The following is a 55,839-nucleotide window of genomic DNA, read 5'->3' as shown; positions in this document are numbered from 1 at the left end:
CGGAGACCAGACCGGCGTCCCCGGACGCCGCGCCCGAGGTGGCGAGGGAGGCGAGCGGGGTGGACGCGAACCCCGCACCGGCCATCATCAGGATGCCGGGCCCGCAGATCGACGTGAGGTACGAGCCGTCCGCGCTCATCGTGGACTGCCAGCCGAAGCCCGTGGCGGTGATCGCCAGACCGATCAGGACGAGGTTCTTCGCGCCGACCCGTGCCATGATCCGCGGCGCGAACGTCGAGCCGAGCACGACCGCCATAGAGGTGGGCATCAGGGCCAATCCGGCCTGCATCGGCGTGTAGTCCAGCACCGACTGCGCGTACACGGTCATGAAGTACCACATCGAGAACGTCGCGGAACCCATCACGATCATCGCCACGTTCGCCGCCGCCACCGCCCGGGTGCCCAGCACCCGGAGCGGCATCAGCGGCACCGCCGTCCGCGCCTCCACCAGGACGAAGAGGGCCAGCAGCGCCACCCCGCCGAGCAGCGGCACCAGGGTGGCCGCAGCCGTCCAGCCCTCCTGCTCGGTCTGCACGATGCCGTACGAGACCGTGGCCAGCCCGACCGTGACGAGCACCGCGCCCAGCAGGTCGATACGGTGCCGCCCGCCCGCCCGGCTCTCGGCGAGCCAGACCGTGGCGCCGATCAGGACGAGCACGCCGAACGGCACATTGATCAGCAGGACCCAGCGCCAGGAGAGGAGGTCGGTGAGCACCCCGCCGACCAGTCCGCCGGCCGCGCCGCCTCCGGCGCCGACGGCCATCCACGTGCCGATCGCCCTGGTCCTGGCCGGGCCCTCGGGAACCGCGGCGGTGAGCAGCGTGAGGGTCGCGGGAGACAGCACGGCGGCACCGAGCCCCTGCGCGGCGCGGGCGGCGAGCAGCTGCCAGCCCTCCTGGGCGAACCCGCCGGCGAGCGAGGCGGCGGTGAACAGGCCGAGCCCGACCAGGAACATCCGCTTGCGGCCGTATATGTCGGCGGCGCGCCCGCCGAGGAGCATGAACCCGGCGAACGCGATCGCGTACGCGTTGAGGACCCACTGCAACTGACCGGCACTGAGCCCCAGGTCGGACCGCATGGACGGCAGCGCCACATTGACGACGGACACGTCGAGGATGACGAGGAACTGGCCGGTGCAGGCGGCGAGTACCACCGCCCAGGTGCGGGATTTCTGCCGGATCTGCAGGGGCGTGGGCGCCGTGACGTCAACCATGAGGGTCATACTCGCAGGCGCCCTGCGCCCCGTACATCGGTATATGGCCGGACAGCCGACTCCTCCTATCGGCGCAGCAGCGTGACGACCGCCGCGCCGCCGAGCCCGATGTTGTGGGCGAGTCCGACCCGGGCACCGGGCACCTGCCGGTCGCCCGCCTCGCCCTCGAACTTCGTCATCCCGACACCGACGATGTACGCCTTCATGGCGAGGTCACGTCCCTTCAGAGGAGCTCAGTCACGCGGGAGGCCGAGAATGCGCTCGGCGACGACATTGAGCTGAACCTGGGTGGTGCCGCCCGCGATGGTCAGACAGCGGGACATCAGAAATCCGTGCAGGGCCCGCTCCCCGGGACCTTCCGCGGTCGAGCCCGCCGGTCCGAGCAGTTCCAGGGCGAGTTCGGCGACCTTCTGCTGGTGGGTGGTCTGGACGAGCTTGCGTACCGAGGCTCCGGCGCCCGGCTCCAGTCCGGACACCTGCTGCAGGGTGGTCCGCAGTCCGATGCAGGCGAGCGCGTGCGCCTCGGCGGCGAGGGCGCCGATCCGCGCCCGGTACGTGCCGTCGAGCTCGCTGGAGCGGGCGATGAGCGCTTCCAGTCCGGTGTCGAAGGTCATCTGGTCGGCCATGTGGACGCGTTCGTTGCCGAGGGTGTTGCGGGCGACCCGCCAGCCGTCGCCCACGTCGCCGACGACGGCGTCGGCCGGCAGCAGGGCGTCGTCGAAGTACACCTCGTTGAAGAGGGAGTCGCCGGTGATCTCCTTCAGCGGGCGGATGTCGATGCCTTCGGTGTTCTTCATGTCGACGAGGAAGTAGCTGAGCCCCCGGTGCTTGGGGGCGTCCGGGTCGGTCCTGGCGAGCAGGATGCCGTGATCGGCCCACTGGGCGGAGCTCGTCCATACCTTCTGGCCGTTGATCCGCCAGCCCTCGGCGGTTCGCTCGGCCTTCGTGCGGAGCGAGGCGAGGTCCGAGCCGGCGCCGGGCTCGGAGAACAACTGACACCAGAGGAGTTCGCCGCGCAGGGTGGGCATGAGGTAGCGGTCCCGCTGGTCCGGTGTCCCGTACGCGAGGAGCGACGGCACCACCCAGGTGGCGATCCCCAGGTCGCTCACCCTCACTCCCTGATCCTTCAACTCCTGCTGCACGGCGAGCTGGTGGAGTGGCCCGGCGTCCAGACCGTAGGGGGCGGGCAGATGCGGGGCGGCGTAGCCGGTCGGGGCGAGGACGCGGCGGGCGGCCTTCGGGTCGAGCCCCTGGGCGGCGGCGACGGCCTCGCGCGCCTCGGCGCGATGACGGTCGGCCTCGGCGGGGAGTTCGAGGGCGAGTTCGCGGCGCGCTCCGCCCTCGGCCAGCCGGAGGGCCCGCAACCGGTGGGCGTCCCCCGCCCCCAGCAACTGCCGTGCCACGAGCGTTCGGCGCAGATGAAGGTGGGCGTCGTGCTCCCAGGTGAAGCCGATGCCGCCGAGGACCTGGATGCAGTCCTTGGCGCAGCTGTACGCGGCGTCGAGCGCGGTGCCCGCGGCGAGGGCGGCGACCAGTCCCCGTACCTCCGGGGCTTCGTCCGCCGCGCGGGCGGCGTCCCACACCAGGGCGCGGGCCTGTTCGACGCGGACGAGCATGTCGGCGCAGAGATGCTTGATGCCCTGGAACTGCCCGATGGGACGGCCGAACTGTTCGCGGACCCTGGCGTACGCGACGGCGGTGTCCAGCGCCCGGGAGGCGGTGCCGCACGCCTCGGCGGCGAAGAGGACTGCGGCGAGATCGCGGACGGCCGCGGAGTCGATCCGTACGGCACGGTCCGCGGGTACGAGTACGCCGTCGGCGCGGACCTCGGCGGTGGGGCGGGTCGGGTCGGCGCCGCGGTGCGGGCGCACGGTGAGCCCCTCGGCTGCGGCGTCGACGGCGAACCAGCGGGTGCCGGCGGCCGATTCGGCGGGGAGCAGGAGCAGGTCGGCGTCGGCACCGGAGAGCACGGGTGGAGCCGTGCCGTCGAGAAGGTGACCGTCCTCGCCCTCCACGACGGTGAGACCGCCGGGGCCGAGGGCGACGGCGCCGATGCGGGTACCGGCGGCGAGGGCGCCCAGCAGGTCGCTCCCGCCCGCCTCGCCCAGCACCGCCGAGGCGAGCGCGTTCGCCAGGTACGGGCCGGGGAGCGCGGCCCGTCCCGCCTCCTCAAGAACCACGGCGAGGTCGAGGGGTGTGCCGCCTGCTCCGCCGTGCTCCTCGGGCAGATGGATGCCGAGCAGCCCCTGCTCGCCGAGTCCGTCCCAGTAGCCGGGGCGCACGCCGGGTGCGGAAGGGGCGCTCGCGTCGAGGAGCTCGCGGATCTCGTCCGGGGGTACGGCGCGCGCCAGCCATCCCCGTACGGCCTGCGCCAACTCCCGCTGTTCCTGGGTGATTCCGATGCCCATGTACGGATCCTCGCCGGTCGCGGCCACTGGAACGGCGCAAGAGTAGAACACGTTCCAATCTGATGGAAGGTCAGATGACCGCACGGTTCCGGCCACGTACCGCACCGCGTCCTGTTCGTACCGTGTTCACCGCTACGGTCGAGGCCGGTCGGTACGTCCCGACCGCCCCCGGCCCACGGCGGACGCCAAGGTCTTCTCCCACGGCCACGACGCCGACGTTCACCCGCTGACGCGCCGGAACACCCGTGGAGCGGAGGGCCGACGGGCCCACCGCACCAGGTGTCGGCCCTGTCGGCACAAGCCACCCCCGCCGACACCGCCGACCGGCCCGTACGGCACGATGAGGCGCCGTTTCATTCCCGTACGACCTGGAGGAACCCCGTGGCCGCCGAGCCCGAGCCGGAGATTCTCGCTGCCTTCCAGGCGGCCAAGGGCTTCATGCCGGTGGTCGAGGGACTCGCCCTCCACGCGGCCGCCACCGATGCCGCCGCGCTCGGTCTGCCGCTGCTGGAGGTCGGGACCTACTGCGGGCGGTCCACGATCCTGCTCGCCGATGTCGCCCGGGCGGCCGGTGTGACCGCACTCACCGTCGACCATCACCGCGGCAGCGAGGAGCAGCAGCCGGGCTGGGAGTACCACGACCCGACCGTCGTGGACCCGGAGGTCGGCCGGATGGACACGCTGCCGACCTTCCGCCGCACGCTGCACGCGGCGGGCCTCGAAGACCACGTCGTGGCGCTCGTCGGGCGGTCCCCGCAGGTCGCGGCCGTCTGGGGCGGACAGCTCGGCCTCGTCTTCATCGACGGCGGGCACACCGACGAGCATGCGAACGGTGACTACGAGGGCTGGGCGCCGCATGTCGCCGAGGGCGGGCTGCTCGTGATCCACGACGTGTTCCCCGATCCCGCGCACGGTGGTCAGGCGCCGTACCGGGTGTATCTGCGGGCGCTGGAGTCCGGGGCGTTCACCGAGGTGTCGGTCACGGACTCGCTGCGCGTCCTGCGCCGTACCGGAACGGGGATCTGAGCCGCCGGATAGCATCGCGACGTGCCGTACGACACCAGCGTTCCTCCCGCCCCTCACCCTGCGCGGCGCCGCCGGGCCCTGCTCGCCGCTGCCGCGCTGGGCTGCGTGTGCCTGATCGCGGGCTGCGGGGGTGGCAGTGGTGGTGGAGCGGCAGCGCAGCCGCGCGAGGGCGGTGGTGGCACGTCGTCCCCGCCGTCCCTGTCGCCTTCGCCCGCGAAGAGCGGTCCGGCGGCGAGGACGACCTCGGTGCCGCCCTCCCCGTCGAAGTCCGCGAGCCGCACGGTGTCCGGGCCGCTGTCGGGGAAGACGGTCGTGATCGACCCCGGGCACAATCCGCGCAACCACGAGCACACCCGCGAGATCGGCCGCCAGGTGGACATCGGCACCACGCACAAGGAGTGCGACACCACCGGTACGTCCACCGACTCGGGTTACGCCGAGGCCGAGTTCACCCTGGACGTCTCGCACCGGCTGCGGGCGCTCCTGCGGGCGCAGGGTGCCGAGGTGGTCCTCACGTACGACAACGACCGCCCCTACGGGCCGTGTATCGACGAACGGGCCCGGATCGGCAACGACGCCCGGGCCGACGCGGTCGTGTCGGTGCACGCGGACGGTTCCGCGGTCGGGAACCGCGGCTTCCATGTGATCCTTCCCGCACTCGTGCGCGGCGGGGCGGCGGACACCTCGAAAATCGTCCAACCGTCGCGCGATCTCGGCACCCGGATCGCCGGTCTCTTCGTCCGCGCTACCGGAAGTGCGCCTTCCAATTACGTGGGCGGCAATACGGGGCTGGACACCCGCAAGGATCTGGGCGGACTCAATTTGTCCACGGTGCCCAAGGTGTTCATCGAGTGCGGCAATATGCGTGATCCGAAGGACGCCGCCCTGCTCACCAGCGCGGGCTGGCGCCGGAAGGCCGCACAGGGCATTGCGGATGGCATCAGTTCCTACCTGCGCGGGTAAGCACGTGTAGTTATGCGGTGGTTGTGCGGTGGTTATGCAGGGTTATTCGGGGGGATGACCGTCCAAGGTCCGGGCCAGGACACAACCCGCCCGGTCAGACGATAGATTCATCCGTATGATGCGGAGCCGCCCCCGAGCTTCGCGCCGTGCCCGCCGCACCGGCGGCAGCGACGACCGCCCCGACGAGACGACCGACTAAGGACCTTCACGTGGATATCCGCTCGCTCACTAGAGGCGATGGCGTGGTGATCGGAGCAGCGGTGGTGCTGTTCATCGCCTCTTTCCTCGATCTCTTCTCCTACAGCGGCCTCACTGTCGCCGCGCCGAACGCCTGGGACTCGCTGGGCAACGCGATCGGCGTCTACATGGTCGGGGTGATCGGCGCGGCACTGATCGTGCTCTCCCATTCGCAGCCCCAGCCCCGCAAGGTCGTCGGCCTGGAACTCGGCCAGTTCGGTGTCGCGGCCACGGTATTCACCGCGTGGTACCTCCTCTGGACGATCATCGACCTCGGCCAGGTCGACGCCGGTGCCGGTCTCGTCCTCGGTCTGATCGCCTCGCTCGCGCTGGCCGGCGGCGCGGTCGCCACCCCACTGGTTCCCGCGCTGAAGGCGCCCCTGATGGGCGCCCCGCGCCCGCAGGCCGTGCAAACGCCGCACGGCGGCCAGCCGCAGCCCGGCCCGGGGTACGGCTACCCGGGCGCCCAGCAGCAGCCGTACGGTGCGCAGCCGGGGCAGCCCCAGCCGTACGGCGCCCAGCCGCAGCCCGGTCAGCCCGACCCCGCCCAGGCGCAGGCGCAGCAGGCCCCGCAGGGCGGCGCCGCGCCGGCCGGTGACTTCACGCCGTTCTGGTTCGCCGTGCCGGTGGCCCGTCCGCTGTACGGGGAGGACGGTTCGCCGAGCCCGATCGCCGAACTGGCGCCGGGCACCTGGTACCTCGCGGTCGAGCAGCGCGGTCCGGGCCTCATCGCCCAGACCCAGGACGGCCGTCGTGGCGTTCTGCAGGACACCACGGGCATCCAGCACGGCTGACAGCACTCCCGCTCCGCGGCCCCTCGCCCCTTCCGGGCGGGGGGCCGCTGCCGTACTCTCCGTCCGTACAAAGTGACCTGACGTCTCGTCAGTTCAATATGGCTGGAGGGACCGGTATGCGGCTCGGACTCGCTCTCGGCTACTGGGGCCGCGGCCCGAACCCCACCCACCTTGAGCTCGCCCGCGAGGCGGAACGGCTGGGCTACGACTCGGTGTGGACGGCGGAGGCCTGGGGCTCCGACGCTTTCACCCCGCTGACCTGGATCGCGGCGCACACCTCCCGCATCCGGCTGGGCACCGGCATCGCGCAGATGGCGGCGCGCACCCCGACCGCGACGGCCATGCACGCACTGACCCTCGACCATCTCTCCGGCGGCCGCATGATGCTCGGGCTCGGGCTGTCAGGGCCCCAGGTTGTGGAGGGCTGGTACGGGCGCCCGTTCCCGAAGAGCCCGCTGACCGCCACCCGCGAGTACGTCGAGGTCATCCGGCAAGTACTGAGGCGCGAGGCCCCTGTTGAGCTGGACGGACGGTTCCACTCCCATCCGTACACCGGTCCGGACGCGACCGGGCTCGGCAAACCGCTGAAGCCGATCACCCATCCGCTGCGGGCCAGGATGCCCGTACTGCTGGGCGCCGAAGGCCCGAAGAACATCGCGCAGACGACCCGGATCGCGGACGGCTGGCTGCCGCTGTACTGGTCGCCGCTGCGGACCGATGTGTACGGGGCGTCGCTGACCGGGCTCCCCGACGGCTTCATGATCGCGCCGATGGCCCGCGCGCACGTCTGTGACGACGTCGCGGAAGGCCTGCTGCCGGTGAAGGCGATGCTCGGCTTCTACATCGGCGGGATGGGACACGCCGCCCGTAACTTCCACGCCGACCTGATGGCACGGATGGGCTTCGCGGAGGAGGCGCGGCGGATCCAGCAGCTGTTCCTCCAAGGCCGCAAGGAGGAGGCGGTGCTGGCCGTGCCGGACGCGTTCGCCGATGAGATCTCGCTCGTCGGCCCGCGTGAACGGATCGCGCAGCGGCTGGAGTTGTGGCGCAAGGGCCCGGTGACCGACCTGCTGGTCACGGCGCCGGACCCACACACCCTGCGCGTACTGGCAGACCTCAACAGCGCCTGAGCGCCTGACCCTATTGCGGCCGTCGCTCTGCCCACAGACGGTTATCCGCCGAGCTGGGAGGCGGACGGCACCTTGTCCTTCACCTCGGCGCCCGCGCTCTTGCCTGCGTCCTTGATGCCGCTGATGACGTTCTCGAAGGCACTGACGTCCCCCGCGCCCGCCTCGCCCGTGCGGAGCTTGTTCCCGAGGCCCTTGAGCGACTCGATGCCCGCCGTCAGCGGTGCGACCGCCTTCGAGAGCAGCGGGTCGCCCTTGGCGTTCTCCGCTGCCGCCTTGAGCCGGTTGTATGCGAACCCGCCCGCGAGCCCTGCCTTGACCAGTGCGAACTTCCGCCCGTCGGCGCCCTTCTTGAACGTGCCCGCACGGTACGGCTTCACGATCCACTGATACGTGGCACCCGCCGCGAGCCCCGCGTTGGCGACGAACCGCGTCTTCGCGAGCTTCTGCTTCTCCGCCGACGCCGTGCCGCTCGGGGTCGGGGAGGAGCTCGAACTGCCGCTGGAGCCCTTGCCGCACGCGGTGGCGCCCACCAGCACGGTGCAGGACAGCAGCAATGCCACGAACAGACGGCGGAGCGGTACGGAACTGGGCACAGCGGGCCTCCCTGGACGGGCACACGGCGAGTTCTGCGGTGAGTGACGGGTTTGGCACTCCCGGTCAGACTCGTCCCGGCCCGGGTGCCGCGCCACTCAGGAGGCGCCGTCCGGGTTTCGGAGCGTCGGTGACTGACGACAACGCCGAAGGGGCCCCCTCCCTGCTCGAGCGAAGCCGAGAGCTTGGGGGAGGAGTCGCAGGGCGTCGGGAGCCCCCTCCCTGCCGTGGGGGGAGGCCGTCAGTGGTCCACGCGGACCATCAGGTGCGCGAAGCCTCATCGCAGCAGTCCGGCTCCAGCCCCTTCGGCAGCCGCTCGCCGCTGAAGACCGCGGTCGTCGCCTCGTCGCCTCCCAGAGCGGCCACCGCGAGCAGCAGCGAGCCGGCGGTCCAGGTGGTGCGCTCCTCCGGCCAGAACGCCCGGTTGCCCTCGAAGACGTAACCGGTCCAGTACATGCCGCCCTCGGCGCGCAGGTGCTGGATGGACTGGAGAATCTCCAGTGCCCGGTCGGACTCACCCATCACCCAGAGCGTCAGGGCGAGTTCGCAGCTCTCGCCGCCCGTCACCCAGGGGTTGGGCAGCACACAGCGCACCCCGAGACCGGGGACGACGAAGCGGTCCCAGGCTTCCTCGATCCGTTCCTTGGCGGCCGTTCCGGTGAGCGCTCCGCCGAGGACCGGGTAGTACCAGTCCATCGAGTAGTGACTCTTGTCGAGGAAGCGCTCGGGATGGTCGCGGATCGCGTGCGCGAGCGCACCGGTCGCCAGCTCCCAGTCGGGCTGCGGCTCTTCGCGCTGTTCGGCGATGGCGAGTGCACAGCGCAGCGCCTGGTGGATGGAGGAGCAGCCGGTCAGCAGGGCGTCGTCGACCGGGGTGCCGTCGGGTTCGCGCTTCCAGCCGATCTGCCCGCCGGGCTGCTGGAGCCGCAGGACGAATTCGACGGCCGCGTGGACGGTCGGCCACATCCGGTCGATGAACGCGTCGTCGCCGGTGGCGAGGTAGTGGTGCCAGACGCCGACCGCCACGTACGCGCAGAAGTTGGACTCCAGGCCCCGGTCGGTCGGCCGGTCCGGGTCGCCGTCGTGGTAGGCGGCGTACCAGGAGCCGTCCTCGTTCTGGTGCCGGGCCAGCCAGTTGTAGGCGCGTTCCGCCGCGGCGTGCTCACCCGCGGCGTCGAGGGCCATGGCGGCCTCGGTGTGGTCCCACGGGTCGAGGTGGTGACCGCGGAACCAGGGCAGCGCGCCGTCCTCGCACTGCACGGCGAGCAGCGCGGCGACGGTCTCGGTGGCCTGCTCGGCGGTAAGCACTCCGGGCAGCACGAGGTGTTCGGTCCGCTCGGGAGTGGTCACGCCTCGGCCTTCGAAAGGTCGTCCGCGGCGGCCCTGGGCAGGTGCGGCTTGGTGGCGTAGGCGACGAAGCTCTTGCCGACGACCGGGTTGAGCAGTTGCTCGGCGACCCGGGTGACGGCCGGCTTCTTCATGATGTCCCAGACCAGCAGCTTGTGGTACGCGCGGACCGGCAGCGCCTTGTCGTTGTCCACCCCGAACGCGCACTTCAGCCACCAGTACGGCGAGTGCAGGGCGTGGGCGTGGTGGGTGCCGTACGGCTTGAGACCGGCGCCGCGGATCCTGCCCAGGAGTTCATCGGCCCGGTAGATGCGGATGTGGCCGCCCTCGACCTCGTGGTACGCGTCGGAGAGCGTCCAGCAGATCTTCTCGGGGCCGTACCGCGGCACGGTGATGGCGATCCGGCCGCCGGGCTTGAGGACCCGGACCATCTCGGCGAGCACGCCCTTGTCGTCGGGGATGTGCTCCATCACCTCGGAGATGATGACGACGTCGAAGGACTCGTCGGGGAACGGCAGGTTGAGCGCGTCGCCCTCCATCGCGGTGGCGGTGGCGCCCTCGGGAGCCTCGCCGGCCTCCTTCATCGCCGCGAACCACTTCGCGACCTCGCGGATCTCCTCGCCGTTCTGGTCGAGAGCCACCACCTGGGCGCCGCGCCGGTAGCACTCGAAGGCGTGGCGTCCGGCGCCGCAGCCCAGATCGAGCACTCGGTCGCCTGCGGCGAGCGGGAAGCGGGTGAAGTCCACGGTCAGCACGAATGCCTGCTTTCGCGGTCGGGGTCGAGGGGGGTCAGGGAGCCGGGACGGCGAGGACGGGCGTCGCGGTCACCGACGGCTGCCGGAGTGCGTGGTGGCGGCGCGGGCGGCGATCGCCTGCCGGTAGAGCTCCGCAGTGCCGATGGCCGCCTGCTTCCAGGTGAACCGGGACAGCACCCGCTCGCGGCCCGCGGCGCCGAGCCGGGCCCGCAGTTCCGGGTCGCCCAGCAGCCGGGCGAGTGCGGCGGCCAGCGCCCCGGCGTCGGCGGGCGGCACGGCCAGGCAGGTCTCGCCGTCCGGGCCGGCCACCTCGGGGATCGCACCGCCGGTGGTGGCGACGAGCGGGGTGCCGGTGGCCATGGCCTCGGCGGCGGGCAGCGAGAACCCCTCGTACAGCGAGGGGACACAGGCGATCTCGGCGCTCCGCACCAGGTCGACGAGTTCGGCGTCGCTGATGCCCTTGACGAACTCGACGACGTCCTGGAGTCCGTACCGCTCGATGGCCTGCGCGACCGGTCCGTCCTCGGCCCGCTTGCCGACAACCACGAGGTGCGCCTGCGGGTTATCGGTACGGAGCTCGGCGAGCGCCTCGACGAGGTGGACGAGGCCCTTCAGCGGGACGTCGGCACTGGAGGTGGTGACGATCCGGCCCGGCACCTCGGCGATCTTCGGGTCGGGCGACCACAGGTCGGTGTCCGCACCGATGTGCACGACGTGGATCCGGTCCTGCCGCACCCCGAGGTGGTCGACGATCTCCTGCTTGGAGGAACCGGAGACGGTGAGGACCGACGGCAGCCGGCGCGCGACCCGCTTCTGCATGCGGGTGAAGGCGTACCAGCGGCGCACGGAGGCACGGCGGCGACGGCTGCCGGCGGCGTCCAGCTCCAGCTGCCGGTCGACGGTGATGGGGTGGTGGATGGTGGTGACGAGCGGGGCGCCGAGATCCGCCAACAGCCCGTACCCGAGGGTCTGGTTGTCGTGAATGACGTCGAACTCGCCGCGACGGGCGGCGAGATGGCGGCGGGCGCGGAGGCTGAAGGTGAGCGGTTCCGGGAAGCCGCCGGTCCACATGGTGGCGACCTCGGCGGCGTCGATCCAGTCCCGGTACTCGCCGCGAGCGGGGGTGCGGAACGGGTCGGGCTGGCGGTAGAGGTCCAGGCTCGGCAACTCGGTGAGCGGGACGCCCTCGTCGAGTACGGGATAGGGCTGGGCGCCGATCACCTCGACGCTGTGGCCGAGGCGGGCGAGCTCGCGGCCGAGGTGGCGTACGTACACACCCTGACCGCCGCAGAAGGGGTTGCCCTTGTAGGTGAGAAGTGCGATGCGCAGGGGTCGCCCGTCGGTGCTGCCCGACGCGTGGCCGCCCGCGCGGGGGCCCGCTTCTATGGCCTCAGCGGTCACACTCGGCCCCCTTCTCACTGCGTGTTCGCCGGAGCGTAACCGCTCACGCTAATCTAGAACAAGTTTCAGACTGGATCGTTCAATGAGCTACGAATCTACCGGCAGGTAGCGTCGACGCAACGGCCGGATCAGGTGATTCGCGCCACCACCGGACACCCTGGCATGCTGTGCGCCGCCGGGGCCCAGACGCCTCCCCCGGTCGTGGACAGAAGCCATGGATGGGGACACATGACAGCGGAAGCCAATTCGGCATCGCCGCCCCTGACGGAACGGCAGGAGGCCCGCCGCCGTCGCATTCTGCACGCCAGCGCCCAGCTCGCCGGCAGGGGCGGTTTCGAGGCGGTGCAGATGCGCGAGGTGGCGGAGGCCGCCGGGGTCGCCCTGGGCACGCTGTACCGGTACTTCCCCTCCAAGATCCACCTCCTGGTCGCCACCATGCAGGACCAGCTCCAGCACATGCACGGGACGCTGCGCAAGCGCCCCCCGGCCGGGGACGACGCGGCGGCGCGCGTCGCCGACACCCTGATGCGGGCATTCCGCGCGATGCAGCGCGAACCGCATCTGGCGGATGCGATGGTGCGTGCGCTGACCTTCGCGGACCGCAGCGTCAGTCCCGAAGTGGACACCGTCTCGCGGATCACGACGGCCATCATCCTGGACTCGATGGGGCTCCAGCACCCGACGCCGGAGCAACTGTCCGCGGTCCGGGTCATCGAGCACACCTGGCACTCGGCGCTGATCACCTGGCTGTCGGGGCGGGCGTCGATCGCGCAGGTGAAGATAGACATCGAGACGGTGTGCCGGCTGATCGACGTGACGACGCCGCCGGACGCCCTCTGACGCCCTGACGGGGCGCGGTCCCCCGGGCCGCGCCGCCCTTCCCCCGGCTCCGGCCCATGTGCGGCTCCCACATGTGCAGCGCCTCAGGTGGGGGCCCCTGCACCATGTCGACGGCGGCGCGGGGTTCATACGGTTCGGCGACATCACAGGAATCCCGCCGAGGAGCCGGTCACCATGCGTCGCAGAGCCACAGGCACCGTCCACCACCGCAGATCCCTCTCCGCACTCGCCACGCTGGCCGCCGCCGGCCTCCTGCTGACCGGCTGCACCGCCGCCGGCAAGGCGGGCGAGTCGGACACCGCGTCCGGCAAGGGCGCGAAGGACCGGACCGTCGACGTGGGGCTGGTCTACTCCCGGACCGGGCTGCTCGCGGCCTACGGGAAGCAGTACCGCGACGGCTTCATGGCGGGTCTGGACTACGCGACGAAGGGCACCGGCAAGGTGGCCGGGCACCGCATCGAGGTCACCGAGCAGGACGACGCGGGCGACCCCGGCAAGGCGGTCGCCGCGGCGAAGAACCTGATCGGCAAGGGCTACAAGGTACTGGCCGGGACCACGGACTCCGGGGTCGCCCTGCAGATGGCACCACTCGCCGCGCAGAACAAAGTGCTGTACGTCAGCGGGCCCGCCGCCACCGACGCCGTGACCGGGATCAACGACTACACGTTCCGCTCCGGCCGGCAGTCCTACCAGGACATCCTCACCGCCGGAGCGATGCTCGGCGGGGCCAAGGGCAAGAAGGTCACCGTGCTGGCCCAGGACTCCACGTTCGGCCAGGCCAACGTCGCCGCGGTGAAGGCCGTGCTCGGCGGCCAGGGCGCCAAGGTGGGTTCCGTGCTGGCCCCGCCGAGCGCCACGGACCTGACCCCGTTCGCCCGGCAGGTGAAGGCCGCCGGTCCCGATCTGGTCTTCGTCGCCTGGGCCGGTTCCACCGCCCCCGCGCTGTGGACCGCCCTGGACCAGCAGGGGGTGCCGAGCGCATCCAAGGTGGTCACCGGGCTGGCCGGGACCGCCTCGTACCCGGTCTTCGGTGCGGCGGGTTCCAAGGTCTCGTTCCTGGCGCACTACTTCCCCGGCGCGGGCGGTGGCAACGCCGTGGAGAAGGCCATGCTGGACGCGGTGGCCAAGGCGGGCGGCACCCCTGATCTGTTCACCCCCGACGGCTTCACCGCGGCGCAGATGATCGTGCACGCCGTGGAGAAGGGCAGCGCCACCGATCCCGCCGCCATGGCGAAGGCCCTGGAGGGCTGGAGCTTCGACGGAGTGAAGGGCAAGGAGCAGATCCGGGCCGAGGACCACGCACTGCTGCAGCCGATGTTCGTGGCGAAGCTGACCGGGAAGGGCGCCGCCGCGAAGCCGGAGCTGGTGACCACCGAGCCGATGGACAAGGTGGCGCCGCCCGCGAAGCCCTCGGCGGGCTGACCGGTGGCGGCACCCGACATCACGGCGGATCACAGGAGTGCGGCGCACTCCGCCGCCCCCGTGCTTCAACTGACCGGACTGGGCTGGGGCGTCGGTGGGGCGACCATCGTCGAGGACATCACCCTGGAGGTCCGCGAGGGCGAGTTCCTGGCCTTCATCGGACCCAACGGGGCCGGCAAGACCTCGCTGTTCAATCTGATCAGCGGGCTGACGACGGCCACCTCGGGCACCCTCGCTCTGGACGGTGCGGACCTGACCGGCCGTCCCGCGCACGTCCGGGCCCGGCGCGGGATCGGCCGGACGTTCCAGACGTCCAGCCTCTGGCCGGGGATGAGCGTGGCCGACCACGTCCGGCTGGCCGCCCAGGCCGCCGGGGGCGGCTCCTACCGCGTATGGCGGCGCGCTTCCCCGTACACCGACGAGGTACGCGGCGTACTGGAGCGCACCGGACTCGGCCACCGCGCACGGGCGCTGGCGTCCGAGCTGTCGCACGGCGAGAAGCGGAAGCTGGAGCTGGCGGTGCTGCTCGTGGGCGAGCCGCGGCTGATGCTGCTCGACGAACCGATGGCCGGGGTGAGCGCGGAGGAGGTCCCCGCGCTCACCGAACTGATCCGCACCCTGCACCGGGACGAGGGCCGCACCGTCCTCATGGTCGAGCACCACATGGACGTACTGCTGGGGCTGGCCGACCGGCTGGCCGTGATGCACCACGGCCGGCTGCTGGCGCTGGACACCCCCGAGGCCGTCACCGCCGACCCGACCGTGCAGCAGGCCTACCTCGGGGAGGGGCTGTGACGACGGAAACCCTGCTCGCCGTACGGGACCTGCGGGTTCTCATCGGCGGACGGCACATCCTGCACGGCGTGGACCTCGATGTCGCCCGCCACGGGGTGACCGCGCTCCTCGGCCGGAACGGCGCCGGGAAGACCACGACCGTGCGCGGCATCCTCGGCCTCGTCCCGCGCACCGGAAGCGTCCGGCTCGACGGTGAGGAGACCGTGGCGCTGCCCACCCACACGCTGGTGCGACGGGGCATCGGTTACGCGCCCGAGGACCGCGGCATCTTCGCCGGACTGACCGTGGCGGAGAACCTGCGGCTGGCCGAGCGGCGCGGGGCGGGCGCACCCGCGTACCCCCTCGTCCATGAGCTCTTCCCCGAACTGAAACGCCGGGAGCGCCAGTTGGCCGGAACGCTGTCCGGCGGGCAGCAGCAGATGGTCGCCATCGGGCGCACCCTCCTGGGCCGGAACCGGCTGATCATCGCGGACGAACCCACCAAGGGTCTGGCGCCCAAGGTGGTCACCGAGGTCGCCGAGGTGCTGGAGCGGGCCGCCGAGGCGGTGCCGGTGCTGCTCGTGGAGCAGAACCTCGCCGTCGTACGGCGCCTCGCCGCGCACTGCACGGTGCTCGCCGACGGCCGGACCGCCCATCAGGGACCGGCCGGTGAGCTGCTGGGCGACGCGGAGGCGGCGCGCCGGCTGCTGGGCGTGGGGCACGGCCCGGCCGCCCCTGTCCCTTCCCGGAACGCGGAGGAGGATTCCTGATGTCCACCCTTGTGCTGCTCACCATGACCGGACTCGGTCTGGGGGCGCTCTACTTCCTGATCGCGTCGGGGCTTTCGCTGATCTTCGGTCTGATGGACGTGCTCAACTTCGCGCACGGGGCGCTGCTCTCCATCGGCGCGTACGGCACCTGGTGGGCGGCGTCCGGCAATCTGCCGGGCGCGGGCCCCGGCGGTGCGGGCTTCGTCCTCGCGGTCCTGTTCGGTACGGCGGTGGGCACTGCCGCCGCGGTGCTGCTGGAACTCACCGTCGTCCGCCCGCTCTACACCCGGCCGCGCGAGCAGGTGCTCGCCACGGTCGGGGTGGGGCTCGCCGTCCCGGCGCTGCTGTCGGGCATCTGGGGCTCGGACGCCCGGACCTTCCCCGGGCCCGAGGCGCTGTCCGGCACGTTCTCCCTGCTGGGCGCGGAAGTCCCGGTCAACCGGCTGGTACTGATCGCGGCGGCGGTCGTGGTGCTGATCGCGCTGCGGCTCTTCCTCGGACGGACCCGGCACGGGCTGGTCGTACGGGCGGGGGTCGAGGACCGGGCGATGGTGACCGCGCTCGGCATCGACGTCCGCAAGGCGTTCACCCTCGTCTTCGCGATCGGCGGCTGTGCCGCCGCGCTCGGCGGGGCGCTCGGCGGGCTGTACTTCGGCTCGGTCGACCCCCGGCAGGGCACCTCGCTGCTGATCTTCGCGTTCGTCGTGGTCGTCACCGGGGGCATGGGCTCGGTGACCGGCGCCGCCGTGGCGTCCGTCGTGATCGGCCTGGTCCAGCAGTTCGCCAACTACTACACCGCAGCGGGCCTCGGCGACCTGGCCGTCGTCGTCCTGCTCGCCGCGCTGCTGCTCGTACGGCCGCGCGGACTGACCGGGAGGCTCGCGTGAGCACCGTGACCGGGACACCCGACCGCACGAGCGGAACGCCGGCGGCACCGTCCGACGCACCGGTGCGTGCGGACACGGCGCGGCTGCTGCGCTGGTGGCCGGCTGTTGTGCTGGTGCTGCTGATCGTCGCGCCGTACAGCGCCCTGCCGTTGCCGGGGCTGCTCGACGGCCCGCTGGGCAGTCCGGGCAGCCTTCAACTCCTCGCCACCTGCCTGTTGTTCGGCGCCCTGGCCACCGGCTACGACCTGCTGCTCGGCCGGACCGGGCTGCTCTCCTTCGGGCATGCCCTGTACTTCGCCGCGGGCAGCTACGCCACCAACACCATCATGCTGGAGGCCGGACTGCCGTTCGCCGTCTCCGCGCCGGTCGGCGTCTGCTTCGGGATCGTGCTCGCACTGGTGCTGGGATCGGTGAGCCTGCGCGTCACCGGCATCGGCTTTTCCATGGTGACGCTGGCCTTCGCCCAGGCGGGCTCGATCCTCGTCTCCCGCAACCCCGGCGACTTCACCGGCGGCGAGGAGGGCCGGGCCGCGCCCGCCGAGCTGCTGCCGTCCGGGCTCGTGGGCATCGAGCACACGGCGAACCTGTACTGGGTCGCGCTCGGCTATCTCGTCCTCACCCTGGCCGTCGTCCACTGGGCGGTCCGCTCCCCGACGGGGCGGGTCTGGGAGGGCATCAAGGAGAACGAGCGCCGGGTGGAGGTGCTGGGGCTGAGGCCGTACGGGTTCAAGCTGACGGCGTTCGTCCTGGCCGGTGCGCTGGCCGCGCTCGGCGGGCTCGTCCATCTGCTGCTCACCGGCGGCTCCACCCCCCAGGCGACGACGTCGGACTTCACGCTGTCGCTGCTGGTGATGGTGGTGCTGGGTGGCTCGGGCACCCGCTGGGGGCCGATGGTCGGCGGCATCCTCTATACGTGGGCCGACCACAGGCTCGGCGATCTCGCCGGATCGGGTGCGGTCGCCGACCTTCCCGCGGTGCTGCGGATACCGCTCTCCCAGCCGCTGTTCCTGCTCGGCGCGGTGTTCGTGGCCGTGGTCCATCTCCTGCCGGGCGGGCTGGCACGGCTGCCGTCCCGGATGCGTTCCGTACTCCGTGCGACCAGTGAGGGCACACACGCCCGGAAGGAGGACCGGCACTCATGACCGCGTACGAGGAGATACGTGTCCCGGTGACCGGGGGCGAGCTGGCCGCGCTGCGCTGGCCGGCCCGGGAGCCCGGTGCACCGGTGGTCGTCGCCCTGCACGGCATCACGGCCAACGCGCTCTCCTGGGGCACGGTGGCGCGGCTGCTGGCCGGGCAGGTCACGCTGGTCGCCCCGGACCTGCGCGGTCGGGCCCGAAGCTCCGGGCTGCCCGGACCGTACGGCATCGCGGCGCACGCCGATGACATCGCGGCCCTGACCGGGGCGCTCGGCCTGGACCGGGTGGTGCTGGCCGGTCACTCGATGGGCGCGTTCGTGGCGGCGCTGGCCGCCGTACGGCATCCGGACCGGTTCGGTCCGCTGCTGCTCGTCGACGGTGGGATCGGCTTCCCCGCCCCCACCCATCTCTCCCCGGACGAACTGATGACGGCGGTGATCGGCCCGGCCATGGACCGGCTGTCGATGACGTTCCCCGACCGGGCCGCCTACCGGGAGTTCTGGCAGGCGCATCCCGCGTTCGCCGGGGACGCCTGGTCGCCCGAGGTGGACGCGTACATCCAGCGCGATCTGACGGGCGACGAACCGGCGATGCACTCGACGTGCCGGATCGAGGCGGTGCGCACCGACGGGATCGGTCTCTTCGACGACGACGTGCTTTCGGCGGTACGGAAGTTGCCGGTGCCGGCGACGCTGCTGTGGGCGGCGCGCGGTCTGATGGACGAGCCGCAGGGACTGTACGACGAGCAGCGGCTGGCGGCCGCCGACCTCTCCGGCACCCTGCTGGAGCCGGTGGCGGTGCCGGACGTCAACCACTACACCGTGCTCACCGGGGACGCCGGCGGACGGGAGATCGCCACACGACTGGTGGCCCTCTCGAAATCACCTGGCCGGTACGGCGGTTGAAGAGGAAGCGGCAGCCGGCCGGCCGGCTACCGCTCCTGGCCGCCCGACAACAGGTGCAGCCGCAGCGCCAGCTGAAGTTCCAGCGCCCGGTCGGGCTCGTTCCAGTCGCGGCCGAGCAGCACCTGGATACGGTCCAGCCGCTGCACCACCGTGTTGACGTGGACGTGGAGTTCGTCCTTGGCACGGATGAGGCTGCCGCCGGCGCCGAAGTAGGCGCTCAGCGTGCGTACGAGGTGGGTGCCGCGCTGGGCGTCGTACCGCAGCAGGGGTCCGAGCGTCGCGGTGACGAAGCCGTCGACATCCTGCGCGTTGCCCAGCACCACGCCGAGGAAGCCGAGTTCGTCGACACAGGCTCCTTCTCCGGTACGGCCGAGGACACGCATGGCCCGCAGGCAGCGGGCCGCTTCGGCGTACGCGGCGGCGAGCTGCCGCGGACCCCGGGCCGGACCGGTCGCGGCCACGGTGACGGGGGCCTGGACCAGCTGGCCTAGCTGGGCGGCCGCCGCCCGCGCCGCTTCCCCTGCATCGGGTCCGGGGTCCGCGTCTCCCCCACAGCCGATCAACAGCACCACGGTTCCGGCGTGTTCGGCGCTCACGCCGCGGATGTCCCCGCCGAACAGATAGCGCGGGGCAGCCGCGCAGAGCTTCTCCCGGGCGCCCGCCTCGGCCACGAGCAGCAGATGCGGGCGGTCCAGGTCGATGCCGAGGCGTCGGCCGCGTTCGGCCAGTCCGGCGGGGTCGCGGTCCGCGTCGGTCAGCAGATCGCTGATCAGCTCGCCGCGTATCCGGTTCTCGGTCTCGGCGACCGTGCGCCGCAGCAGCAGCAGGAGGCCGGTGACCACGGCGGCGCGCTCGAAGAGCCGCCGGTCCGAGTCGTCGAGCCGGCCGCGCCGGTGCAGGACCAGACCGGCCAGGAGTTCCTGGCCGGCGAGTACGGCGCAGATCCACCGGCCGTCGCGGTGCACGGCGCGCGCTCCGGTGCGGGACTCCTCGGCGGTCTCGACCAGCCACCCGGCGTCCATGGCGTCGGCGGCGAGCCCCGCGCCGTCGGGCCGGACGGCCGCCAGCGGGCGTCCGCCCGGGTCGTGGATGGTCAGCGGGGAGTCCAGCAGCCCGGCGACGGCCGCCGCGACGTCCTTGACGTCACCTCCGCGCAGCACCAGGTCGGTCAGCCGGTCGTGCGCCTCCCCGGCCCGCTGCATGGCGGCCGAGTGCTCGCGGACCGCCGCATTCGCCTCCGCCAGCTCGGCGTTCGCCCCGGCGAGTTCGGCGAGGGCGGACCGGGTGTCGGCGAGGGCGCGGGCGGTGTCGATCGCGATCGCGGCGTGCGCGGCGAGCGAGCAGAGCAGGGCGACCTCGTCGGGGCTGAAGACGCGGGGTGCGCGGTCGGCGGCGAAGAGGACGCCGATGACCTTCCCCGTACCGCCGCGGCTGGAGCCGAGGAGCAGCGGCACGCCCAGGATGGCGACGAGCCCCTCGTCGAGGACCCCGGCGTTGATGTTGCGGGTGTGGCGGAAGCGGTCGTCGGTGCGGTAGTCGGGGGTGGCGTACGGGCTCGCGGTCTGCGCGACCAGGCCGCCGAGCCCTTCGCCGAGTTCCAGCCGCAGCCGCTGGAAGAGGAGCGACACCGACCCGTCGGTCACCCGCATGTAGGTGTCCCCCGCCTCCTCGTCGGGGAGCGTGAGATACGCCGTGTCCGTGCCGAGCAGCATCCTGGCCCGCCGGACGATCGCCTTCAGTACGTCGTCCAGATCCCGGGAGGCGGCCAGATCGCCCGCGGTGTCGAAGAGCGCGGTGAGCTGGAGCTCGCGGCGCCGGTGCTGGCGCAGGGCACCCCTGATCCGCAGGGCGGTGGCGGTGGCCGCCTCCACCTCGGCGAGTTCGTCCGCGGGGACACCGGCCGCCCGCGCCTGGGAAGAGACGGCTCCCAGCGCCTCGGCGGGGGCGTCCTCGGCCAGCAGGTCGAGGAGGCGGCGCAGGTGGGGCGCGGCGGAGGGGGTGCGTGCGGACATGGGCGGCCATCGTTCGTCGGGAGGGGCGGGAGCCGGGAGGGTCAGTTGGCGGTCCAGCCACCGTCCATGGAAAGGGAGGTGCCGGTGATGTGGGAGGTACCCGGTCCGCACAGCCAGAGCACCGCCCCGGCGACGTCCTCGGGTTCGATGAGGCGTTTGATAGCACTGCGTTCCAGCATCACCTTGCCCACCACCTCTGCCTCCGTGATGCCGTGGGTGCGGGCCTGTGCCGCGATCTGGTTCTCGACCAGGGGCGTGCGTACGTAGCCGGGGTTGACGCAGTTGCTGGTCACTCCGTGCGGTGCTGCTTCCAGGGCGACCACCTTGCTGAGTCCCTCCAGTGCGTGCTTGGCCGATACGTACGCCGACTTGTACGGGCTGGCGCGCAGCCCGTGGACGGACGAGATGTTGACGACGCGCCCCCAGCCGCGTTCGTACATGCCGGGCAGGGTGCGGCGCAAGATGCGGAACGGTGCTTCCACCATGACGCGGTGGATCAGGGCGAAGCGGTCCGGCGGGAATTCGTGCACGGGGGCCACATGCTGCAGCCCCGCGTTGTTGACCACCAGGTCCGCGTCGTCCGGCAGGGAGTCCACCGCCTCGGGCACGGACAGATCGACGACCCAGGCCGTTCCGCCGATCCGCTCCGCCAGTTCTTCCGCCGCGTCGGCTGCCTTGTCCACGACGTACACATGGGCGCCCGCGGCGGCAAGAACCTGCGCGCAGGCCTGTCCGATGCCGCTCGCCGCACCGGTCACCAGGGCGGTGCGCCCGGCGAGGGGCCGGTCTGCGGGCGGGGGGACGGTGAGCGGGGCGGGCCCGGGCTCCGGGCGCTGGGGAGTCTCCATGGTCGTCACCGTAAGGAGGCGGAAGCCCACGTCACACGGGGTCGGTGCACACACCGTCGCGTGTCGGCATGGTGCCGGCGTACATGGTGCCGGGCGAGGGGCGGAGGCCGTCCGTGCCTGTCGTCGGGCCCGGACGTAGGCGCCGGCCAGCAGCGGCGAGTAGGCGACGGGCACGAGGGCGGGTTCGGCCCGCAGATAGCTCAGCAGGTCCCCGGCGACGACGCCCTCCTGGCCGTCCGGGGACCGCAGGCCGGGCAGGTCCGTGCGCTGCCGCAGATAGCTGTGGTGGTACTGGAGGACTTCGTATCCCGGCAGTCCGACGGCCGCGGCAAGGGTCCGGGCCCGCTCCACCTGCCACGCCCAGTGGTTGCTCACGCCCAGCAGGCCGACGGTCCCTTCGGTCACCAGCTCACCGAAGGCCTCGACGGTCTCGCGCATCGGCACGCTCCGGTCCTGAACATGCGCGTACAGCAGGTCCAGCTTCTCGACGCCGAGGTGTTCCCGGCTCCGCTCCGCGGACTCCCGGATCACCTTCGGCGAGAGCCCCTCGATGTCGCGGGAGAAGCCGGCGGCGGGGGCATTCGGCCGGGCACCGAGCTTGGTGGCGATGACGATCTCGTCGCCGACACCCCGGCTGCGGCGCCAGCGGCCGAGCAGCTGCTCGCTCTCCCCGCCCTGGGTCCCGTCGACCCAGAACGCGTAGTTGTTCGACGTGTCGATGAAGGTGCCGCCGGCCTCGGCGTACCGGTCGAGAATGGCAGAGGACGTCGCCTCGTCGGTGGCTGTGCCCATCAGCATGGCGCCGAGGCTGAGCACGCTGACGTCGCGGCGGCTCTTCGGGTCCGTGCCGATCGTGCGGTACCGCATGTCCGTCCCCTCCCAACAGCCGTCTCGGATGCGGGCCTCGCTGACCGGGAGTCTGTGTGTTCGAGCGCACTCGATGTCAACCCGGGCTTCCCGCCGCCGCTCTCGACGCAAGAGCGGCGTCGCACACAGCGGGGTCCTCGGGGCGAACCGGTCTCGCCGGTGCCTGCGCTGTCCTGGGCGGCTTGTGCCGGGTGCGGGGTGGAGGCGGTGCGCCGACGGTCAGGTGATCTCTTCGTCCGGGCCGATGGTCAGGGTGAGAGCGGTTGCGGTGCTGCTCTCGGTCGGCTTCAGGCCGGGCAGGTGGGCGGCCAGTGCCTGGGCCTGGGGCTTGAGCCGTGGCGGGTAGGTGAGGGTGGTCTTGTCTGCCGGGGAGGGGGCGTTGCCGGTGGCGGTGATCTGGAACCCGGCGGCGCGGAGCCGGTCGGCTGTTTCTCGGGCTTTGCCGGGGGCGCCGGTGCCGTTGAGGACGGTGACCTGGATGGTGCCGGCGAGCGGGGGGAGTTGGTCGGCGAGTTTCCTGAGCCGGGCTTTGGTCATTTCACGGTCGTGGGTGAGGTCGGTGAACAGCTGCTGGGCAGCGGGGAGGTTCCAGGCGACGTTGGCTTTGTCGGTGGGGACGTCGCGTTCGCGGGGGTAGTTCGGGACGGTGAGGAAGGAGATCCGTTCGGTGGGCATGTCTTTGACGGTGGAGGCGAGGCTGTAAAGGGGTTTGAGGCCGGCCATGTCGGGGTCGGTGGTCAGGGACTGGGTGGCGGAGTCGAGGAAGCCGTAGAGGGCCTTGGGGTTGTAGAGCTTGGTTTTGGCCTTTGCGGCGAGGGCTTCCATGAACTCCTGCTGGCGGCCTATGCGTCCGATATCGGAGCCGTCACCGATGCTGTAGCGGGCGCGGACGTAGCCGAGTGCCTGTTCGTTCTTCACGGTCTGGCAGCCGGCCGGGAGGTCGAGGTGAGCCTTCTCGTCGTGTATCGGCTCCTTCGGGCAGACCTCGACGCCGCCGAGGGCGTTGACCATGCCGGTGAAGCCACGGAAGTCGACGATCATGAAGTGATCGATCCGTACGCGGGTGTTCGCCTCAATGGTCTTGATCGCGCAGGCGGCGGCCTTGGCGGTGTTGCCGGTGGAACCGCCGATCGCGAACGCTTCGTTGATCTTGAAATGGTGCGGTGTCGAGAGGGTGCCGTCCCCCCGGTCGCAGGCCGGGATCTGCACCCAGGAGTCGCGGGGGAAGGACACGGCGGTCGCCCACTCCCCGCTCTTGCTGGTGTGTACGAGCATCAGGGTGTCCGACTGCATCGTCGTCAGCCCCTTGCCGTAGGCGTCGCCCAGTCCTTTGCGGCTGTCGGAGCCGATGACCAGGATGTTCTGGCCGCCCTTCGCCGCCGGGGGGCGGTTGTCGCCGAGGTCCTTCTTGACGTCGGCGCCGTGGATGTTGCCGTTGAGCCGGCTGTAGAACCAGCCTCCCGCGGTGGCCGTTCCGAGGATCAGCACGGCCACCGCCCCCGCTGTCCAAGGGCCCAGCCGCCTTTGGGGCCTGCGCCTGCGTCGCCCACGGGTTCGGGGCGCGGGCTCGGTGGGTGGGGTGCTGCTGTGTTTTGCCGTCACGGGGGTGACGCTCCTCGATGCGTGTGCCAGGCACAGGGAAGATGCGGACGGAACGGCCGCGCGGGCCGGTCGAGCACAGAACCGGGGGTGCTGCTGTGCGCGATGCCCGCACCCGGAGATCGGAGCGGGTGCGGGCATCGTACGCACCAGTGGCAGGGGTCGGGCCAGGATCAGGACGAGGCCGATCGCGAAGACCAGGTAGAAGCCTGCCGCGATGGCGAGGCGGGCCGGGGTGAGGGCTTCGGCGCCGGACGGAAGGGCAGGAGGTCGGCGGGCAAGCCGCAGGTGTGCTGCTCGATCTCGCTCCGCATGGACGGGTCGCGTCGGCGCCGTGTGCGGACCGGGGGCCTCCCTGTTCTGCACCTGCTTGACTGTGCGTCAGATCATCATGGGACCCAGGGCCCGAGAGGCCCTAGTCCTCCGGCGGGAAGACCACCTCGCCCGAATCGGCCAGCGTCAGCGTGATCGCTTCGACGGGACATCCTTCCGCCGCCGCGAGCACCCGCTCATTGGCGTCGGTCTCCGGAGCGCCCGGGTGGGACTGCCGGGCGGAGTCCAGCCGGAATCCGTCCGGAGCGTGGTTCACGCACATCCCGGAGCCGATGCAGACGCTCCGGTCGACCTCCACATGCCAGCGGTCCCCCATCACGCCTCCTGCGGGCCGGGCTGCGCGGGCCGGTACCCGGCGGGCAGATGGATCATCTTGTGCTCGAAGTACTCGCCATAGCCCTCGGGTCCGAACTCCCGCCCCAGGCCGGAGTTCTTGTAGCCGCCGAACGGACCGAGCATGTCGAGACTGAAGGTGTTGACGCTGTACGTGCCCGTCCTCACCCGGCGGGCGATGTCGATGCCGCGCTCGGTGTCGGCGGTCCAGACGCTGCCGCTGAGCCCGTACTCGGAGTCGTTGGCGATCTTCACCGCCTCCGCCTCGTCGCCGTACGGCAGCAGGCAGATGACCGGTCCGAAGATCTCCTCGCGGGCGATGCGCATGGAATTGTCGACGGATCCGAAGAGGGTCGGCTCGACGTACCAGCCGCGCTCCTGGGAGACCGGGCGGCCGCCGCCCGTCAGGACCTTGGCGCCCTCCTCCTGACCGATCCGGATGTAGTCGAGGGAGCGCTGCTGCTGGCGCTGCGCGACCAGGGGGCCGAGTTCGGTGGCGGGGTCGAGCGGGTCACCGACCTTCAGCGCACCCGCTGCGGCGGCGAACGCCTCGGCGGTCTCGTCGTAGCGGGAGCGCGGGACGAGGATGCGGGTCTGGGCGACGCACGCCTGGCCGTTGATCATCCAGGCGAACGGGACGATGCCGGCGACGGCCGTGTCCAGATCGGCGTCGGGAAGGATGACAGCGGCGGACTTGCCGCCGAGCTCCAGGGTGACACGGGTGAGGTTCCGGGAGGCGACCTCCATGACCCGGCGGCCCGCCGCGACCGAGCCGGTGAACGAAACCTTGTCGACGCCCGGATGGCCGACCAGGTACTCGCTCACCTCGCGGTCCGCCGGAAGGATCGACAGTACCCCTTCGGGGAGCCCGGCCCCGGCGGCGATCTCGGCCAGGATGTAGGCGTCCAGGGGCGATTCGGGCGAGACCTTGAGTACGGCGGAGCAGCCTGCCAGCAGCGCGGGGGCGAGCTTGGCGGCGGCGGTGAACTGCGGGACGTTCCACGGCACGACGGCCGCGACCACCCCGACCGGCTCCCGGCGCACCAGCAGCGGTCCGAGGACGCCGTCGCGGCGCTCCTCGTACGGGAAGGTGCGGGCGACGGTGATCGCCGCGTCCCACACCATCATCGCGGCGAGCGCCTGCACCATCACGCTGGAGCTGTACGGAGTTCCGTTCTCGGAGCTGATGACGCGGGCGATCTCCTCGTACCGCACGGCGAACGCGTCCTTGATCCGCGTGATCACCTCGATCCGCTCGTCCAGCGACGCGCGCGGCCAGGGCCCTTCGTCGAAGGCCCGGCGGGCAGCGGTGACGGCCCGGTCCACATCGGCTTCGCAGGCGTGCGGCACCCTGCCGATGACCTGCTCGGTGTGGGGCGATATCACCTCGATGACGTCCTGGCCGAGCGGATCGACCAACTCCCCGCCGATGAACAGTTTTCCGTGTTCCACAAGCTCGGTCATGGCTGCTGCCTCCCGCGACCCGGCACGTACCGACTCCGCACCTGACTTCATACCTGACTCTGTGTCAGAACTGATACCAGTTCCAGTTCCAGGAGTCCACGCATCGGACATCCCCCACGAGACCGGCGTGATCCGAGAGGCGTCGGCGCCCCGCCCTGGCGAACGCTCCGCGGCGGGGCTCGCGGCACATCTTTACCTTCGATCCGCAGCGACCGGGGGAACTGCCGTCCTTCGCGGACCCGTTGATCCGAAGCAGATAGTCGTCCTGGGCTACTAGTGGAACGAGTTCTCGTTACAGTGGGCGTGGCGCAGCGCGGCCGCGGGCCGGGTCGGGAGAGGGGAAGCCCCATGACACAGGTGACCGAGCACGGCGGCGGCGTGTGGTCCATCAAGGTCCCGATCCCGGACAACCCGCTCGGCCACACCCTGGTGCATGTCCTCGACACCGACCGCGGGCCGGTCCTCGTCGACACCGGCTGGGACGACCCCGACGCCTGGGACACCCTGGTCGCCGGAGTCGCCGCCGTCGGTGTGGACATCGCCGGCATCCACGGCGTGGTCATCACCCACCACCATCCCGACCACCACGGACTCTCCGGACAGGTCCGCGAGGCCTCGGGGGCGTGGATCGCGATGCACGCCGCGGACACCGCGATCGTCCGCCGCACCCGTGAGTCCGAACCGGGCACCTGGCTCACCTACCTCGCGGCGAAGCTCGCCGCGGCCGGCGCACCGGAGGAGCACCTCGCCCCACTGCGCGCCGCCCGCACGGGCGGCCGGATGCGCACGCTCCCCGGACTGCGCGCCGCCCTCCCGGACCGCGAGATCGTCCCCGGCGAGCTGCTCGACCTCACGGGCCGGCGGCTCCGGGCGATCTGGACGCCGGGCCACACCCCCGGCCATGTCTGCCTGCACCTGGAGGAGGACCATCCGGCCGATCTGCCCGGCCGCGGCCGTCTCTTCTCCGGCGACCATCTGCTGCCCGGGATCAGCCCCCACATCGGGCTGTACGAGGACCCGGACGACGCGACGGTCACCGACCCCCTGGGCGACTACCTGGACTCGCTGGAGCGCATCGGCCGGCTCGGGGTCGCCGAGGTGCTGCCCGCCCACCAGTACGCGTTCACGGACGCGGCAGGGCGCGTGAGGGAACTCCTCGACCATCACGAGGAGCGGCTGACCGGGCTGCTCGCCCTGCTCACCACCCCGTTGACGCCGTGGCAACTGGCCGAGCGGATGGAGTGGAACCGGCCCTGGGAACAGATCCCGCACGGCTCGCGGAACATTGCCGTCTCCGAGGCGGAGGCTCATGTGCGCCGACTGGTGAAGCTGGGGCGCGCGGAGGCTGTGCCAGGCAGCGGGCCGGTGACGTACATCGCTGTGTGAGGCAGCCCTCCGCCCGGGGCGAGCGGGCTACCTCCCGGTAGAGTGTGCGAGTCGTCATCATGCCCGTTCAGGGGGAAGCCGGTGCAAATCCGGCACTGACCACGCAACCGTGAGCCGCTGACACAGCGGTGAGTCGGGATGCCCTGTCCGCGGTCGTGACCGGCTCGCGTCACCGGAACCCCGGTGGCCGGCACCGTCGAGGAATACGGGGCCGGAGCCTGGTGCCTGAGTGTGCCTGTGCCCGGTTCCCCACCAGGAGAGGCTCAGCCCGCCATGACCGTACGCCGCAGCGCAGCAGCGCTCGCCGCCACCGCCACCGTGCTCTGTGCGGCCGCTGCCCCGGCCGCGGTCGCGGCGCCGTCCGCCTCCCCCACCCCGTCCGTTGCGCTGCCCTCCGGGCTGTACGGCACCAAGGACCCGACGTACGACGGGGTCTGGCGGCAGTCGCTGGCCTTCCTCGCCCAGCGCGTCGAGGGGGTCGTGCCCGCGGCGAAGTCGGTGGACTGGCTGATCGCCCAGCAGTGCGCGAGCGGCGCCTACGCCTCGTACCGCGCCGATGTCTCCAAGCCGTGCGACGCCAAGACCATGCTGGACACCAACGCGACCGCCGCCGCGGTGCAGGCGCTGGCGGATGTCGGCGGGCACCGCGACATCGTCAACAACGGCGTCCGCTGGCTGAAGTCCGTCCAGAACGAGGACGGCGGCTGGGGCTACAACGCGGGCTCCCCCAGCGACGCCAACTCCACCTCGATCGTGATCGGCGCGCTGGCCTGGCAGGGCCAGCGGATCGGCGACATGACGAATCCGGGCGGCAAAACCCCGTACGACGCGCTGCTCGCGCTCGCGATCCCGTGCGGCGGCCCGGACGGCGGCGCGTTCGCGTACCAGCCCGACAAGGCCGGGAAGCTCGCCGCGAACGCGGACGCCACAGCGGCCGCCGTGCTCGGCTCGATGGGCAAGGGGCTGGCCGCCGGGGACAACGCCGCGGTCGAGGGCAAGCCGCCGGCCTGCCGGAAGGGCGACGTCGTCAAGCCGGAGCAGGCCGCCCAGAACGGCGCGTTCTACCTCGCGGGCGCCCTCGCGAAGAACGGCAACCACCTGAACCTGCCGCCGATGCCGGGCGCCGACGACACCACCCCGCAGCCCGACTTCGGCAACACCGCGGACGCGGTCGTCGCCCTGGCCTCCGCGGGCCACAAGAACAAGGCGGCCGGTGCGGTCGGCTGGCTGCAGAAGAACTCCAGGAGCTGGGCCGAGGAGAGCGGCCCCGCCGCCTACGCCCAGCTGGTCCTGGCCGCGCACGCGACCGGCGCCGACGCCCGCGACTTCGGCGGCGTGGACCTGGTCCGGGCGCTGAACGCGAGCGGTCCCGCGCCCGCCGCCGTCATCACGCCCAGTGCGACCCCAAACGACTTCTCGGCCGAGGACGGCACCAGCGACGACGCCGGTCTCGGGGTGTGGTGGCTGGTCGGTATCGGTCTCGCCGCCGGTGCGGGCATCGGCTTCCTCATCAGCAGCCGCCGGAAGACCGAGCAGCCGTGAACCGAGCGGGGAATCGTGCGGGGAATGCGTTCGCCGGACGGGTGGCCGTCGCACTGCTGCTGGTGCTCGGCGCCGCTCTGACCGTGCTCGGCGCGGGCACCGCCCATGCGGCCGGCTACCGCTACTGGTCGTTCTGGGAAGGCAAGGGGTCCGGCTGGGCCTACGCCACCCAGGGCCCCTCGCTCGTCCAGCCCGACGACGGGGCGGTACAGGGCTTCCGGTTCTCCGTGAGCGAGGACTCCCAGGACTCGGCGAAACCGCGCCGCACCCCCGACTTCGCGACGGTCTGCGCGGACACCCCCGCCAAGGACAGCACCAAGCGCGTCGCGCTCGTCATCGACCCCGGCACGCCGGCGGACGCCCCGGCCGGGGAGACGCCGCCCGCGCTGCGCACCGCCTGCGCGCAGGTCGCCCCCGGGGCAAGTACCGCCGAGGCGCTCGCCTCGGTGGCCAAGCCGCTGCGCTACAGCAGCGACGCCCTGCTCTGCGCGATCTCCGGCTACCCCGCCTCGGGCTGCGGCGAGCAGGTCTCCGGCAGCGGGCACCCGGCGTCCGCCTCTCCCTCGTCCACCCACCCCGGGAACGGGCGCAGCGGTCCGTCCACCGGGATGCTCGTCGGGCTCGGTGCCGTCCTGCTGCTCGGCATCGCCGCCGTCCTGCAGGCCCGCCGCCGGCGCGGATGACCGCCTCCCCCGGCGCGGCCCGGCTCAGCCATGCACTGCGGGCGCCCGCGGCGACCCGCAGCAATGCCCTGCCCGCCGGGGCCTGGTGGCTGTGGGCGCTCGGGCTGGCCACCGCCGCGTCCCGGACCAGCAATCCGCTGCTGCTCGGGCTGCTGGTGGGCGTGGCCGGATATGTCGTGGCGGCGCGCCGTACGGACGCGCCGTGGGCGCGTTCGTACGGGGCGTTCATCAAGATCGGGCTGTTCGTCGTCGCCGTGCGGCTGCTGTTCTCCGTCTTCCTCGGCTCGCCGATCCCCGGTACGCACCTGGTGTTCACCCTCCCCGAAGTCCCGCTGCCGAACTGGGCGCAGGGCGTCAGGATCGGCGGCCGGGTCACCGCCGAGCAGCTGCTCTTCGCGCTGTACGACGGGGCGAAGCTGGCCACGCTGCTGATCTGCATCGGCGCGGCGAACTCGCTCGCCAACCCGGCCCGGCTGCTGAAGTCGCTGCCGGGTGCGCTGTACGAGGCGGGGGTCGCCGTCGTCGTCGCGATGACGTTCGCGCCGAACATGGTCGCCGATGTGGTGCGCCTGCGCACCGCACGCCGGCTGCGAGGCCGCCCGACCGGGGGCATCAGGGCCGTTCTGCAGATCGGACTGCCGGTGCTGGAGGGTGCGCTGGAGCGGTCGGTGGCGGTGGCGGCGTCGATGGACGCGCGCGGGTACGGGCGTACCGCGCAGGTCCCGCCCGCCGTCCGGCACACCACGAACGTCCTCACCCTCGGCGGTCTGCTGGGGGTCTGCGCCGGTACGTACGGCCTGCTGGCTTCGCAGGGTGCGGTCTACGGGCTGCCGCTGCTGCTCGCCGGGCTCGTCGCCGCCGCGGTTGGGCTGCGGCTCGGCGGCGCCCGCTCGGTCCGTACCCGCTACCGGCCCGACCGGTGGGGTGTACGGGCCTGGCTGGTGGCGGGGTCGGGTGCGGTGGTCGCGGCAGCGATGATCCTGGCGGGCAGCGTCGACCCGGAGGCGCTGCACCCCGGGGTCGTACCCCTGGTCGCGCCGGTGTTCCCGCTGTGGCCCGCGGCGGCGGTGCTGATCGGGTTGCTGCCCGCGGTGGTGGCGCCCGCGCCGCCCCCGGTGGGTGGTCCGGCCGACGCTGCCGTCGCGCACTCCGAGAAGGGACAGTGATGATCCGGTTCGAGCAGGTCTCGGTGCAGTTCGAGGGCACGGCGCACCCCACCCTGTCCGGCGTCGATCTGACGGTCCCGGAGGGCGAGTTGGTGCTGCTCGTCGGTCCGTCGGGGGTCGGCAAGTCGACGCTGCTGGGGGCCGTCTCCGGTCTCGTGCCGCACTTCACGGGCGGCACACTGCGCGGCCGGGTCACGGTCGACGGCCGCGACACCCGGACCCACAAACCGCGCGAACTCGCCGATCTGGTCGGCACGGTGGGCCAGGACCCGCTCTCCCATTTCGTCACCGACACCGTCGAGGACGAGCTGGCGTACGGCATGGAGTCGCTGGGGCTCGCCCCCGACGTCATGCGGCGGCGGGTCGAGGAGACCCTCGACCTGCTGGGCCTCGCCGGACTGCGCGACCGGCCGATCGCCACGCTCTCCGGCGGCCAGCAGCAGCGGGTCGCGATCGGCTCGGTGCTGACCCCGCACCCCAAGGTGCTGGTCCTGGACGAACCGACGTCCGCCCTGGACCCGGCGGCGGCCGAGGAGGTCCTCGCGGTGCTCCAGCGGCTGGTGCACGACCTGGGCACGACGGTCCTGATGGCGGAGCACCGGCTGGAACGCGTGGTCCAGTACGCGGACCAGGTCGTCCTGCTGGCGTCGCCGGGCGCCGCACCCGTGACGGGTGCGCCCGCCGACGTCATGGCCGTGTCCCCGGTCCACCCGCCGGTGGTCGCGCTGGGGCGGCTGGCGGACTGGGAACCGCTGCCGCTCTCCGTGCGCGATGCGCGACGCCGGGCGACCGGGCTACGGGAACGGCTGGCGTCGGCCGAGCCGCCGTCGGCCGTCCCGTCGGCGACGCCCGCTGCCCCGGCACCGCTGTCCGCCGCCCCGGTACGGCGTGGGCTGTTCGGACGCCGTCGCGCACCCGAGCCGGAGCCCGCTCCGGGGCTCGCGGGGGAAGCAGCCGTCCGGGCCGAGGGTCTGGGGGTGCGGCGCGGTCGCGTCGAGGCGCTGCGCCGGGTGACGCTCTCCGTCACGCCCGGCGAGACCGTCGCCCTGATGGGCCGCAACGGCGCGGGCAAGTCCACGCTGCTGGCCACCCTCGTCGGCACGGTCGAGCCCACGGCCGGCACCGTCCACGTGGGCGGCCGGGCCCCGCACCGCACGCCGCCGCGCGACATGGTGCGCCGGGTCGGGCTCGTACCACAGGAACCGCGCGATCTGCTCTACGCGGACACGGTCGCCGCCGAATGCGCGGCGGCCGACACGGACGCGGGCGCCGCGGCGGGCAGCTGCCGGGCCCTGGTCTCCGAGCTGCTGCCGGACGTACCGGACGACACCCACCCGCGCGACCTCTCCGAGGGGCAGCGCCTCGCCCTGGCACTGGCGATCGTGCTGACCGCGCGCCCCCCGCTGCTGCTGCTCGACGAGCCGACGCGTGGCCTGGACTACGCGGCGAAGGCCCGCCTGATACGCGTGCTGCGTGGTCTGGCGGCCGAGGGCCATGCGATCGTCCTGGCCACCCACGATGTGGAGCTCGCCGCCGAGCTGGCCCACCGGGTGGTGATCCTCGCCGACGGGGAGATCGTCGCGGACGGGCCGACCAGGCAGGTCGTGGTCTCGTCCCCGGCGTTCGCACCGCAGACCGCGAAGATCCTCGCCCCGCAGGAGTGGCTGACCGTGCCGCAGGTACGCGCGGCACTGGGGGTGGACGCATGACGCCCCGGGAACGGGCCGTACGAGCGGCCGGAACACCGAGGGGCCGGCGCACGGGCGACCGGCAGGCGCGGGCGGTGCGGCTCGGGCCGCGTGCGATCGCCGCGCTCCTCCTGATCAGCGCGATCGGTGTCGTCGCCATCGGCTGGCCGCTGCTGGCCGGCCCGGACTCCGGCCTCGCGCACTCCCAGGACGCGCCCTGGCTGTTCGCCGCGCTGCTTCCGCTGCTGGTCGGGGTGGTCGTCGCGACGATCGCGGACTCCGGCCTGGACGCGAAGGCGGTGGCGATGCTGGGTGTGCTCGCCGCGGTCGGCGCCGCGCTGCGCCCGCTCGGCGCGGGGACGGCGGGCCTGGAGCCGATGTTCTTCCTGATGGTGCTGAGCGGCCGGGTGCTCGGTCCGGGCTTCGGGTTCGTGCTCGGCTCGGTGACGATGTTCGCGTCCGCGCTGCTCACCGGCGGGGTGGGCCCGTGGATGCCGTTCCAGATGCTGTCGATGGGCTGGTTCACCATGGGCGCCGGGCTGCTGCCGGGCCCGGACCGGCTGCGCGGGCGGGCCGAGCTGCTGATGCTCGCGGCCTACGGGGGTGTGGCGGCGTTCGCGTACGGCACGGTGATGAACCTGTACGGCTGGACGATCGTGCCGGGCCTCGGCTCGGGCATCTCCTTCCACCCCGGTGACCCGCTGCCCGAGAACCTGGTCCGCTTCCTCGCGTACTGCCTGGCCACTTCGCTGGGCTGGGACCTGGGACGGGCCGTGCTGACCGTGGCGCTGACCCTCGTCGTCGGCGGGACGTTGCTGAAGGCGCTGCGCCGGGCCACGCGACGTGCGGCCTTCGAGGCCCAGGCCACATTCGAGGCCCCCTGAGAGCCTGTCCGCCGGCCGCAGCGCGGGAAGACCCCGACCGGGTTCCGGTCGGGGTCTTCCCCGTGCCCGGGGCCGGTACGAGGTCTCGGTTCGCGGTGTCCGGCCGCCGGCCCTCCGTCGGCTCCAGGTCCGGCCCGGCCCGATCAGCGGTGACGCGGTCCCGCCGCACTGATCGTGTCGAACCAGCGGACGATCTGCGGGCCGGACTTCATGAACGTCCCGTTGTGATCGGTCGACCCTTGGTCGATCACCGGCACCCGCGCACCGCGCGCGGCGAAGTCGGCTGCACAGTTGCGGGAGTTGGCGATGGCCACGTCCCGGTCTGCGGCTGACGAGTAGAGCCGCACGGGCACCTCGGGCTTCCAGTCGCACTGACCGTCCTGGGCCTTCAGCACGTCACGCAGCACTCCCGTCGGATGCTGCAGGTCCTGATAGGCCTCATCGGTGAGGAGTTCCTTCAGCGTGCCGGGCAGCGCCGGGATGATGTCCTCCTCGAAGTGGTGGGTGTCGAAGAGGTTCTCGACGACGTCCGCGTACGGCTCACGGAAGAGCTCCGAGGGGTCCTTGTAGAGCGGGTGCAGCCGGTTCTGCGCGGTGAGGAAGTACGACATGTAGAAGACCGCGCTGATGTCGTTGATCCGGCCGTCGAACATGGCGGGCGTCTCCGCGCCCCGGAGGTCGTACGGTCCCGAGACCGGCGCCAGTGCCCGCAGCCTGAAGTGCCGGTCCGCGCCACCGGCGAGGGCCTTGGCCAGAGCCGTCGCGACCTGGCCGCCCTGGGAGAAGCCGCTGGCGTACACCTCGCCGGTGAGGGGGCGTCCCAGCTCCCGCGCCGCGGTGCGGGAGGCACGCAGCATGTCGAGGGAGGCGGTGACGGAGGACGCGGTGTCCATGTACGGGTGCGGGCCCGGCCCCTTGCCGAGGCCGAGATAGTCGGGCGCGGCGACGGCGCGACCGGCCGAGGCGTGCAGGTACGGGGCGAACCGGCCGAAGTCCTCGCCGACGGAGGGCGCGTAGTCGCGGTGGACCATCGTTCCGTGGGTGTCGGAGACCAGATCGAGGCGGTCGGCGCCACCCCTGGGGAGGACGAACAGACCGGTGGCGATGGTGGGTTCGCCCTGCGGGGTGAGGGTGCGGTACGTGAGGCGGTAGGCGCGTACGCCGTAGCGGACGGTGCCCGTGTCCATGCCTCCCGAGGCGAGGAAGGCGCTGACGTCGGTGCGGTCGAGAGTGGCGACGGGCGTGACGGCGAGGAGCGTGCCCCGTCCGGCGGTGCGGGTGGTGTGGGAGCCCCCGTCCGCCGGTCCGGCCTGCTGGGCCACGGCGGGCGCCGCACCGAGGGCGGCGAGGGCCATGACCGTGGCGACCGCCAGTCCCCGCCGGGCACCACGCCGACCCGCCCTGGAAGAAGGGGTGTTACTGAACGTCTTGCTGTTCTTGTTCTCCATGGCCGTGACGCTATGCAACCGCGAGCGGCGCCGACAGCGGCATGGACCCCCGGCCGGGGGTGCACCTACCACCACCCCCCGGCCGGGGTGCACCTATCACCCCCGGCCGGGGGAGTCCTCACAGCCGCTGGATGATCGTGCCGGTGGCCAGCGCCCCGCCGGCACACATGGTGATGAGCGCGAACTCCTTGTCGCTGCGCTCCAGTTCATGCAGTGCTGTGGTGATGAGCCGGGCCCCGGTGGCGCCCACCGGGTGGCCGAGCGCGATGGCGCCGCCGTTGACGTTGACCTTCGTGAGCCCGTCTAGGTCCCGCTCGAAGACCTGGGCCCAGCTCAGCGCCACCGACGCGAACGCCTCGTTGATCTCGACGAGGTCGATGTCCTTGAGCGACATCCCGGCCTTGCCCAGCACCGCGCGGGTCGCGTCGATCGGCCCGTCGAGGTGGAAGTGCGGGTCGGAACCGGCGAGCGCCTGGGCGACGATCCGGGCGCGCGGCCTGAGTTTGAGTGCGCGTGCCATCCGCTTGGACGCCCACATGATCGCGCAGGCGCCGTCGGATATCTGCGAGGCGTTGCCCGCGGTGTGGATCGCGGTGGGCATGACCGGCTTGAGCCGGGCGAGCCCCTCCATCGTGGTGTCCCGCAGCCCCTCGTCCCGGTCGACGAGGCGCCACATGCCCCGACCGGCCGCCTGCTCCTCCTCGGTGGTCGGCACCTGGACCGCGTACGTCTCCCGTTTGAACCGCTCCTCGGCCCAGGCCACGGCCGCCCGCTCCTGCGAGATCAGCCCGAGCGAGTCGACGTTCTCCCGCGTGAGGCCCCGCTTGCGGGCGATGCGCTCGGCGGCCTCGAACTGGTTGGGCAGGTCGACGTTCCACTCGTCCGGCCAGGGCTTTCCCGGGCCGTGCTTGGAGCCGCTGCCCAGCGGCACGCGCGACATCGCCTCGACACCGCAGCTGATGCCGATGTCGATGACTCCGGCCGCGACCATGTTGGCGACCATGTGGGAGGCCTGCTGCGAGGAGCCGCACTGGCAGTCCACGGTGGTGGCGGCGGTCTCGTACGGAAGTCCCACGGTGAGCCAGGCGTTGCGCGCCGGGTTCATGGACTGTTCGCCGGCGTGGGTGACCGTACCGCCGACGATCTGTTCCACGCAGTCCGCATGGATGCCGGTGCGTCCGAGAAGTTCACGGTAGGTCTCGCCCAGCAGATAGGCGGGATGCAGATTGGCGAGCGCGCCTCCGCGCTTGCCGATGGGGGTGCGTACGGCTTCGACGATGACGGGTTCCGCGGCCATGAGCTCGTCCTCTCCTCGCGCTTCCGCAGGGGGCGTCCCGGCGCCCACGGAAGGAACTAGTACGCGTTCTAGTTCTGCAAGCAGTCTTAGGAGGCTTACCCCCGGTACGCAAGAGCCGTGCACGTACCTCGCACACACAGTGGGCGAACTTCGAAGCCCGCACGCACCCCCCTCACGCAACAGATCCGGCCACAGCTCTTGCCAGTTGTAGAACTCGTTACTACCTTGCGGGCAACTTCTGATGGGTCGTCAGACAATGTCCGGGCGCCCCTCGGACCGACCTGGAGTTGCCGATGCCCTGCCCCCATCTGCCCGAAGGGTTCGACTTCACCGATCCCGACCTGCTCCAAGCCCGCATCCCGCACCCGGAGTTCGCCCGGATGAGGGAGACCGCCCCGGTCTGGTGGTGCGCCCAGCCGGCCGGTATCTCCGGTTTCGACGACGAGGGCTACTGGGTGGTTACCCGGCATGCGGACGTCAAGTACGTCTCCACACACCCTGAACTGTTCTCTTCCCACACCAACACCGCGGTCATCCGCTTCAACGAGACGATCAGCCGCGATCAGATCGACGTCCAGAAGCTGATCATGCTGAACATGGATCCGCCCGAGCACACCCGGGTCCGCCAGATCGTCCAGCGCGGCTTCACCCCCCGCGCCATCCGTTCCCTGGAACAGGCGCTGCGCAGCCGCACCCGGTCGATCGTCGAGACGGCCCTCGCCTCCGCCGACGACGACGGCTCGTTCGACTTCGTCACCCATATCGCCGTCGAACTGCCGCTCCAGGCCATCGCCGAGCTCATCGGCGTACCGCAGGAGGACCGGTCCAAGATCTTCGACTGGTCCAACAAGATGGCGGCGTACGACGATCCCGAGTACGCGATCACCGAAGAGGTCGGCATCGAGGCGGCCATGGAGATCGTCTCGTACGCCATGAACCTGGCAGCGGCACGCAAGGAGTGCCCCGCCAAGGACATCGTCTCCCAGCTGGTCGCCGCGGAGGGCGAAGGAAACCTCTCCTCGGACGAGTTCGGTTTCTTCGTGATCCTCCTCGCCGTCGCCGGCAACGAGACCACCCGGAACGCCATCAGCCACGGCATGCACGCCTTCCTCACCCACCCCGAGGAGTGGGAGCGCTACAAGCGCGAGCGCCCGGAGACCGCCGCCGAGGAGATCGTGCGCTGGGCCACCCCCGTGGTCTCCTTCCAGCGGACCGCCACCCAGGACCTCGAACTGGGCGGGCAGAAAATCAAGAAGGGCGAACGGGTCGGGCTGTTCTACTCCTCCGCCAACAACGACCCCGAGGTCTTCGAGAGCCCGGAACTCTTCGACATCTCCCGGGACCCCAACCCCCATCTCGGATTCGGCGGCGGCGGACCGCACTTCTGTCTCGGCAAGTCCCTCGCCGTCATGGAGATCGACCTGATCTTCAACGCGATCGCGGACGTGCTGCCCGATCTGCGGCTGGTCGAGGACCCGCGGCGGCTGCGCTCCGCCTGGCTGAACGGAATCAAGCAGCTCCGGGTCGGTACCGCCGCCGGCTGACCGGCTCGCGGAACCCCGGACGGCGGGGGCCGCCCCTGCAACGCCCCGGCCCCTGCCGCCCGTCCGCGCCCCGTCCGCGCCCCGTCCCCTCCTGCCCTCCGCGCCCCAGTACCGGCAGTGGACAGCTGTCCGAGGATCATGGCGTCCATGCATGCCCTGCTCTCCGCCTTCGCTCCGATCTGGATACTCACCGCGATCGGCTACGCGGTCGGCCGCAGCGGCCTGCTCGGCGAGCAGGCGGAAGCCGTGCTCGGCCGGTTCGTCTTCCATGTGGCCATGCCCGCGGCACTGTTCACGATGGTCTCCGGTGCGCGACTGAACGCCTTCGCCAACTCCTCGATGGTGGCGTTCGGGACGGGCACGGCGCTCGCGTCCGCCCTCGGCTTCGTGCTCGCCCGGCGCTTCTTCGGCCGCAAGACGGCCGACCAGGCGATCAGCAGCATGGCGTCCGGCTACGTCAACTCCGCCAATCTCGGTATCCCGGTGGCGGTCCAGGTGCTCGGTGACGCGTCGTTCGTCGCCCAGATCATCCTCTTCCAGGTGCTGCTGGTCTCCCCCGTGATCCTGACGCTGCTGGACACGGGTACAGGGGCGGGCTCCGGAAAGGGCGTCGCGCTGCGGCGGATGGTGACCATGCCCGTACGCAATCCGATCATCATGGCCTCGATGCTCGGCGTCCTCGTCTCCGCGCTCGGAGTGCGGCTGCCGCACGCCCTCGAACACTCCTGTGATCTGCTCGGCGCGGCCGCCGTGCCCACCGCCCTGATCACCCTCGGCCTGTCCCTGCACGGCCGCCCGGATCCGGCAACGACCGCGACGACGGTGCCCGCGGGGCGTACGGAAGTGGGCCTGGCGGTCGTGCTGAAGACGCTGGTTCAGCCCCTGATCGCCTTCCTGGTCGGCGGCCCGCTGCTACACCTGCCGGACCACCAGTTGCTCGCCGTGGTCCTCTGTTCCGCACTCCCGACGGCCCAGAACGCCTTCATCTACGCCCGCCAGTACGGCCTGGACACCAGCCTCGCCCGCAACTCCGTGGTGGCGTCCACAGTCGTGTCCATGGCTACGCTGTCGCTGGCCGCCTGGGCGCTGGTTCCGCCCGGCCCCTGAGCTTGACGTTAAACGTCAAGCTGAGCCGTTCGAGTGGCGGGCCGCCCCGGACAGGCGGATGCTGGAATACGCGGCGATCCATGCCGAAGGGGTGCCGGGACGATGCGGTTCGTCCCGGCACCCCTTCGGCCCTCAGGGGCGGTACGGGCTCCGGCTACCGTGGGAGCTTCCATCGCTGTTCGGCGGCTGTTCCACAGGTCCGGATCAGCAGATGCGCGCCGTCCGTGGCGCCGCCCTCGGCGTACAGGCACAGCGCCGACTTGACGTTGCGCAGGGTGCCGTCGGGCAGCGAGGTCCAGGACTGGGCCGGGGTCCCATTGCACCGGTAGAGCTGGACGGCGGTGCCGTCGGCCGTCGAGCCGTTGCGGACGTCCATGCACTTGCCGAACGCGACCAGCGTGCCGTCGCCCGGCACGGTCCAGGTCTGGGCGGGGGTACCGTCGCAGGCGGAGAGCTTCAGGGCCGTGCAGGGCCAGGCGGTCGATCTGGGACCGTTCGAGCAGCTCGTCGGCGCCGAGGCGATTCACCGGCTGGCCCTGGAAGCGGGTGTGCCGGTCGGGGACGCCCACGACATCGCACCGCTCTTCACGGCGGCCCGGGCAGGCGACCCGGCGGCCGTCGACGTGGTGGACCGGGTGGCCGCCCGTTTCGCCCGAGGACTGGCCGCACTGGTGCTGGTGCTCGATCCCGGCCGGATCGTCATCGGCGGCGGGGTGTCACGGGCCGGGGACGTCCTCCTCGACCCTGTGCGCAGGCATCTGCGGTCGCACACCCTGGTACCGGTCGTCGTGGGCGCCTCGGCGTCGGGCGAGCGGGCGGTCGCCCTGGGTGCGGTGCGCCATGCGCTCGACGTCGCCGAGGAACGCGTGACGGCGGCGTACCAAGGACTCGGCTGACAAAGACCCCGGCCGGCAACCGCCCACCGGCCCGGCCCCTGGCGGAGCAGGACCGGGCGCGGCCCGGTCAGCGTTTGCTGCCCACTGCCTCGTCTCCTCCGGCACGTGATCCGCGGACGTCGTGCCGTCCGCCCCGTCCGGCGGCCCCTCCACGGGTTGCAGCCTCCGCGGCCCCGCCAGGACGTAGGTCAGCAGGAATCCGGTCCCGATGACCAGCGCCCCGCCCACCGCGTCGAGCACCCAGTGGTTGGCCGTGGCGACGATCGCGGAGACCGTGAACAGCGGGTGCAGCAGCCCGAGCGCCTTCATCCACACCTTCGGGGCCAGCATTACGATCATGATGCCGCACCAGAGCGACCAGCCGAAGTGCAGCGAGGGCATCGCCGCGTACTGGTTGGTCATCGACGTCAGCGTCCCGTAGTCGGGCTTCGCGAAGTCCTGGACGCCGTGGACCGTGTCGATGAAGCCGAGCCCCGGCATCAGCCGCGGCGGGGCCAGCGGGTAGAGCCAGAAGCCGAGCAGTGCGACCAGGGTGGCGAAGCCGAGGGTGGAGCGCGCCCAGCGGTAGTCCGCGGGGCGGCGTACGTACAGCACACCCAGGATCGTCAGCGGCACGATGAAGTGGAACGTCTCGTAGTAGTAGTCGAAGAAGCCCTGCAGCGAGCCGATGTGGACGACCGTGTGGTTGGCCCAGTGCTCGATGTCGATGTGCAGCCACTGTTCGAGCGAGTGGATCTGCCGTCCGTGCTCCTCGGCGGTGGCGCGGCCGGCCGTGGCCGCGAGCCTGACCTGCGCGTATGCGGAGTAGACGACCCGGATCAGCAGAAGTTCGAGCAGCAGATTGGGGCGGCTGAGCACCCGCCGCCAGAACGGCAGCAACGGTACGCGGCTCCAGCGGGCCGGAACCGGGGTGGCGTAGTCCGTGGGGACCGGGTGCTGCCAGTACGGCGAGGTGCGCGGCAGGAACGGTGCGGCGCAGGCCGCTCCGAGCGCCGCCAGGAGCAGCACGTTGTCCCGTACCGGGTGGGCGACCGGGAAGTTCGGCAGCAGAGTCTTCCCGGGCAGGGTGAGCGCGAGCACCACGAGGGCCGGCCACACCAGCCGCTCGGAGGCGCGGGTACCGGCCCGGCCGACGACGGTGAGGAGCACCCACAGCAGTTGGTGCTGCCAGGCGGTCGGGGAGACGGCGACGGCCGCGCAGCCGGTCACGGCGACGGCGAGGAGCAGCTGGCCGTCCCGCGCAGAGCGTATGGCGCGGCGCAGCCCGACGTAGCAGACGGCGGCGGCCAGCAGCAGGAACAGCACGATCTCGAGCGGGCCCGCAAGGCCGAAGCGGAGCAGCGCGCCGTGCAGGGACTGGTTGGCGAGGCTGTCCGCACCGTCTCCGAGCCCGGCGCCCGCGACATGGTGCACCCAGTACGTGACCGAGTCGTGCGGCATCGCGGCCCAGGCCAGGGCGGTGCACGCGGCGAACGCGCCGCCGCCCGTCACGGCGGCCCGACGACGTCCGGTGAGCCAGAGCAGGGCGGCGAAGAGCAGCATGGTCGGCTGGAGCGCGGCAGCGATCCCGATCATTACGCCGGATGCCCGTTCCCCGCGGGTCACGAAGCAGCCCAGAAGCACCAGCAGGACCGGCAGAATGCTGGTCTGGCCGAGGTGGAGGGCGTTACGGACCGGCAGGGACAGCATGAGCAGGCTGATCGCGACGGGGGCGGCCAGCAGCGAGGTGCGGCGGGAGACGGGTCCCGGCAGGGCGCGGGCCGCGACGATGCCGAGGACGGCGACGAGCAGCAGCGAACCGAAGGTCCAGGCGACGCCCAGGCTCTGTTCGGCTGTACGGGTCAGTGGCTTCAGTACCAGTCCGGCGAAAGGGGTGCCGGTGAACCGGTCGCTGTCGTACAGCGACCCCGCCACATGCAGTACGCCGTCCTCGCCGATCCAGGTCTCCAGGTCGGTGAGCCGTTCACCGGGTGGCTGCCGCAGCACCACCGCCATCTGCCACCCCGCCAGCAATGCGGCAACCAGCCAGAGCACAGCTCGGGCAGCCCCGGTCCTCGCCCCCGTCACCGCGTCTCCGCGCACACTGTGCTCCGCATTCGCCACGCTGCGCCGACCCTCCCGCTGTTCATCCGCCGTCCCTCGGCCCGGGACCTGCCGAAAACCTTCGCATTCCGCTATGAGATAGACATAATCAACCTCCTCTTCGCCTGACTCTCCTCCCGCTTTGCTCGAGGAACGTAAGAGCTCGAGAGAACGCGAAAGAGCCTGATCGGGCCCGGACACAGTGGCCGGAACCGGACCGTTCACTCCGACGTCTGTCCCTCTGGTCGACTGATCGGCCGCTCGCGACGGGGCACGACCGACACGGGGGAGGAACGCGGTTCATGCGGTGGGTGCGGGGGAATCGAAGCCCATGGGGAAAACGAGGTTCGTGGGGAATCCGCGCGCTGTCGCTGCTGTTGATGCTGGCCTCGCTGCAGCTCGGATCGTTGATCGGCCCGGCGTACGCATGCGGCTGTGGGGCGATGGTCCCCGGCAAGGACGCGCACGTCAGCGTGGACCGGGAGACATCGGTGGTCGGCTGGGACGGCCGCACCGAGCAGATCGTCATGCGGCTGACGGTCCGCGGGGACGCCCCGGAGGCTGCCTGGATCATGCCCGTACCGCACCGCGCCTCCGTCGAACTCGGTGATCAGGCGCTCTTCTCGGAGCTCGAAACCCTCACCGCGCCGGCCCTCGCGACCCGGCACTATTTCTGGCCACGCTCCGGGGACTGGCCGTTCGCCGGTTCCGGCGACGGCGTGGACGCCGCGGCACCGCCGTCCGCGGCCGGCGCACCGCCGGTGGGGGTCGTCGGGCGGGAGCGGCTCGGTCCGTTCGATGTGGCGCGGCTGACGGCGACCGACCCCGAGGCGCTGCAGACGTGGCTGCGGCGGAACGGTTTCGAGCTGCCCGACCGGCTGGCGACCGCGCTGCAGCCGTACGTCGACCGGAAGTGGGAGTACGTGGCCGTCCGCCTCGCCCCCAGGGAGAAGGGTGCGCTCCTGCTGGGCGAGCTCGACCCGCTGCGGCTGAGCTTCGCGAGCGACCGGCTCGTCTACCCGATGAGGCTGTCGAAGCTCGCCGCGACACCGCAGTCGCTGGGGCTGTACGTGCTGGCCGCCCACCGGATGGAGCCGGCCGGCACGATCGGCGGGGAGGCGCCGCGGGTGACGTACGCGGGGAAGGTCGACCCGACTGCTTCGACAGCCTCTGCGACGAGCTTCACGGCTACTGGGGCGATCCGGGAGCTGGCGGGCGGAAAGCCGGTGTTCGTCACGGCGATCGAGCAGTCGTTCCCGCACCCGGAGCGGATCGACGGGGATCACGAACTGCGGGCCAGCGCCGCCGACACCCCGTACCGGACCATGACGTACCGGAACGAGCTGCTGACCGTGGCCGGCGTCCCGGCCTGGCTGCTGACCCTCCTGGGTGTCGTGCTGGTCGCGGCCGTGGCGGTGCTGCTGGGCGTCCGGGCGCACCGACGGCGCCCTGTGCTGCCCCCGCCGCCGGTCACGGTCCCACCGCCGCTGGCATGAGCGCGCGGCTGTGCGTGCTGCCGGCGCGGCACGTCAGGCCGGTCGCGGCGTCGACCTCCCTCGAAACCGTTCGGCTCCCCGGTCATGCCCAGGTCACAATGGCGCCCATGACGTGGACCGTGACCCCTGAACGCTTCGACTCTCCCGACGCGAGCGCCCTGCGCCGTGACTACTACGACGAGGTCGCCAGCCGTTACTGGCAGCGGCCCGCGACCGCCGAGGAGATCGACGAGGGACTCTCCGGCGACGGCGCCGACCTGCTCACGGGGCCGACCGGCGCGTTCGTCGTCGGCAGATTCGGCGGAAAGCCCGCGTCCTGTGCCGGGCTGCTGGTGGTGGACGCGGAATCCGCGGAGCTCACTCGCGTGTTCGTGCGCCCCGAGTTCCGTGGCACGGGCGGCGGCGGGTTGCTGCTGGCGGCCGTCGAGAGTGCGGCGCGTGCCTTCGGCGTACGGCAGATCCGGCTGGACACCCGCAACGACCTGGTGGAGGCGCGCGGGCTGTACGCCAAGCACGGCTACCGGGAGGTGCCCGCGTTCCATCGGCGGCAGTACGCGGAGCACTGGTTCGCCAAGGAGCTGTGACCCGGGCGCTGTGAACGGGAGCTGTCGCCGGGCCGGGGTCCGGCCCGGGGATTTCCGGGCCCGGGTCAGAGTGCGTGGTCCCGCCTCGGCTCCGGACAGCGCGGCTGTTCGCTGCTCGATCCGGCCGTCTCGGCGGTCAGCTCCGCGACGAGTGAGACCAGGTCGGTCGGCCGCTCCGGCCCCCACCAGTCGCCCAACAGCTCGGCCAGCAACCCCTCGCGCGCTTCCGCGAGCTTCACCACGGCCTCCGAACCGCCGTCGGTGAGCACCAGCTGCACCCCTTCGCGCCGGGCCAGGCCGCGCTCCTCCAGCTGTCGCGCCGCATCGCTGATCACGCGCACCGGTACAGGGGTGGCGTCGGCGAGCAGCGCGGGTTCGACGGCGCCGTGCCGCTTGATGCGCAGCAGCATCCAGCCGGCTGCGGGCAGCAGGTCGTACCCCGCACGCTCGGTGATCCTCACGTAGACGTCGCGGCGCCCCTCGCGGGTGGCGAGCACCGACAGGGCCCGTGCGCATTCGTCGTACGAGGAACGCTCGACCGGGTTCGAGGCCAGGGTCTCGGTGCTGTCGGGAGCCGTCACCGAGCCGCGCAGCCTGTCCTCCTTGAGGAACCAGGCGATGACGAAGGCGACCAGGACGACGGGCGCCGCGTACACGAAGACGTCGGTGATCGAGGTCGAGTACGCGTGGATCACCGGGGCCCGCAGCGCGGGCGGCAGTTGGGGGATGGCGCGCGGGTCGGCGGCCAGTCGCCCGGCGTCGATGCCCGGTGGCAGCGTGATGCCCGAGAGGGCCGCGCCGAGTTTGCCGGTGAGCCGGTTGGTGAAGATCGTGCCGAAGACGGCGACACCGAACGAGGCACCGATGGAGCGGAAGAACGTGGCCCCGGAGGTCGCGACGCCGAGGTCCTCGTACGTGACGGCGTTCTGCACGACCAGCACGAGGACCTGCATCACCAGACCGAGCCCGGCACCGAAGACGAAGAAGTAGGCGCTCATCTGCCAGGTGCTGCTGTACTCCGTGAGCCGGTGCAGGAGCTGCAGGCCGATCGCGGTGATCCCGGTACCGAGGATCGGGAAGACCTTCCACCGGCCCGTACGGCTGACGATCTGACCGGACACGGTCGAGGTGAGGAGGAGACCGAGCACCATCGGCAGCATGTGCACACCGGACAGGGTCGGCGAGATGTTGTGCACGACCTGCAGGAACGTCGGCAGATACGTCATCGCTCCGAACATCGCGAATCCGATGACGAAACTGATCACGGCGACGAGGCTGAAGGTCCGGATCCGGAACAGCTTCAGCGGCAGTACGGGTTCGGCGGCGCGCCGCTCGACGTGCACGAAGGCGATCAGCAGCACCACGCTGACGACGGCGAGTCCGATGATCTGCGCCGAGCCCCAGGCCCAGGTCGATCCGCCCAGCGAGGCGACGAGAACCAGGCAGGTGGCGACGGAGGCGATGAGGAAGGTGCCCAGGTAGTCGATGGTGTGCTTGGCCTGACGGACCGGGATGTGCAGCACGGCGGCGATGACGAGCAGAGCGACGACGCCGATCGGCAGGTTGATGTAGAACACCCAGCGCCAGCTGAGGTGTTCGGTGAAGAGGCCGCCGAGCAGCGGTCCGAGAATACTCGTCATACCGAAGACCGCGCCGAACAGGCCCTGGTACTTGCCGCGTTCGCGCGGGGCGACGATGTCACCGACGATCGCCATCGAGAGCACCATCAGGCCGCCGCCACCGAGGCCCTGGAGACCACGGAAGGCGATCAGTTGCGGCATGTTCTGGGCCATGCCGCAGAGCGCGGAGCCGATGAGAAAGATGACGATGGCGATCTGGAAGAGCTTCTTGCGGCCGTACTGGTCGCCGAGCTTGCCCCAGAGCGGGGTCGCGGCGGTCGACGCGAGCAGATAGGCGGTGACCACCCAGGACAGATGCTCCAGGCCGCCGAGTTCGCTGACGATGGTCGGCAGGGCGGTGGAGACGATGGTCTGGTCGAGTGCCGCGAGCAGCATGCCGAGGAGCAGGGCGCCGATGGCGACCAGGACCGTCCGCTGGGAACGGCCTTCGCCAGGGGCCAGGGCCGGGGGGTTCAGCTGGTGGGCCATGAACATCTCCTCGGTTCCGCTACATCCCATCCTGGCCGTTATGGACGGTTATGGCCTGTTGGGGCATCACCGTGGCGGACTGCATAATCGCAGGCAGTTCAAGGGGAGGGACCCACAATGACCGGACATGTCTGCCCGGAATGCGGCACGGACGACAGAGCTACGGATGCATGGGACGGGGGACCGCACGGCAGACCCGCCGCCGGGCCCCGGTGCGGGTGCGCGGAGCGCGCGGCACGGCGTGCGGCCGAGCGGGCGGAGACCGCGGCGGCGGAGGACTTCGATCCCCTGCGGATCCGGCCGTACGTGACGCTGGAGGGCGACGAGGCGCCCGCGGACGCCTCCTCGGCGGACGCCGCCATGACGATGCCGCTCTTCCTCGACCCGGCGGCGCCGGTGGATCCGCCGCCTCTGTCGCCTCTGTCGCCTCTGTCGCAGGAGAGTGCCGGGGCGGATGATCCGCGTACGGACGCCATGACCGTGGACCCGGTGGGCCTGGTGGACCCGGTGGGCCTGGTGGACCCGGTGGGCCTGGTGGACCCGGTGGGCCTGGTGGACCCGGTGCAGCCACGCCGCCGACGGCCCTTCGCGGTACTCGCGGTCGGCGCGGCCGTGGTCGGCGTGGTGGGCACCGCGGCGTTCGCCGGCGGTCTGTTCGGCGGGGGCGGGAACGGGGACTCCGAGCGCGACCGGGCGCTCCCGAGTGCCCGGGTGTCGAGCGTCCCCGATGCGCCCCTTTCACCGGACGCGTCGCCGTCGGCGTCCGCGTCCGCCTCCGCGTCCTCGTCCTCCTCCCCGTCGGCTTCGGCATCGCCGTCCGCATCCGTCTCCGTGTCGGCGAGCACCTCGCTCTCCCCCTCCGCATCCGCTGCCTCCTCGCGCCCGCCCGCCCCGTCGGCATCGGCGACGGTCTCGCAGCCCACCGGAGCCTCGACGGCCCCGCCGCTCGGGAAACCGCAGGGCAGCACGCTGCAGCGCGGCGACCACGGCCCCGAGGTGGCCGAGTTGCAACGGCGCCTGCAGGAGGTGTGGCTTTACCAGGGACCCGACAACGGCAACTACACGGACCGGGTCGAGAGCGCCGTACGCGTCTACCAGTCGTACAAGTCCATCGAGGGCGACCCGCCGGGCGTCTACGGCCCGAGCACCCGGAGCGCACTGGAGGCGGAGACGACGGGCCGCGGCCAGTCCCGAGGAGACAGCCAGTCCTGAGGAGGCGGCCGGCCCTGGGGAGCCGGCCCTCTCCTCCCGTATTCGGGAAGGGATTCGCTTTCCCGGACAGCTTTTTGTATCGTCGTGGAACAAAGTGGTCCTCGCCCGCACCCCTGACCGGCGGGCGGGACCGCTTGTTCTCTTCACCCCATGCCGCCCTCCACCCCCGCGCCCTGGAGCCCGCCGATGCCGGCCACCGTCCTCACCGCACGCGCCCTCCTGCTCGACATGGACGGCACACTCGTGAACTCCGACGCGGTGGTGGAGCGCTGCTGGCGGCGCTGGGCGCTGCGGGAGGGACTGGACCCCGAGGCCGCACTCAAGGTGGTCCACGGGCGGCAGGGGTACGCCACCATGGCGGTACTCCTGCCCGACCGGCCGATGGAGCAGAACTACGCCGACAACCGGGTCATGCTCGCCGAGGAGACCGCCGACACCGACGGTGTGGTCCCGATCGGCGGCGCCCCGGCCTTCATGAACGCGATCGCCACGCTCCCGCACGCCCTGGTGACCTCGGCCGACGAGGCGCTCGCCCGGGCCCGGATGACGGCGGCCGGACTGCGGATGCCGAGCACCCGCGTCACAGCGGAATGCGTCGGCGCCAGCAAGCCCGACCCCGAGGGCTTCCTCAAGGGTGCGGCCGAACTGGGCTTCGCCCCGGCCGACTGCATCGTCTTCGAGGACTCGGAGGCGGGTATCGCGGCAGGCCGGACGGCCGGGATGCGCGTCGTGGGCGTGGGCCCGCGCGCCGGGGCACTGGCGCCGGATGCGCACGTCGGGGATCTGACCCAGATCCGGGTGGAGGCGTCGGCCGACGGCTCGATCCGCCTGCACATCCGCGCCCTCTGACCCGGGACCTCCCCGGGATTCAGTCGCGACTCAGCCGCCCCCGCGCCACCAGTTCCAGCACCGTGGCAACAGCCACCGCCTGTACGGCCATCAGCGCCACCAGTACGAACAGTTGTACCGCCCCCGCCTGAACCGGTGAGGCGCCGCCCAGCAGCATGCCCACGAACGCCCCGGGCAGCGTGACGAGCCCCACCGTCCGCGTCTGGTCCAGCCCCGGCAGGAGCGCATCCGACGCCGCGGGCCGGGCGATCTCCAGCCGGGCATCGCGGTCGAGCAGCCCGAGCGCCATTCCCGCCTCCACCTCCCCGCGCCGCGTGGTCAGTTCGTCCAGCGCCCGCCGTCCGCCGAGTACGGTCGCGGTGAGCGCACCCCCGATGAGAATGCCCGTCACCGGGATCAGCGCGATGCCCCGGACCGGCAGGAGCCCGGTGAGCAGCAGCAGGGCGACCACCGGCGCGACCCCCGCGGCGATCGGCACAGCCGCCCACCACCAGGTGCGGTTCCCGGTGATCCGGCGTCCGGCGGTCCGTACCGCCACGGCGTACATCAGCGCCACGAAGCAGAGCAACGGCGGCAGCGAGCGGACCACCCAGCCGATGAGCACGGAGACTGCGGCGAGTTGGACCGCGGCGCGCAGCCCTGCGAGGACGATCTCGCGCGACCGGCCGAGCGAGGCCCGGGCGGCGACGGCGGCGGCCGCCGCGAGCAGCACGGCGAGGACGATGCCGAGCGTGAGGTTGACCGGAAGCAGCACGCGGCAACCATAAGTCCGGCCCGCCCCGGCATTCGCGACCTGTCGACACGCCAGCCCCCACGTCCTCATATGCCTCGCGTACAGACCCGGACACCCCCATAGGCCGCGAACATCCGCGTACGCCCGCACATTTCCTTCCGTACGCCCTCGCACCGCAGGCCGGCCCGTCCCAGGCCTTGATGTGACGTGCTCATGTCGCCACCCTGTTACCTGGCGCCCACCCCACAGAAACCTGGCGGCGCCACGATGGCCTGGCTCCACAGGTCGCCCGTCCAAGATCCCCCCACATCAAGGGAGTTCGCATGTCAGGTGTCTACGCGCGTCGCATAGGTGTGGTCGTCGCATCCGCCGCACTTGCCGCAACCACGGGACTGCTCACCGCACCCACCGCCCAGGCGGCCATGCCCACCCCGGTCAGCGCCTCCACCGCCCGCACCTATCTGAGCGAGCTGACGGTGTCGGCGGAAGGCTCGTCGACCGGCTACAGCCGGGACAAGTTCCCGCACTGGATCACCCAGTCGGGCACCTGCAACACCCGCGAGGCCGTCCTGAAGCGCGACGGCACGAACGTGGTCCAGGACTCCAGCTGCGCCGCCGTCAGCGGCAGTTGGTACTCGGAGTACGATGGAGCAACCTGGACCGCCGCCTCCGACGTTGACATCGACCACATGGTCCCGCTCGCCGAGGCCTGGCGCTCCGGCGCGAGCAGCTGGACCACCGCCCAACGCCAGGCGTACGCCAACGACCTGACGCGCCCACAGCTCATCGCGGTCACGGACAACGTCAACCAGTCCAAGGGCGACCAGGACCCGGCCAAGTGGCTGCCGTCGCGTACCGCGTACCGGTGCACCTACGTGCGCGCCTGGGTGCATGTGAAGCACTACTACAACCTGACCGTCGACTCCGCGGAGAAGAGTGCGCTCCAGTCGGTCCTGAACGGCTGCTGACCCACGGAACCGCCCGACCCCTCTCCGTCGTTCCGTACGGTACGGAGCCGCCCGTGCCGTACGGGCCCGTGAGCTCCGTCCGTGCGGGACGACGCGAGGAGGGCACCTCATGGCCGGGCTGCGCCTGGGACCACTGCTGCGATACGTCGACTGGGAGACGGGCTCCACCGCGACCGTCTGGGTGGAGGCCGACCGGCCCACCACGGCCGAAGTCCGATGCGCGGACGGCGCGTCCGGCTCGTCCCGGACGTTCGCGATCGCCGGTCACCACTACGCGCTGGTGGTGGTGACCGGTCTGACCCCGGACTCGACCACCGCGTACGAGGTGCTGCTCGACGGCCGCCGGGTCTGGCCGCTCAAGGACTCCCGCTTCCCCGCGAGCACGATCACCACGCCGCCGGCATCGGCCGATGACACCGGGGATCGGCCCGTCCGGATCTCCTTCGGGTCCTGCCGCTGGGCGGCTCCCCCCTCCGGCGAGCCCGACACCGCCGGCGCCGACGCCCTGGACGCCCTCGCCGCCCGGCTCGCCGCAGACCCCGGTGCCGTACGCCCCGACGTACTGCTCCTACTCGGGGACCAGGTGTACGCCGACGAGACGTCGAAGGCGACCCGCCGCCGCCTCGCCGCACGCCGGGACCTGAACGAACCGCCGGGCGCCGAGGTCGCGGACTACGAGGAGTACACCTACCTCTACGACGAGTCCTGGCGTGACCCCGAGGTGCGCTGGCTGCTCTCGACCGTCCCCAGCTGCATGATCTTCGACGATCACGACGTCGTGGACGACTGGAACACCAGTGCCGCCTGGCTCGCCGGTGTCCGGGCGACCCCCTGGTGGCACGAGCGGATCGTCAGCGGGCTGGCCTCGTACTGGGTCTACCAGCACCTCGGCAATCTCTCCCCCACCGCCCTGGCCGCGGACCCGCTCTACGCCGAGGTCCGTGCCGTCCCGGACGGCACGGAGCCACTGCGCCGTTTCGCCGCCGAGGCGGACGCCGAACCCGCCGGTACACGGTGGAGCTACCGGCGTGATTTCGGCCGGGTACGGCTGCTGATGGTGGACACCCGCGCGGCTCGCGTTCTCGACGAGGAGCGGCGGTCGATGCTCGATGCCGAGGAGGCACGCTGGGTGCGCGAGCAGGCGCTCGCCGACCCCGGCTCGTACGACCACCTCCTGATCGGTACGTCGTTGCCGTGGCTCCTTCCGCCGCTCGTCCATGACGCGGAGGAGTGGGACGCCGCCCTGTGCCGCGGCGAGCGGGGTGGGCCCGGCGGACGCTGGGCGCGGTTCGGCGAGAATCTGCGCCGCCGCTCCGACCTTGAACACTGGGCGGCGTTCCCCACCTCGTTCCACCGGCTGACCGAGCTGATCCGGGAGGCGGGGAGCGGCCCGGACGCTCCGGCGACGGTGTGCGTGCTGTCGGGCGATGTGCACCACGCGTACATCGCCGAGCCCTCGTGGCCGGCTGACGCGCCGGGAGGTGTGCCCGGGGCGCGCATCCTGCAGCTGACCTGCTCTCCCGTGCACAACTCGATACCCGGTGTGCTCAAGGCGGGATTCCGTTTCGGCTGGAGCCGGGCGGGACGGCGGCTGGGGCGAGCGCTGGCGCGGCACGGACGGACGGGTCCGTCACCGATCCAGTGGCGGAAGACCGGCGGACCGTGGTTCGGCAATCAGTTGATGACCCTCACCCTGCGTGGCCGGAAGGCTGCGCTGACATTGGTTCAGGCCAAAGAGAACGGTGCAGGTGCGCAGCTGGAGACGGTACTGGACCAGAAACTGACCACCGACGCGTAGGCAAGGGCCGGGCGCCACTCCCCCACGGTGCAGATGTGACGCGTGAGGTACACAACATCCTCCGGACTTCGATGATGTTCAGGTAAACGGCGGGCGTACGCTGTACAGCCGACCCTGCCGCTCCTGCCGCTCCCCTGCGACGTCGCGGCGTTGAAACGAATCGGGGAGTAGAAGGTGCTTGAGAGTGTGGGTGCGCTGACCGGCAGCCCATGGATCTATGCCGTGGTCGCTCTCTCGGTGCTCCTGGACGTCTTCCTGCCCGTCCTCCCCAGCGGGGTTCTGGTGATCACCGCTGCGACAGCCGCCGCCGCGGGCTCGACCACGGTCGTGGGCGCGGCAGGCAGCCCCGGAGAGGTCCCCCAGGTGCCGTCGCTCCTCGCCCTGATCCTGAGCGCGGCCACCGCCTCGGTGGTCGGCGACCTCGTCGCGTACCGGCTGGCCTGGCGCGGCGGCGACCGCCTGGACCGGGCGATTGCCCGCTCCCGTCGCCTCACCACCGCGCAGGAACGCCTCGGCGCGGCTCTGAGCCGCGGCGGCGGCACCCTCGTCGTCATCGCCCGCTTCGCCCCGGCCGGCCGCTCGGTCGTCTCCCTGGGCGCGGGCGCCGCGCACCGCGAGGTGAAGGAGTTCCTGCCCTGGTCGGCGCTGGCCGGTGTGGCCTGGGCGGGCTACAGCGTGGGCCTCGGCTACTTCGGCGGCCAGTGGCTGGGCACGACATGGCTGGGTACGGCGGTCTCGGTCCTGGCCCTGTTCATGGCAGGCGCCCTCGCCGCGTACCTCGTGCGCCGCCCCGGAGCGGTCGCCGCGACGGCTTCCGCTCCAGCACCCGCTTCGGCTTCTACGGCGTCCTGACGGCCGCCCCCCGCACCTCAAGACCGTCCATCAGTCGGGCGGTCGCTGCGGCGATCTCGTCCACGGCCCGGTCGAACACCTCCTGGTTGTGCGCGGCCGGAGCCCGGAAGCCGGACACCTTGCGCACGAACTGCAGGGCGGCCGCCCGGATGTCCTCCTCGGTGGCCTCCTCGGGGATGGCGGGCGGGCGAAGGGTCTTGATGCTGCGGCACATGACTCCAGTGTGGACCGCCCCACTGACAACGGGCCGGGACACGGGACACCCGGGTCAGCTCAGTTCGATGGCGGGAAGCTCATAACCGCCGTCGATGATCGCGCGCCCCGGCATGCGGAACCTGAGCACGGGCCGGAACTCCCCGTCGGGCGCGGGCAGCCAGTTCGCCGCTGCGGCGGGGTCCGTGGGCGGCTCCTTGCTGATGTGGACCGTCAGCGACCCGTCGGCCCCGCGCACCAGCCCGGGAGTGCGGTCCCCGACCGAGTGCCGGCCCGCCGGGTGTGCGACGGGGTGGTGGTCCGGCGCGTCGTACATGGTCACGGACCAGAACGCTTCCACCGGCGGCGGCTGGTCGAAGCGCATCACATAGGAGTGCGCACCGCTCAGCGGATTGCCGTCGGCGTCGTGGGAGGTGTGGGCGCACACCGCCTCGTACCCGTGACTCCCCCACAGAGCCACGCGTGCCGCCACCGCTCTGACCAGGTAGGACGCCTCCCGGTCGGCGATCTTCCACTCCGGGGAGTCGATCGTCCCCACCCCGAAGTGGTCGAGGTTGTAGTCGAAGAGATGCGGATCCATCTCCCATCCCCCGCCCGTCACCGTGCTCGGCCGGGCGGCCGCCTCGACCCGCTCCCTGCCCTGCGCCATCCCCTCGGTGAGTGCGCGGACGAGGGCGGAATCGGCGCAGACGTACGGTGAGGGCCCCTCCTCCAGCAGCCCCAGCGGCTGGAACCGGTCCTGGTACGCACAGTCGTCGGCGGCCGGTGGAAAGTCGGCCATCCACACCCTGAGCTGCTCGAAGAACCATAGCTCCGCCGGTACGTCGGGGTCGGGCGCCGGCAGCCCCGTCCGGTGCGTGCCGGGTTCGAGATACGTGAGCGTGTACTGCTCCTGGAGCGCCCGCACCCGCGTCATGTCGTCCGGACCGTCGAGGACGTTGCGCCCGACGACAGAGACGACCGAGGTCGGCGCATCGATCACCCCGCGCAGCCCGCTGGGCTCCCTGCCCGACCAGCCCGGCGGCACGATGAGCCAGTCACCCGCGCCCGTGCCGGTGGCCCGACGCCCCACGTAGGCGAAGTTGTTGGTCCAGGCGTCCACGAACTGCAGCACGTAGTAAGCCCCGTCGGTGTCCGGGACATGCAGGCGGATCGGCCCTCCGGACAGGTCCAGCTGGGCGATCGAATGAGCGGTGTCGTTGTCGACCAAGACGGCATGCGCATCGGGCCCGGCCCATGGCCCCGCGTACGCGAAGTGGTTGAACGGGGTCGGCGCCAGCGGGCCGAAGCCCTCCTGCATCGATCTCTCGACCGTCGACAGGTCGACGACCAGCGGATACCCGTACACGTACGCCTCGGCGGCAAGAGCGACCAGGTCTTCCCCCGGCCCGCTCGGTTCGCCGATCACCTGCACGCCTTCCCTGCCACGGCCGCTCGCGGTGAGCACCGCAGCAGCGGACAGCCCCGGATCCAGGCCTCTTCTGCCACCGTCGCGCTCGCCGCCCCCGCCCTCCCGGCCGCCACTAGATGACCGCCTTCGAAGGGGCGGCGCACAGGGCCCAGATCACGAACCCGTCGATCGCGATGGAGATGATCGCCCAGATCGGCTGGTACGGCAGCCACATGAAGTTGGCGATCATGTTGATCGCAGCCAGCACGACACCCGTCGCCCTGGCCCAGCCGGCTCCCTTGAGAATGCTCCAGCCGACGACCGCGAGAACCACGCCGAGCACGAGGTGGATCCAGCCCCAGCCCGTCACATCGAACGCGAAGGTGTAATTTCTGAGGCGCGCGTAGACATCGTCGGACGCGATACCGGAGATCCCCTTGATGACGCCCATGACGCCGTCCACCATCAGCAGAACACCGGCGAACATGACTCCCCCGGCCGCCCAGGGATTCTCATCCAAGGGGCCGGATGTGCGGCGGTAGCCGGGGGCGGGAGCAGACTGTGCCATCGGAGTCTCCTTGGCCGGAGCGGAACAACTGACCGAATCCGACCCTGCGTGGCACCCGCCCGCGCGACCACCCGGACGCGTCTGTACGGGTGACGGCATCGACGTGGCATCAGTCATGAAAGCACCTTGAGCTCGTTGATGCGGCGCTTCCGTAGGATTTCCCGAAGCATGCAGACCAACAGATGGGGGTGGGAGATGGCAGGTCGGGTCACAGCGGTGAGCAGCAACGGGGCGTACTCGTTCAGCAAGCCCAATCGTGAGTCCGTCACGCTGCTTGCGGGCCTTGGCGTCGAAGGGGACGTCCACGCGGGGGAGACGATCCGCCATCAGTTCCGCATGACCTACGAGCCGGACCTGCCCAACCTGCGTCAGGTACACCTGATGCACGAGGAACTCTTCGACGAGCTCGCCCTCAAGGGCTTTGCCGTCTCTGCGGGCCAGCTCGGCGAAAACATCACCACCCGAGATGTTGACCTGCTCGGCCTTCCTACCGGCACCCTGCTACGCCTTGGCGAGCAGGCGGTGGTGGAGGTGACGGGGCTACGCAACCCGTGCGCGAAGATCAACGACTTCCGGCAGGGCCTGCTCGGAGAGGTCTTCGTCCTCGATCCCGTCTCGGGGGACTTCACTTTCAAGTCCGGCATCATGGCCGTGGTCCGCCACGGCGGCCCAGTCCGCCCGTACGACCGCATCGAGGTCGAGCTCCCGCCGGCCCCGCACCGTCCCCTGGAGCGCGTGTGAGGGGGACTCTCTGCACTCGGTGCGGGCGGACGTGGCTGAGTTGCTGGAACTATGCGTCAGCGGGGACCTGGGCGAGGCTCGGCACAACGTGAGCCTCGTCCAAGCCGACCTCGACGCGCATGACATCCCGAACGTCCCCTGGAGTCCGGCGTAGGCCGGTGCTGTTCGCGCTTGTTGGTGTCAGCTGTTGATGTCGGCCGTCTCGCGCGGTCTTGACAACCTGGGGACTCAGCCGTCGGCACCAACTGGTGTCAGCACTGGACCTTCTTATCTCTGCACGCTCTTAGAGCCTGTCGGGCGACCTCTGATCGGGCGGACGCGGCGTGGCACGCACGCTTCCGGCGTTGCCGAAATGCCCTAGTAGCTCCGCTACGAGGCTATCCCGGCGCCTTGGAATCGCACGCACCACGCCGCGTCCGCTCTCCGATCGAAGGTCACCCGACAGGCTCTTAGAGCCTGTCGGGTGGCCGGTCATGCGTGAAGCGTGACAGTCGCGATCTGCCCTCCGGGCATGGCGACGGCCCCGGAATGATCACGTGGTGTGTG

Annotated in this window: 49 protein-coding genes, 2 pseudogenes and 1 riboswitch (1 of these 52 only partly in view); of the genes and pseudogenes, 29 read left to right on the top strand and 22 right to left on the bottom strand. The window is 71.5% G+C overall.

The window, feature by feature from the left end; translation table 11 throughout:
• The 3 genes from ACGFSA_RS13275 to ACGFSA_RS13265 form a co-directional block, all read right to left on the bottom strand.
• A protein-coding gene (locus ACGFSA_RS13275) for an MFS transporter (RefSeq protein ID WP_393303565.1) crosses the window boundary here: on the bottom strand, window positions 1-1,213 show its 5' portion. The gene continues 323 nt to the left of window position 1, outside the view; 1,213 of the gene's 1,536 nt are visible here — the first part of the coding sequence; the start codon lies at window positions 1,211-1,213; its stop codon lies off the left edge, out of view.
• Between the two features lie 65 nt (window positions 1,214-1,278).
• Window positions 1,279-1,419: a hypothetical protein gene (locus tag ACGFSA_RS13270; RefSeq protein ID WP_393303762.1), complete on the bottom strand. Its 141-nt coding sequence runs from the start codon at window positions 1,417-1,419 to the stop codon at window positions 1,279-1,281.
• A 27-nt stretch (window positions 1,420-1,446) separates the two neighbouring features.
• Window positions 1,447-3,621: an acyl-CoA dehydrogenase gene (locus ACGFSA_RS13265; RefSeq protein WP_393303563.1), complete on the bottom strand. Its 2,175-nt coding sequence runs from the start codon at window positions 3,619-3,621 to the stop codon at window positions 1,447-1,449.
• A gap of 438 nt (window positions 3,622-4,059) precedes the next feature.
• On the opposite strand from ACGFSA_RS13265, the gene ACGFSA_RS13260 reads away from it, so the two are divergent.
• The 4 genes from ACGFSA_RS13260 (at window position 4,060) to ACGFSA_RS13245 (ending at window position 7,771) form a co-directional block, all read left to right on the top strand.
• Window positions 4,060-4,647, top strand: coding sequence for a class I SAM-dependent methyltransferase (locus ACGFSA_RS13260; RefSeq protein WP_393303746.1), 588 nt, complete (start codon window positions 4,060-4,062; stop codon window positions 4,645-4,647).
• Window positions 4,648-4,668: 21 nt separating this feature from the next.
• The gene (locus ACGFSA_RS13255) at window positions 4,669-5,610 is read left to right on the top strand and encodes an N-acetylmuramoyl-L-alanine amidase (RefSeq protein ID WP_393303561.1); all 942 of its coding nucleotides are present in this window, start codon (window positions 4,669-4,671) and stop codon (window positions 5,608-5,610) included.
• Between the two features lie 242 nt (window positions 5,611-5,852).
• A complete protein-coding gene (locus ACGFSA_RS13250) occupies window positions 5,853-6,641 on the top strand; it encodes a hypothetical protein (RefSeq protein ID WP_393303559.1) in 789 nt (262 codons plus the stop codon).
• Between the two features lie 116 nt (window positions 6,642-6,757).
• Complete coding sequence (locus ACGFSA_RS13245; RefSeq protein WP_393303557.1) at window positions 6,758-7,771, top strand: LLM class F420-dependent oxidoreductase; 1,014 nt, start codon at window positions 6,758-6,760, stop codon at window positions 7,769-7,771.
• 41 nt (window positions 7,772-7,812) lie between these two features.
• On the opposite strand, the gene ACGFSA_RS13240 is transcribed toward ACGFSA_RS13245, so the two are convergent.
• The 4 genes from ACGFSA_RS13240 to ACGFSA_RS13225 form a co-directional block, all read right to left on the bottom strand.
• A complete protein-coding gene (locus tag ACGFSA_RS13240; protein ID WP_393303555.1) occupies window positions 7,813-8,364 on the bottom strand; it encodes a hypothetical protein in 552 nt (183 codons plus the stop codon).
• 259 nt (window positions 8,365-8,623) lie between these two features.
• Entirely contained in the window at window positions 8,624-9,712 is a 1,089-nt protein-coding gene (locus tag ACGFSA_RS13235; RefSeq protein WP_393303553.1) for a prenyltransferase/squalene oxidase repeat-containing protein, read from the bottom strand.
• Complete coding sequence (locus ACGFSA_RS13230; RefSeq protein ID WP_393303551.1) at window positions 9,709-10,464, bottom strand: methyltransferase domain-containing protein; 756 nt, start codon at window positions 10,462-10,464, stop codon at window positions 9,709-9,711. Before ACGFSA_RS13230 ends, ACGFSA_RS13235 begins: the two co-directional genes overlap by 4 nt.
• Before the next feature lie 69 nt (window positions 10,465-10,533).
• Window positions 10,534-11,865: a glycosyltransferase family 4 protein gene (locus ACGFSA_RS13225; protein ID WP_393303549.1), complete on the bottom strand. Its 1,332-nt coding sequence runs from the start codon at window positions 11,863-11,865 to the stop codon at window positions 10,534-10,536.
• Between the two features lie 228 nt (window positions 11,866-12,093).
• Between ACGFSA_RS13225 and ACGFSA_RS13220 the strand changes: the two genes are divergently transcribed.
• The 7 genes from ACGFSA_RS13220 (at window position 12,094) to ACGFSA_RS13190 (ending at window position 18,602) form a co-directional block, all read left to right on the top strand.
• On the top strand, window positions 12,094-12,705 hold the full coding sequence (locus ACGFSA_RS13220; protein WP_393303547.1) for a TetR family transcriptional regulator: 612 nt from the start codon (window positions 12,094-12,096) through the stop codon (window positions 12,703-12,705).
• Window positions 12,706-12,879: 174 nt separating this feature from the next.
• On the top strand, window positions 12,880-14,127 hold the full coding sequence (locus tag ACGFSA_RS13215; protein WP_393303545.1) for a substrate-binding domain-containing protein: 1,248 nt from the start codon (window positions 12,880-12,882) through the stop codon (window positions 14,125-14,127).
• A 60-nt stretch (window positions 14,128-14,187) separates the two neighbouring features.
• A complete protein-coding gene (locus tag ACGFSA_RS13210) occupies window positions 14,188-14,922 on the top strand; it encodes an ABC transporter ATP-binding protein (RefSeq protein ID WP_393303543.1) in 735 nt (244 codons plus the stop codon).
• On the top strand, window positions 14,919-15,671 hold the full coding sequence (locus tag ACGFSA_RS13205; RefSeq protein ID WP_393303541.1) for an ABC transporter ATP-binding protein: 753 nt from the start codon (window positions 14,919-14,921) through the stop codon (window positions 15,669-15,671). Before ACGFSA_RS13210 ends, ACGFSA_RS13205 begins: the two co-directional genes overlap by 4 nt.
• The gene (locus tag ACGFSA_RS13200; protein WP_037694442.1) at window positions 15,671-16,558 is read left to right on the top strand and encodes a branched-chain amino acid ABC transporter permease; all 888 of its coding nucleotides are present in this window, start codon (window positions 15,671-15,673) and stop codon (window positions 16,556-16,558) included. The genes ACGFSA_RS13205 and ACGFSA_RS13200 overlap by 1 nt, the downstream gene beginning before the upstream one ends.
• Window positions 16,555-17,700: a branched-chain amino acid ABC transporter permease gene (locus tag ACGFSA_RS13195; protein ID WP_393303538.1), complete on the top strand. Its 1,146-nt coding sequence runs from the start codon at window positions 16,555-16,557 to the stop codon at window positions 17,698-17,700. The genes ACGFSA_RS13200 and ACGFSA_RS13195 overlap by 4 nt, the downstream gene beginning before the upstream one ends.
• Window positions 17,697-18,602 (top strand): alpha/beta fold hydrolase, encoded by a 906-nt coding sequence (locus ACGFSA_RS13190; protein WP_393303536.1) that lies wholly within the window; start codon window positions 17,697-17,699, stop codon window positions 18,600-18,602. The genes ACGFSA_RS13195 and ACGFSA_RS13190 overlap by 4 nt, the downstream gene beginning before the upstream one ends.
• Before the next feature lie 26 nt (window positions 18,603-18,628).
• Here ACGFSA_RS13190 and ACGFSA_RS13185 read toward each other — a convergent pair whose 3' ends face one another.
• From ACGFSA_RS13185 to ACGFSA_RS13160, 6 genes and pseudogenes are all read right to left on the bottom strand, one after another.
• Window positions 18,629-20,614: a helix-turn-helix domain-containing protein gene (locus ACGFSA_RS13185; RefSeq protein WP_393303534.1), complete on the bottom strand. Its 1,986-nt coding sequence runs from the start codon at window positions 20,612-20,614 to the stop codon at window positions 18,629-18,631.
• A 41-nt stretch (window positions 20,615-20,655) separates the two neighbouring features.
• Window positions 20,656-21,462, bottom strand: a complete 807-nt coding sequence (locus tag ACGFSA_RS13180) for a 3-hydroxybutyrate dehydrogenase (protein ID WP_393303744.1) — start codon at window positions 21,460-21,462, stop codon at window positions 20,656-20,658.
• A 72-nt stretch (window positions 21,463-21,534) separates the two neighbouring features.
• A pseudogene (locus tag ACGFSA_RS13175) lies at window positions 21,535-22,329 on the bottom strand (aldo/keto reductase); the annotation flags it as partial.
• 219 nt (window positions 22,330-22,548) lie between these two features.
• Window positions 22,549-23,823, bottom strand: coding sequence for an LCP family protein (locus tag ACGFSA_RS13170; protein WP_393303532.1), 1,275 nt, complete (start codon window positions 23,821-23,823; stop codon window positions 22,549-22,551).
• Between the two features lie 520 nt (window positions 23,824-24,343).
• Complete coding sequence (locus ACGFSA_RS13165) at window positions 24,344-24,577, bottom strand: ferredoxin (protein WP_393303530.1); 234 nt, start codon at window positions 24,575-24,577, stop codon at window positions 24,344-24,346.
• On the bottom strand, window positions 24,577-26,058 hold the full coding sequence (locus ACGFSA_RS13160; protein ID WP_393303528.1) for an aldehyde dehydrogenase: 1,482 nt from the start codon (window positions 26,056-26,058) through the stop codon (window positions 24,577-24,579). Before ACGFSA_RS13160 ends, ACGFSA_RS13165 begins: the two co-directional genes overlap by 1 nt.
• Window positions 26,059-26,406: 348 nt before the next feature.
• Between ACGFSA_RS13160 and ACGFSA_RS13155 the strand changes: the two genes are divergently transcribed.
• The 6 genes from ACGFSA_RS13155 to ACGFSA_RS13130 all read left to right on the top strand — a co-directional run bounded on the left by ACGFSA_RS13155 (window position 26,407) and on the right by ACGFSA_RS13130 (window position 33,407).
• Complete coding sequence (locus ACGFSA_RS13155; protein WP_393303526.1) at window positions 26,407-27,444, top strand: MBL fold metallo-hydrolase; 1,038 nt, start codon at window positions 26,407-26,409, stop codon at window positions 27,442-27,444.
• Between the two features lie 31 nt (window positions 27,445-27,475).
• A riboswitch (cobalamin riboswitch) is annotated at window positions 27,476-27,610 on the top strand.
• 107 nt (window positions 27,611-27,717) lie between these two features.
• Complete coding sequence (locus ACGFSA_RS13150) at window positions 27,718-28,986, top strand: prenyltransferase/squalene oxidase repeat-containing protein (protein ID WP_393303524.1); 1,269 nt, start codon at window positions 27,718-27,720, stop codon at window positions 28,984-28,986.
• A gap of 41 nt (window positions 28,987-29,027) precedes the next feature.
• On the top strand, window positions 29,028-29,669 hold the full coding sequence (locus ACGFSA_RS13145) for an SCO2322 family protein (RefSeq protein ID WP_393303522.1): 642 nt from the start codon (window positions 29,028-29,030) through the stop codon (window positions 29,667-29,669).
• A complete protein-coding gene (locus tag ACGFSA_RS13140) occupies window positions 29,666-30,835 on the top strand; it encodes an energy-coupling factor transporter transmembrane component T (protein WP_393303520.1) in 1,170 nt (389 codons plus the stop codon). Before ACGFSA_RS13145 ends, ACGFSA_RS13140 begins: the two co-directional genes overlap by 4 nt.
• On the top strand, window positions 30,835-32,544 hold the full coding sequence (locus ACGFSA_RS13135; protein ID WP_393303518.1) for an ABC transporter ATP-binding protein: 1,710 nt from the start codon (window positions 30,835-30,837) through the stop codon (window positions 32,542-32,544). The genes ACGFSA_RS13140 and ACGFSA_RS13135 overlap by 1 nt, the downstream gene beginning before the upstream one ends.
• Complete coding sequence (locus tag ACGFSA_RS13130) at window positions 32,541-33,407, top strand: ECF transporter S component (RefSeq protein WP_393303516.1); 867 nt, start codon at window positions 32,541-32,543, stop codon at window positions 33,405-33,407. The genes ACGFSA_RS13135 and ACGFSA_RS13130 overlap by 4 nt, the downstream gene beginning before the upstream one ends.
• Before the next feature lie 143 nt (window positions 33,408-33,550).
• Here ACGFSA_RS13130 and ACGFSA_RS13125 read toward each other — a convergent pair whose 3' ends face one another.
• On the bottom strand, window positions 33,551-34,855 hold the full coding sequence (locus ACGFSA_RS13125; RefSeq protein ID WP_393303514.1) for an alpha/beta hydrolase: 1,305 nt from the start codon (window positions 34,853-34,855) through the stop codon (window positions 33,551-33,553).
• A gap of 118 nt (window positions 34,856-34,973) precedes the next feature.
• Entirely contained in the window at window positions 34,974-36,152 is a 1,179-nt protein-coding gene (locus ACGFSA_RS13120; protein WP_393303512.1) for a steroid 3-ketoacyl-CoA thiolase, read from the bottom strand.
• Between the two features lie 293 nt (window positions 36,153-36,445).
• Between ACGFSA_RS13120 and ACGFSA_RS13115 the strand changes: the two genes are divergently transcribed.
• Window positions 36,446-37,696, top strand: coding sequence for a cytochrome P450 (locus ACGFSA_RS13115; RefSeq protein WP_393303510.1), 1,251 nt, complete (start codon window positions 36,446-36,448; stop codon window positions 37,694-37,696).
• A gap of 138 nt (window positions 37,697-37,834) precedes the next feature.
• On the top strand, window positions 37,835-38,803 hold the full coding sequence (locus ACGFSA_RS13110; RefSeq protein ID WP_393303508.1) for an AEC family transporter: 969 nt from the start codon (window positions 37,835-37,837) through the stop codon (window positions 38,801-38,803).
• 154 nt (window positions 38,804-38,957) lie between these two features.
• On the opposite strand, the gene ACGFSA_RS13105 is transcribed toward ACGFSA_RS13110, so the two are convergent.
• Window positions 38,958-39,218 carry an RICIN domain-containing protein gene (locus ACGFSA_RS13105; protein WP_393303506.1) on the bottom strand — a complete coding sequence of 87 codons (261 nt, stop codon included), beginning with the start codon at window positions 39,216-39,218 and terminating at the stop codon, window positions 38,958-38,960.
• On the opposite strand from ACGFSA_RS13105, the pseudogene ACGFSA_RS13100 reads away from it, so the two are divergent.
• Window positions 39,178-39,582: pseudogene (locus ACGFSA_RS13100) on the top strand (ROK family protein); the annotation flags it as partial. The gene ACGFSA_RS13105 and the pseudogene ACGFSA_RS13100 overlap by 41 nt on opposite strands.
• Here ACGFSA_RS13100 and ACGFSA_RS13095 read toward each other — a convergent pair.
• The gene (locus ACGFSA_RS13095) at window positions 39,520-41,733 is read right to left on the bottom strand and encodes a bifunctional glycosyltransferase 87/phosphatase PAP2 family protein (protein WP_393303742.1); all 2,214 of its coding nucleotides are present in this window, start codon (window positions 41,731-41,733) and stop codon (window positions 39,520-39,522) included. The pseudogene ACGFSA_RS13100 and the gene ACGFSA_RS13095 sit on opposite strands and share 63 nt — an antisense overlap.
• A 428-nt stretch (window positions 41,734-42,161) precedes the next feature.
• Between ACGFSA_RS13095 and ACGFSA_RS13090 the strand changes: the two genes are divergently transcribed.
• Window positions 42,162-43,277 (top strand): DUF2330 domain-containing protein, encoded by a 1,116-nt coding sequence (locus tag ACGFSA_RS13090; protein WP_393303504.1) that lies wholly within the window; start codon window positions 42,162-42,164, stop codon window positions 43,275-43,277.
• 107 nt (window positions 43,278-43,384) lie between these two features.
• Window positions 43,385-43,861: a GNAT family N-acetyltransferase gene (locus ACGFSA_RS13085; protein ID WP_393303502.1), complete on the top strand. Its 477-nt coding sequence runs from the start codon at window positions 43,385-43,387 to the stop codon at window positions 43,859-43,861.
• 65 nt (window positions 43,862-43,926) lie between these two features.
• On the opposite strand, the gene ACGFSA_RS13080 is transcribed toward ACGFSA_RS13085, so the two are convergent.
• The gene (locus tag ACGFSA_RS13080) at window positions 43,927-45,969 is read right to left on the bottom strand and encodes a DHA2 family efflux MFS transporter permease subunit (protein ID WP_393303500.1); all 2,043 of its coding nucleotides are present in this window, start codon (window positions 45,967-45,969) and stop codon (window positions 43,927-43,929) included.
• 117 nt (window positions 45,970-46,086) lie between these two features.
• Between ACGFSA_RS13080 and ACGFSA_RS13075 the strand changes: the two genes are divergently transcribed.
• Together ACGFSA_RS13075 and ACGFSA_RS13070 are read left to right on the top strand one after the other, a co-directional pair.
• Window positions 46,087-47,181, top strand: a complete 1,095-nt coding sequence (locus tag ACGFSA_RS13075) for a peptidoglycan-binding protein (RefSeq protein ID WP_393303498.1) — start codon at window positions 46,087-46,089, stop codon at window positions 47,179-47,181.
• Between the two features lie 186 nt (window positions 47,182-47,367).
• A complete protein-coding gene (locus ACGFSA_RS13070) occupies window positions 47,368-48,030 on the top strand; it encodes an HAD-IA family hydrolase (RefSeq protein ID WP_393303496.1) in 663 nt (220 codons plus the stop codon).
• Between the two features lie 19 nt (window positions 48,031-48,049).
• Here ACGFSA_RS13070 and ACGFSA_RS13065 read toward each other — a convergent pair whose 3' ends face one another.
• Window positions 48,050-48,784 carry an ABC transporter permease gene (locus ACGFSA_RS13065; RefSeq protein WP_393303495.1) on the bottom strand — a complete coding sequence of 245 codons (735 nt, stop codon included), beginning with the start codon at window positions 48,782-48,784 and terminating at the stop codon, window positions 48,050-48,052.
• Window positions 48,785-49,086: 302 nt separating this feature from the next.
• Here ACGFSA_RS13065 and ACGFSA_RS13060 point away from each other — a divergent pair, with 302 nt between their 5' ends.
• From ACGFSA_RS13060 to ACGFSA_RS13050, 3 genes are all read left to right on the top strand, one after another.
• Window positions 49,087-49,731, top strand: coding sequence for an HNH endonuclease family protein (locus tag ACGFSA_RS13060; protein ID WP_393303494.1), 645 nt, complete (start codon window positions 49,087-49,089; stop codon window positions 49,729-49,731).
• 109 nt (window positions 49,732-49,840) lie between these two features.
• Window positions 49,841-51,529, top strand: coding sequence for an alkaline phosphatase D family protein (locus ACGFSA_RS13055; protein WP_393303493.1), 1,689 nt, complete (start codon window positions 49,841-49,843; stop codon window positions 51,527-51,529).
• 174 nt (window positions 51,530-51,703) lie between these two features.
• Window positions 51,704-52,381 carry a DedA family protein gene (locus ACGFSA_RS13050; RefSeq protein ID WP_393303491.1) on the top strand — a complete coding sequence of 226 codons (678 nt, stop codon included), beginning with the start codon at window positions 51,704-51,706 and terminating at the stop codon, window positions 52,379-52,381.
• On the opposite strand, the gene ACGFSA_RS13045 is transcribed toward ACGFSA_RS13050, so the two are convergent.
• The 3 genes from ACGFSA_RS13045 to ACGFSA_RS13035 all read right to left on the bottom strand — a co-directional run bounded on the left by ACGFSA_RS13045 (window position 52,368) and on the right by ACGFSA_RS13035 (window position 54,552).
• A complete protein-coding gene (locus ACGFSA_RS13045) occupies window positions 52,368-52,595 on the bottom strand; it encodes a DUF2277 domain-containing protein (RefSeq protein ID WP_266986097.1) in 228 nt (75 codons plus the stop codon). The two genes, ACGFSA_RS13050 and ACGFSA_RS13045, sit on opposite strands and share 14 nt — an antisense overlap.
• A gap of 54 nt (window positions 52,596-52,649) precedes the next feature.
• Window positions 52,650-53,999, bottom strand: a complete 1,350-nt coding sequence (locus ACGFSA_RS13040; protein ID WP_393303740.1) for a DUF1254 domain-containing protein — start codon at window positions 53,997-53,999, stop codon at window positions 52,650-52,652.
• Between the two features lie 118 nt (window positions 54,000-54,117).
• Complete coding sequence (locus ACGFSA_RS13035; protein ID WP_393303489.1) at window positions 54,118-54,552, bottom strand: hypothetical protein; 435 nt, start codon at window positions 54,550-54,552, stop codon at window positions 54,118-54,120.
• Window positions 54,553-54,747: 195 nt separating this feature from the next.
• Here ACGFSA_RS13035 and ACGFSA_RS13030 point away from each other — a divergent pair, with 195 nt between their 5' ends.
• Together ACGFSA_RS13030 and ACGFSA_RS13025 are read left to right on the top strand one after the other, a co-directional pair.
• A complete protein-coding gene (locus tag ACGFSA_RS13030; protein ID WP_393303738.1) occupies window positions 54,748-55,293 on the top strand; it encodes an MOSC domain-containing protein in 546 nt (181 codons plus the stop codon).
• Window positions 55,294-55,312: 19 nt separating this feature from the next.
• The gene (locus ACGFSA_RS13025) at window positions 55,313-55,447 is read left to right on the top strand and encodes a hypothetical protein (protein WP_393303487.1); all 135 of its coding nucleotides are present in this window, start codon (window positions 55,313-55,315) and stop codon (window positions 55,445-55,447) included.
• Window positions 55,448-55,839 lie beyond the last annotated feature (392 nt).

Source organism: Streptomyces sp. NPDC048496 (genome assembly GCF_043200055.1).
In the GTDB taxonomy this organism is placed as follows: Bacteria; Actinomycetota; Actinomycetes; order Streptomycetales; family Streptomycetaceae; genus Streptomyces.
Note: the sequence above shows the minus strand (reverse complement) of the source record. Positions and strands in the feature narration are given on the sequence as shown.

What these genes read in the sequence shown, in the direction of transcription:
- ACGFSA_RS13200 (WP_037694442.1), top strand. Translation starts at nt 15,671, where the DNA reads ATGTCCACCCTTGTGCTGCTCACCATGACCGGACTCGGTCTGGGGGCG.
- ACGFSA_RS13085 (WP_393303502.1), top strand. Translation starts at nt 43,385, where the DNA reads ATGACGTGGACCGTGACCCCTGAACGCTTCGACTCTCCCGACGCGAGC.
- ACGFSA_RS13135 (WP_393303518.1), top strand. Translation starts at nt 30,835, where the DNA reads ATGATCCGGTTCGAGCAGGTCTCGGTGCAGTTCGAGGGCACGGCGCAC.
- ACGFSA_RS13070 (WP_393303496.1), top strand. Translation starts at nt 47,368, where the DNA reads ATGCCGGCCACCGTCCTCACCGCACGCGCCCTCCTGCTCGACATGGAC.
- ACGFSA_RS13125 (WP_393303514.1), bottom strand. Translation starts at nt 34,855, where the DNA reads ATGGAGAACAAGAACAGCAAGACGTTCAGTAACACCCCTTCTTCCAGG.
- ACGFSA_RS13185 (WP_393303534.1), bottom strand. Translation starts at nt 20,614, where the DNA reads ATGTCCGCACGCACCCCCTCCGCCGCGCCCCACCTGCGCCGCCTCCTC.
- ACGFSA_RS13055 (WP_393303493.1), top strand. Translation starts at nt 49,841, where the DNA reads ATGGCCGGGCTGCGCCTGGGACCACTGCTGCGATACGTCGACTGGGAG.
- ACGFSA_RS13270 (WP_393303762.1), bottom strand. Translation starts at nt 1,419, where the DNA reads ATGAAGGCGTACATCGTCGGTGTCGGGATGACGAAGTTCGAGGGCGAG.
- ACGFSA_RS13090 (WP_393303504.1), top strand. Translation starts at nt 42,162, where the DNA reads ATGCTGGCCTCGCTGCAGCTCGGATCGTTGATCGGCCCGGCGTACGCA.
- ACGFSA_RS13035 (WP_393303489.1), bottom strand. Translation starts at nt 54,552, where the DNA reads ATGGCACAGTCTGCTCCCGCCCCCGGCTACCGCCGCACATCCGGCCCC.
- ACGFSA_RS13060 (WP_393303494.1), top strand. Translation starts at nt 49,087, where the DNA reads ATGTCAGGTGTCTACGCGCGTCGCATAGGTGTGGTCGTCGCATCCGCC.
- ACGFSA_RS13220 (WP_393303547.1), top strand. Translation starts at nt 12,094, where the DNA reads ATGACAGCGGAAGCCAATTCGGCATCGCCGCCCCTGACGGAACGGCAG.
- ACGFSA_RS13115 (WP_393303510.1), top strand. Translation starts at nt 36,446, where the DNA reads ATGCCCTGCCCCCATCTGCCCGAAGGGTTCGACTTCACCGATCCCGAC.
- ACGFSA_RS13045 (WP_266986097.1), bottom strand. Translation starts at nt 52,595, where the DNA reads ATGTGCCGCAGCATCAAGACCCTTCGCCCGCCCGCCATCCCCGAGGAG.
- ACGFSA_RS13155 (WP_393303526.1), top strand. Translation starts at nt 26,407, where the DNA reads ATGACACAGGTGACCGAGCACGGCGGCGGCGTGTGGTCCATCAAGGTC.
- ACGFSA_RS13120 (WP_393303512.1), bottom strand. Translation starts at nt 36,152, where the DNA reads ATGGCCGCGGAACCCGTCATCGTCGAAGCCGTACGCACCCCCATCGGC.
- ACGFSA_RS13075 (WP_393303498.1), top strand. Translation starts at nt 46,087, where the DNA reads ATGACCGGACATGTCTGCCCGGAATGCGGCACGGACGACAGAGCTACG.
- ACGFSA_RS13030 (WP_393303738.1), top strand. Translation starts at nt 54,748, where the DNA reads ATGGCAGGTCGGGTCACAGCGGTGAGCAGCAACGGGGCGTACTCGTTC.
- ACGFSA_RS13260 (WP_393303746.1), top strand. Translation starts at nt 4,060, where the DNA reads ATGCCGGTGGTCGAGGGACTCGCCCTCCACGCGGCCGCCACCGATGCC.
- ACGFSA_RS13245 (WP_393303557.1), top strand. Translation starts at nt 6,758, where the DNA reads ATGCGGCTCGGACTCGCTCTCGGCTACTGGGGCCGCGGCCCGAACCCC.
- ACGFSA_RS13215 (WP_393303545.1), top strand. Translation starts at nt 12,880, where the DNA reads ATGCGTCGCAGAGCCACAGGCACCGTCCACCACCGCAGATCCCTCTCC.
- ACGFSA_RS13165 (WP_393303530.1), bottom strand. Translation starts at nt 24,577, where the DNA reads ATGGGGGACCGCTGGCATGTGGAGGTCGACCGGAGCGTCTGCATCGGC.
- ACGFSA_RS13080 (WP_393303500.1), bottom strand. Translation starts at nt 45,969, where the DNA reads ATGGCCCACCAGCTGAACCCCCCGGCCCTGGCCCCTGGCGAAGGCCGT.
- ACGFSA_RS13110 (WP_393303508.1), top strand. Translation starts at nt 37,835, where the DNA reads ATGGCGTCCATGCATGCCCTGCTCTCCGCCTTCGCTCCGATCTGGATA.
- ACGFSA_RS13150 (WP_393303524.1), top strand. Translation starts at nt 27,718, where the DNA reads ATGACCGTACGCCGCAGCGCAGCAGCGCTCGCCGCCACCGCCACCGTG.
- ACGFSA_RS13180 (WP_393303744.1), bottom strand. Translation starts at nt 21,462, where the DNA reads ATGGAGACTCCCCAGCGCCCGGAGCCCGGGCCCGCCCCGCTCACCGTC.
- ACGFSA_RS13140 (WP_393303520.1), top strand. Translation starts at nt 29,666, where the DNA reads ATGACCGCCTCCCCCGGCGCGGCCCGGCTCAGCCATGCACTGCGGGCG.
- ACGFSA_RS13130 (WP_393303516.1), top strand. Translation starts at nt 32,541, where the DNA reads ATGACGCCCCGGGAACGGGCCGTACGAGCGGCCGGAACACCGAGGGGC.
- ACGFSA_RS13190 (WP_393303536.1), top strand. Translation starts at nt 17,697, where the DNA reads ATGACCGCGTACGAGGAGATACGTGTCCCGGTGACCGGGGGCGAGCTG.
- ACGFSA_RS13160 (WP_393303528.1), bottom strand. Translation starts at nt 26,058, where the DNA reads ATGACCGAGCTTGTGGAACACGGAAAACTGTTCATCGGCGGGGAGTTG.
- ACGFSA_RS13265 (WP_393303563.1), bottom strand. Translation starts at nt 3,621, where the DNA reads ATGGGCATCGGAATCACCCAGGAACAGCGGGAGTTGGCGCAGGCCGTA.